General features: G+C 71.3%; 37 protein-coding genes and 2 pseudogenes (1 of these 39 running past the window's edge). 24 read left to right on the top strand and 15 right to left on the bottom strand.

All coding sequences use genetic code 11. From position 1 onward, the window contains the following. Nucleotides 1–936: the 5' portion of an eCIS core domain-containing protein gene (locus ACZ4Z3_RS39125; protein ID WP_468505509.1), read on the bottom strand. 750 nt of this gene lie to the left of the window's left edge; the window shows 936 of its 1,686 coding nt (coding positions 1–936); it begins with the start codon at nt 934–936; the stop codon falls past the left edge of the window. Nucleotides 937–1,191: 255 nt separating this feature from the next. Here ACZ4Z3_RS39125 and ACZ4Z3_RS39120 point away from each other — a divergent pair, with 255 nt between their 5' ends. The 4 genes from ACZ4Z3_RS39120 to ACZ4Z3_RS39105 all read left to right on the top strand — a co-directional run bounded on the left by ACZ4Z3_RS39120 (nt 1,192) and on the right by ACZ4Z3_RS39105 (nt 4,023). Beyond that, nucleotides 1,192–2,772 carry a phage tail sheath family protein gene (locus ACZ4Z3_RS39120; RefSeq protein WP_468505508.1) on the top strand — a complete coding sequence of 527 codons (1,581 nt, stop codon included), beginning with the start codon at nt 1,192–1,194 and terminating at the stop codon, nt 2,770–2,772. 68 nt (nt 2,773–2,840) lie between these two features. Continuing rightward, nucleotides 2,841–3,284 (top strand): phage tail protein, encoded by a 444-nt coding sequence (locus ACZ4Z3_RS39115; RefSeq protein WP_055522741.1) that lies wholly within the window; start codon nt 2,841–2,843, stop codon nt 3,282–3,284. Next, nucleotides 3,284–3,868 carry a hypothetical protein gene (locus ACZ4Z3_RS39110; protein ID WP_468505507.1) on the top strand — a complete coding sequence of 195 codons (585 nt, stop codon included), beginning with the start codon at nt 3,284–3,286 and terminating at the stop codon, nt 3,866–3,868. The genes ACZ4Z3_RS39115 and ACZ4Z3_RS39110 overlap by 1 nt, the downstream gene beginning before the upstream one ends. Beyond that, on the top strand, nt 3,865–4,023 hold the full coding sequence (locus ACZ4Z3_RS39105; RefSeq protein ID WP_099970623.1) for a DUF6760 family protein: 159 nt from the start codon (nt 3,865–3,867) through the stop codon (nt 4,021–4,023). The genes ACZ4Z3_RS39110 and ACZ4Z3_RS39105 overlap by 4 nt, the downstream gene beginning before the upstream one ends. 2,054 nt (nt 4,024–6,077) lie before the next feature. Here the strand turns inward: ACZ4Z3_RS39105 and ACZ4Z3_RS39100 are convergent. Beyond that, nucleotides 6,078–6,329, bottom strand: a complete 252-nt coding sequence (locus ACZ4Z3_RS39100) for a hypothetical protein (RefSeq protein WP_468505506.1) — start codon at nt 6,327–6,329, stop codon at nt 6,078–6,080. A 1,222-nt stretch (nt 6,330–7,551) separates the two neighbouring features. Between ACZ4Z3_RS39100 and ACZ4Z3_RS39095 the strand changes: the two genes are divergently transcribed. From ACZ4Z3_RS39095 to ACZ4Z3_RS39055, 9 genes are all read left to right on the top strand, one after another. After that, nucleotides 7,552–7,977 (top strand): phage tail protein, encoded by a 426-nt coding sequence (locus ACZ4Z3_RS39095; protein ID WP_055521704.1) that lies wholly within the window; start codon nt 7,552–7,554, stop codon nt 7,975–7,977. Nucleotides 7,978–7,993: 16 nt separating this feature from the next. Further along, entirely contained in the window at nt 7,994–8,719 is a 726-nt protein-coding gene (locus ACZ4Z3_RS39090; protein ID WP_055712738.1) for a CIS tube protein, read from the top strand. Next, nucleotides 8,719–10,620, top strand: a complete 1,902-nt coding sequence (locus ACZ4Z3_RS39085) for a VgrG-related protein (RefSeq protein WP_468505505.1) — start codon at nt 8,719–8,721, stop codon at nt 10,618–10,620. Before ACZ4Z3_RS39090 ends, ACZ4Z3_RS39085 begins: the two co-directional genes overlap by 1 nt. Nucleotides 10,621–10,710: 90 nt before the next feature. Further along, the gene (locus ACZ4Z3_RS39080; protein ID WP_055539368.1) at nt 10,711–11,145 is read left to right on the top strand and encodes a GPW/gp25 family protein; all 435 of its coding nucleotides are present in this window, start codon (nt 10,711–10,713) and stop codon (nt 11,143–11,145) included. Further along, the gene (locus ACZ4Z3_RS39075) at nt 11,145–13,103 is read left to right on the top strand and encodes a putative baseplate assembly protein (protein WP_468505504.1); all 1,959 of its coding nucleotides are present in this window, start codon (nt 11,145–11,147) and stop codon (nt 13,101–13,103) included. Before ACZ4Z3_RS39080 ends, ACZ4Z3_RS39075 begins: the two co-directional genes overlap by 1 nt. Before the next feature lie 229 nt (nt 13,104–13,332). Beyond that, nucleotides 13,333–13,890, top strand: a complete 558-nt coding sequence (locus ACZ4Z3_RS39070; RefSeq protein ID WP_107464668.1) for a phage tail protein — start codon at nt 13,333–13,335, stop codon at nt 13,888–13,890. Next, nucleotides 13,887–15,446 carry an NADase-type glycan-binding domain-containing protein gene (locus ACZ4Z3_RS39065; RefSeq protein ID WP_468505503.1) on the top strand — a complete coding sequence of 520 codons (1,560 nt, stop codon included), beginning with the start codon at nt 13,887–13,889 and terminating at the stop codon, nt 15,444–15,446. Before ACZ4Z3_RS39070 ends, ACZ4Z3_RS39065 begins: the two co-directional genes overlap by 4 nt. 246 nt (nt 15,447–15,692) lie before the next feature. Beyond that, on the top strand, nt 15,693–16,133 hold the full coding sequence (locus ACZ4Z3_RS39060; RefSeq protein WP_468505502.1) for a 5-methylcytosine restriction system specificity protein McrC: 441 nt from the start codon (nt 15,693–15,695) through the stop codon (nt 16,131–16,133). Nucleotides 16,134–16,191: 58 nt separating this feature from the next. Beyond that, complete coding sequence (locus ACZ4Z3_RS39055) at nt 16,192–16,749, top strand: glycoside hydrolase family 25 protein (RefSeq protein WP_468505501.1); 558 nt, start codon at nt 16,192–16,194, stop codon at nt 16,747–16,749. Nucleotides 16,750–16,816: 67 nt separating this feature from the next. Here ACZ4Z3_RS39055 and ACZ4Z3_RS39050 read toward each other — a convergent pair whose 3' ends face one another. Further along, entirely contained in the window at nt 16,817–17,029 is a 213-nt protein-coding gene (locus ACZ4Z3_RS39050; protein WP_468505500.1) for an EF-hand domain-containing protein, read from the bottom strand. A 163-nt stretch (nt 17,030–17,192) separates the two neighbouring features. On the opposite strand from ACZ4Z3_RS39050, the gene ACZ4Z3_RS39045 reads away from it, so the two are divergent. Beyond that, the gene (locus tag ACZ4Z3_RS39045) at nt 17,193–17,828 is read left to right on the top strand and encodes a GNAT family N-acetyltransferase (RefSeq protein ID WP_468505499.1); all 636 of its coding nucleotides are present in this window, start codon (nt 17,193–17,195) and stop codon (nt 17,826–17,828) included. An 81-nt stretch (nt 17,829–17,909) separates the two neighbouring features. Here the strand turns inward: ACZ4Z3_RS39045 and ACZ4Z3_RS39040 are convergent. The 6 genes and pseudogenes from ACZ4Z3_RS39040 to ACZ4Z3_RS39015 form a co-directional block, all read right to left on the bottom strand. Continuing rightward, nucleotides 17,910–18,166 (bottom strand): annotated as a pseudogene (locus tag ACZ4Z3_RS39040) (scabin-related ADP-ribosyltransferase); the annotation flags it as partial. 118 nt (nt 18,167–18,284) lie between these two features. Next, nucleotides 18,285–19,514: a YVTN family beta-propeller repeat protein gene (locus ACZ4Z3_RS39035; RefSeq protein WP_468505498.1), complete on the bottom strand. Its 1,230-nt coding sequence runs from the start codon at nt 19,512–19,514 to the stop codon at nt 18,285–18,287. Nucleotides 19,515–19,661: 147 nt separating this feature from the next. Further along, nucleotides 19,662–20,165, bottom strand: a complete 504-nt coding sequence (locus ACZ4Z3_RS39030; RefSeq protein WP_055518023.1) for an ATP-binding protein — start codon at nt 20,163–20,165, stop codon at nt 19,662–19,664. Between the two features lie 293 nt (nt 20,166–20,458). Further along, nucleotides 20,459–21,226: an enoyl-CoA hydratase/isomerase family protein gene (locus ACZ4Z3_RS39025; protein WP_107464672.1), complete on the bottom strand. Its 768-nt coding sequence runs from the start codon at nt 21,224–21,226 to the stop codon at nt 20,459–20,461. A gap of 107 nt (nt 21,227–21,333) precedes the next feature. After that, nucleotides 21,334–22,593, bottom strand: a complete 1,260-nt coding sequence (locus ACZ4Z3_RS39020; RefSeq protein ID WP_468505497.1) for a L,D-transpeptidase — start codon at nt 22,591–22,593, stop codon at nt 21,334–21,336. Between the two features lie 203 nt (nt 22,594–22,796). Then, the gene (locus tag ACZ4Z3_RS39015) at nt 22,797–24,023 is read right to left on the bottom strand and encodes a L,D-transpeptidase (RefSeq protein ID WP_468505496.1); all 1,227 of its coding nucleotides are present in this window, start codon (nt 24,021–24,023) and stop codon (nt 22,797–22,799) included. A 220-nt stretch (nt 24,024–24,243) separates the two neighbouring features. Here ACZ4Z3_RS39015 and glgX point away from each other — a divergent pair, with 220 nt between their 5' ends. Beyond that, nucleotides 24,244–26,499, top strand: coding sequence for a glycogen debranching protein GlgX (gene glgX, locus ACZ4Z3_RS39010; protein ID WP_468505495.1), 2,256 nt, complete (start codon nt 24,244–24,246; stop codon nt 26,497–26,499). Between the two features lie 19 nt (nt 26,500–26,518). Here glgX and ACZ4Z3_RS39005 read toward each other — a convergent pair. After that, nucleotides 26,519–26,743: pseudogene (locus tag ACZ4Z3_RS39005) on the bottom strand (ABC transporter ATP-binding protein); the annotation flags it as partial. 157 nt (nt 26,744–26,900) lie between these two features. On the opposite strand from ACZ4Z3_RS39005, the gene ACZ4Z3_RS39000 reads away from it, so the two are divergent. The 7 genes from ACZ4Z3_RS39000 to ACZ4Z3_RS38970 all read left to right on the top strand — a co-directional run bounded on the left by ACZ4Z3_RS39000 (nt 26,901) and on the right by ACZ4Z3_RS38970 (nt 40,053). Continuing rightward, entirely contained in the window at nt 26,901–28,823 is a 1,923-nt protein-coding gene (locus ACZ4Z3_RS39000) for an ABC transporter ATP-binding protein (protein WP_468505494.1), read from the top strand. Further along, nucleotides 28,820–30,682 (top strand): ABC transporter ATP-binding protein, encoded by a 1,863-nt coding sequence (locus tag ACZ4Z3_RS38995; RefSeq protein ID WP_468505493.1) that lies wholly within the window; start codon nt 28,820–28,822, stop codon nt 30,680–30,682. The genes ACZ4Z3_RS39000 and ACZ4Z3_RS38995 overlap by 4 nt, the downstream gene beginning before the upstream one ends. Nucleotides 30,683–30,917: 235 nt before the next feature. Then, complete coding sequence (locus ACZ4Z3_RS38990) at nt 30,918–32,861, top strand: ABC transporter ATP-binding protein (RefSeq protein WP_468505492.1); 1,944 nt, start codon at nt 30,918–30,920, stop codon at nt 32,859–32,861. Nucleotides 32,862–33,220: 359 nt separating this feature from the next. Further along, entirely contained in the window at nt 33,221–35,107 is a 1,887-nt protein-coding gene (locus ACZ4Z3_RS38985) for an ABC transporter ATP-binding protein (RefSeq protein ID WP_468505520.1), read from the top strand. 295 nt (nt 35,108–35,402) lie between these two features. Then, on the top strand, nt 35,403–37,478 hold the full coding sequence (locus ACZ4Z3_RS38980) for a M4 family metallopeptidase (RefSeq protein WP_468505491.1): 2,076 nt from the start codon (nt 35,403–35,405) through the stop codon (nt 37,476–37,478). A gap of 304 nt (nt 37,479–37,782) precedes the next feature. Next, the gene (locus ACZ4Z3_RS38975; RefSeq protein WP_468505490.1) at nt 37,783–39,444 is read left to right on the top strand and encodes a M4 family metallopeptidase; all 1,662 of its coding nucleotides are present in this window, start codon (nt 37,783–37,785) and stop codon (nt 39,442–39,444) included. A 72-nt stretch (nt 39,445–39,516) separates the two neighbouring features. Then, entirely contained in the window at nt 39,517–40,053 is a 537-nt protein-coding gene (locus ACZ4Z3_RS38970) for a DUF1990 family protein (protein WP_468505489.1), read from the top strand. Between the two features lie 320 nt (nt 40,054–40,373). Here ACZ4Z3_RS38970 and ACZ4Z3_RS38965 read toward each other — a convergent pair whose 3' ends face one another. The 5 genes from ACZ4Z3_RS38965 to ACZ4Z3_RS38945 all read right to left on the bottom strand — a co-directional run bounded on the left by ACZ4Z3_RS38965 (nt 40,374) and on the right by ACZ4Z3_RS38945 (nt 54,750). After that, a complete protein-coding gene (locus ACZ4Z3_RS38965) occupies nt 40,374–40,580 on the bottom strand; it encodes a bacteriocin immunity protein (RefSeq protein ID WP_099970632.1) in 207 nt (68 codons plus the stop codon). 35 nt (nt 40,581–40,615) lie between these two features. Beyond that, on the bottom strand, nt 40,616–47,218 hold the full coding sequence (locus ACZ4Z3_RS38960; RefSeq protein ID WP_468505488.1) for an RHS repeat-associated core domain-containing protein: 6,603 nt from the start codon (nt 47,216–47,218) through the stop codon (nt 40,616–40,618). A 109-nt stretch (nt 47,219–47,327) separates the two neighbouring features. Continuing rightward, a complete protein-coding gene (locus ACZ4Z3_RS38955) occupies nt 47,328–51,008 on the bottom strand; it encodes a laminin G domain-containing protein (protein WP_468505519.1) in 3,681 nt (1,226 codons plus the stop codon). Between the two features lie 592 nt (nt 51,009–51,600). Next, nucleotides 51,601–51,813 carry a phosphotriesterase family protein gene (locus ACZ4Z3_RS38950; RefSeq protein WP_468505487.1) on the bottom strand — a complete coding sequence of 71 codons (213 nt, stop codon included), beginning with the start codon at nt 51,811–51,813 and terminating at the stop codon, nt 51,601–51,603. A gap of 315 nt (nt 51,814–52,128) precedes the next feature. Next, complete coding sequence (locus ACZ4Z3_RS38945; RefSeq protein ID WP_468505486.1) at nt 52,129–54,750, bottom strand: glycosyltransferase family 1 protein; 2,622 nt, start codon at nt 54,748–54,750, stop codon at nt 52,129–52,131. A 329-nt stretch (nt 54,751–55,079) separates the two neighbouring features. Between ACZ4Z3_RS38945 and ACZ4Z3_RS38940 the strand changes: the two genes are divergently transcribed. Together ACZ4Z3_RS38940 and ACZ4Z3_RS38935 are read left to right on the top strand one after the other, a co-directional pair. Continuing rightward, complete coding sequence (locus ACZ4Z3_RS38940; protein ID WP_468505485.1) at nt 55,080–56,291, top strand: S8 family peptidase; 1,212 nt, start codon at nt 55,080–55,082, stop codon at nt 56,289–56,291. A gap of 229 nt (nt 56,292–56,520) precedes the next feature. Continuing rightward, the coding region (locus ACZ4Z3_RS38935) for a maltotransferase domain-containing protein (protein WP_468505484.1) at nt 56,521–57,671 on the top strand (1,151 nt) is incomplete at its 3' end.

Here is a 57,671-nt window from a genome sequence, read left to right as displayed (position 1 = left end):
GCGCAGCACCTGCTTGGTGCGTTCACCGGCATAGCTGCGGGGTGCCACGCCCTGCTCCGAGGGGATGTACATCTGCCCCTTCTTGCTGGTGCCCGCGGCGGCCGCCTTCTGCTCGTCGGTGGCCCGGGAACGGTCCACCTTGTGCAGGGTCAGGCTCTGGTTCGCGCCGTGGGCCTCCCAGCCGAGGGCGATCAGCGCCTGCTTGACCGCCTCGGACGGGCTGGTGGCCGCGCCCTTCGCGCCGGCCCGCCCCTTCGCCTTGGTGACCCGGCCCCCACTGGTCCTGGACGAGGAGCCGGCGGCCGGCGACCGCTGCACGGCCGGCCGGCCCGCGCCCCCGCCGTCGCGCTGTACGGGTGCGGTCTCGGCCGCGGACCGCTGCACGGGTGCCGGTCCGCTCATCGCCTCCCGCGCGGCCTGCCGCGCCTCGACCTCGGCCCAGTCGCCGGGGTCGGAGATCATCAGGCCGTCGCCGTTGTCGGTGCCGGGCACGGGCCCACGCTTCTGCTGGCCGATGTGGTGCAACTCCTCGGCGAGGACCTCCTTGTCGCCGCCGTCCCACACCACGTGCGGGTACGAGGTGTACGCCTGCGCCTCGATCTGCGCGGCGGAGTCCAGGGCCGCCGCGTCGGTGTGGAGGCGTACGTCGCTGAAGTCCTGGCCGCCGAACCGGCCCTGCATCTCGTTCAGCAGCGGCTCGTCCATCCGCTGCCCCGGTGAGCGCAGCACCTCGTGCACCGTCGAACGCTGCACCGACGGGCCGTGCCCGCAGTGGGCGTCGTGCTCGTGCCGCTGCTCCTCGACGGCGCGGGCCACGGCGGCGTTGCCGGCGGCCCGTTGCAGCGCGAGGAGTCCGGCGGCGGGGCCCGGCGCGGGGGTGCGGCCCGCGCCGGCCCGCCCCCGGGTCTGGTCGGTCTCCTTGTCCTGCGCGCGCACGGGGCTCCCTCGACGGCCTGGGTACGTACCGGACGTACGTGCTTCCCAGGGCTACCGGAGGGCGCCCGGCCGTGGGAGAGCCGTGAGGGCAGCCTCGCGGGCAGAGCGGGTGGGCGGGCGGTCACCCAGGCACGGCGGGATGCCCCTGCGGGCAACGGGAATGCCCCCGGACAGGCACCGGAGGACGTTTCGGGGGACGCGCTTCGCGCGTGAGGGTGACAGACGAACTGTCTCGTACCCCGAGGAGCGCAGAGCATGCCGTCCTACCTGTCGCCCGGCGTCTACGTCGAGGAGGTGGCCAGCGGCTCGCGCCCCATCGAGGGGGTGGGGACCTCGGTGGCGGCCTTCGTCGGCCTGGCCCCGACCGGCCCGCTGAACGAGCCGACCCTGGTGACCAACTGGTCCCAGTACGTCGCCGCCTTCGGTGAGTTCACCGACGGGTACTACCTGGCGCACTCGGTGTACGGGTTCTTCAACAACGGCGGCAGCGCCGCGTATGTCGTCCGTGTCGGCGGCACGGACGGTGGGGCGGCCGGGAGCGGCACCCCGGCCGCCGTCACCGGTTCCGCCGCCCCGGCGGCCCTCCCGGCGGGCGAGCCGCAGCGGCTGGGCACCTTCACCGTGGCCGCCGTCGCGGGCGGCTCGCTCAGCGTCGAGGTCACCGACCCGGAGGGCGAGGGCCCGGCAGAGCGGTTCCGGCTGGTCGTCAAGGACGGCGACAAGGCGGTGGAGACCTTCGACGTGACGGCCAAGAAGGGCGGCCGGAACTACGTCGTCACCCAGGTCAAGGAGCGCTCCAAGCTCATCTCCCTCCAGGAGGCGGCGCCCGCCGCGCAGCTCGTGCGCCCCGACAACCAGACCGTGGCGCTGGCGGCCCCCGCCGCTCCCGCCCCGGCGCCCGCCGCGACCGGCGCGGAAGAGACGCACCCCGGCCCGCGCGAGTACCTCGGGGACTCCGCCGACCGCACCGGCTTCGGGGGCCTGGAGGCGGTCGACGAGATCTCCATGGTGGCCGTGCCCGACCTGATGGCCGCCTACCAGCGCGGCGCGATCGACCTGGAGGCCGTCAAGGCGGTCCAGCTGGGGCTCATCGCGCACTGCGAGCTGATGGGCGACCGGGTCGCCGTCATCGACCCGCCGCCCGGCCTCAACGCCCGGCAGATCAGGGTCTGGCGGCAGGAGACCGCCGGGTACGACTCCAAGTACGCGGCGCTCTACTACCCGTGGATCAAGGTCTTCGACCCGGCGTCCGGCCAGTCCCGCACGGTCCCGCCGAGCGGTCACGTCGCCGGCGTGTGGGCCCGCAACGACTTCGAGCGTGGTGTGCACAAGGCGCCCGCCAACGAGGTCGTACGCGGAGCGGTGGACCTCGAACTCCAGATCACCCGGGGCGAGCAGGACCTCCTCAACCCCGTCGGCGTCAACTGCATCCGCGCCTTCCCCGGCCGCGGCATCCGCGTCTGGGGCGCCCGCACGATGTCCTCCGACCCGGCCTGGCGCTATCTGAACATCCGCCGGTACTTCAACTACCTGGAGGAGTCGATCCTGATCGGCACCCAGTGGGTGGTGTTCGAACCGAACGACCACGCCCTGTGGGCCCGGATCCGGCGCAACGTCTCGGCGTTCCTCGTCAACGAGTGGCGCGGCGGCGCCCTCTTCGGCCAGCGGCCCGAGGAGGCGTTCTACGTCAAGTGCGACGAGGAGACCAACCCGCCGGAGTCGGTCGACCTCGGCCGGGTCATCTGCGAGATCGGCATCGCCCCGGTGAAGCCCGCCGAGTTCGTGATCTTCCGGCTGGCCCAGTTCTCCAGCGGCAGCGGGGAGCTGGAGGAGTAGGCGTCCGCCCTCCGCACCAGCCCGCCCCCTCCCTCTCCGACGCGACTTCTTAGAAGGACAGCGAACCCATGAGTCTCATGCAGGCAGACAGCCTCACCTCACACAATTTCGGCCTCCAGATCGACGGGGTGATGGTCGAGTACCTCGCCGAGGTCAGCGGCCTCTCCCTGGAGCAGGACGTCATCACCTACCAGCAGAACTCCGCGCAGGGCCGCCCCGAGGTCAACCTCCTGCCCGGTGTGCAGCGGAGCGGGCAGTGCACCGTCGTGCGCGGCATGACGCAGTCCGCCTCGTTCACGCAGTGGATCAACGACTCGATCGCCGGACAGATGAGCTCCGCCCGCAAGAACGCGTCGATCATCATGATGGACTTCCAGAACAACCCGGTGAAGCGCTACAACATGCGCAACGCCTGGTGCAGCAAGGTCGACGCGAGCACCCTGAAGGCCGGCGAGGCGTCCGCGCTCACCGAGACCGTGACCATCGTCTTCGAAGAACTGGTCATCGAGTAATGCGGCGTACGGCAGGACGTACGGCCCTGGGGGCGCCTGCGGCGGGTCCCGGCGGGGGGATGAATCCGGGCATGGCCCCGGGGTCGGGCCCAGGGATGGGCCCGGGGTCGGCGGCTGTGGCGGACGCCCCGGCCGCTCCCGGTGCCTTCGCCCCCACCTCCGCCTCCGCCCCCGGGCCGGCATCCGTGCCGGAGCCGGTGGTGGTGCGGCAGCAGCTGCGGACGGAGTTCCCCTTCGAGCTGCCGCGCGGCTACGTCGACGAGTCCGGGACGGTCCACCGGGACGGCGTGATGCGTCTCGCGACCGCCCGGGACGAGCTGATCCCGCTGCGCGACGTCCGCGTCCAGGAGAACCCGGCATACCTGTCGGTGGTGCTGCTGGGCCGGGTCATCACCCGGCTCGGCACGCTGCCGATGGTGCACGACGGGATCGTGGAGAACATGTTCGCCTCCGACCTGGCGTTCCTCCAGGACTTCTACCGCCAGGTCAACGCGGAGGGCCACACCCGTGCCGCCGTGGAGTGCCCGCACTGCTCCGAGCCCTTCGAGGTCGAGCTCGGCGGGAGCCGCCTGGGGGAATCGTGACGTACGCGACCGACCGGCTGCACGAGGAGATCGCGTACGTCGCCTACCACTTCCACTGGAGCCTGGAGGAGATCCTGGACCTCGAACACCCCGACCGCCGCCGTTTCACGGAACAGATCGCGTCCCTGGTGACCAGGGGCGGGGCGGAGGTCTGAGCGGTGGGCTTCTTCGACCGCCTCAGGGGTGGTTCGGGTCCTGCGGGTCGGGGCCACAGGGGGCAGGGGACTGCCGGGCGCGGTTCCGTGGAGGGCGGGGCTGACGTCGGGGGGAGTTCGGCGGGTTCCGGGAGTTCGGTGGGTTCTGGAGATTCGACGGGTTCCGGGGGGTCTGGACTTGTGCGGGCTTCAGGGCCCGCGGAGGGTTCGGGGCCTGCGGGGGGCTCCGGGGTTTCGGTGGCGGGCTGGGTGCGGTTGGCGCCGATCCAGCGGGCCGCCGTGCGCGACGCGGCTGTCGCCGACGCCGGCTTCGGCGGGCGGCTGACCACCTGGCAGAACCCGTCCTTCACCGGGTCGCTGTCGCACGCCGTCCTGCCCGACGCCCCCAGCGGACTGGTCAAGGACGTCCTCACGACCTCGGCACGGCCCACGTCCGGGCTGGAACTGCCCGCGCTCACTTTGCCCGTGGTGAGGGCCGACGCGGAGCCCTCGGGCCAGGGGCGGGGCTTCGGCACGGCCGGGGAGGCGCTCGCCGACGTGTACGACGACGTGGACACCGGCACGTACGGCGACACGTACGGCGAGCCGATCAGCGCTGCGCCCGGTGAGGTGCGGCCGGCCGGGGTTGAGCGGCCGAGCGAAGGTGGGCGGCCGAGCGAAGGTGGGCGGCCGGCTGTGGACAGGCGGGCGGCTGACGGTGGTCGGGCGGTGCAGCGTGCGGAGCGGTCGGTACAGCGTGCGGAGCGCGCTCATTCCGTCCGGGCGTCCCGGCCCGTGGGGCCCCGCGTCATTCCGGTGACTCCGGCTGCCCGTCCACACGCGTCTCGGCCCCCTCTGCTGACGAAGGGCACCGCAGCCCCCGCCGTACAGCGGCGCGCGCTTCCGGCGGTACGGCGCCAGGGGCCGGGGCCGGGTGGGGCGACGAGTGGCCCCGCTGCCTCGGGCGCTGCGGGCGAGGGCTCCACGACGGTCGGCGTACTGGGCGACAGCTCCACCCCACCGGGCGTCGCGGGCAACGGCTCGACGTCGGATGTTCCAGACCACGGCTCTCTGACGGCCGTGACGCATGGTCCTGGTCCTGGCAACGGCTCCATGACCGGAGTTCCGGGTGACCGCTTCGGCGTCTCGGCCAGTGCGCCGGTCGGCGTCTCGGCCAGTGCGCCGGTCGGCGGCGACATGGTGTCGCCGAGCGGTTCGGGCACCTCGCCGTTGGGGCGCGACACCGGAGCGGCCGGCAGGGGGGTGGCCCCGGCTGGTGGCGCGGCGGCAAGTGGCGCTGCCACGGGGGGCGGTGCCGGCACGGCGGGGCGCACCGGTGTCGGTGTCCAGCGCTCGACCGTCGATTCCGGTGGGGCGGGGGTGAGCCCCGGTGGCCCGGCTGCCGTGTTCCGTGGGCGGTCCGATGCGGCTCCCGACGGCACGTCGGCCGCTGCTTCCGACCGCATGGTGACCGGCCCTGGCGGGCCCGTCGCCGAGGGCAGCCGTGCGGGGGCCACGGTTCAGCGGGCGACGCGTGAACCCGCTCGCCCAGCGACCGGCCCCAGCGATGCGCAGCCAGTGCGTAGCGAAGCCGTGGGCGAGGAACGCGGGCCGACGGCCCCTCAGCTCAACGGCGGTTCGGAGGGCAGGCCCCGCCCAGGTACGCCGGTCCCGACCGTCCCGTACACAGCACGAGGGGGCGACAGCGGCATGGGGGCGGCTGCGCCGAGCCCTCAGGTGGCCGACGTCCAGCGGGCGTCGAGCCACCCGATGGGTACGCCGCCTGCCTCCGCCGACTCGACCGGCAGCGACGACAACGGCAACGGCGTGCGGCAACCCGGCGTTGGGGCGAAGGGCCCCGTCGGCGGACGACTGGACGTCCAGCGGAGCGCGGCTCCCGGCAACCGTACGTCGGCCGAATCCACCACCGGCGCGCAGCCTCAGCCTGCTCGAACGGCAACCGTTCCCACACCTTCGACGACCGCCCCCGGCCGTCAGGCGCCGACCGGCTCGAACGGCAAGGTGAACGCCCCGCGTCCTCACCTCTCGCCAACCCCCGACGCCGCACTCAGCGTTCAGCGGTCGACGGTCACCCCGAATACCTCGTCCGGTGCCCCTGCCGCCACACCGACCGCACCGACCACCCCGGCCGCACCGACCACCGGCTCAACGGCCGCCCCCTCCGCCGCCACACCGGCAGGCCCCCGTGCCATGACCGCCGTACCCGACGGCACCAAGCCGAGCGTCCAGAGGTCCACGCCCCAGCAGCACGGCGCCCCCTCGCCCAGCTCCACCACGCCCGACAGCACGACCACCGCGCCCAGCACTCCTCCTCTCCCGGCCCCCCGCCCCCTACAGCGGAGCACCACCGGCCGGACCCGGCGCATGGGCCTCGGCGCCCCGACCTCCGTCGACGTGCCGTCGCCTGCCCCCCAGGCAACTCCCCAGCTCCCCGAGCCGACGCCGACCAAGAAGTCACCGTCACCGGCGGGCCCCACCCCCACCCCCACCCCCACCCCCACAGCAGCGGCCGGTACCACAGCCAGTCACGCCCCCCGAACGCCCGCACCCACCACGGCCTCCTCCACGACCCCCGAGCAGTCTCCGCTCCCCGTGTCGGCCGTCTCCGCACCGACCGCCCCCGCAGCAGGCACCCCCGCAGCAAGCACCCCCACAGCCCCAGCCGCACCGCCCCCCACCCCGACACCTCAACCCCACCCCCAGGTCCAACGCGCGACCACACCACCCCCGGTCCGCCCCCTGACCCCCACCCGCGCCCTCGCCCCGTCCATGCCCCCCGCGACACGCCCCGCCGTCCAGCGCAGTGCCACCGCCACCCCCAGTGCCGTACCCCTGCGCCGCCCCGCCCCCCAGCACGGCACCCCACAGACCCAGACGCCTGCCACAGCCCCTGCCATCCAACGCCTCTCCGCCGCCAGGGCCGAGCGCCCCCGCCCGACCCCTCCACCACTCCCCGGCAGCCCGCCGGCACTCCCTCCCCCACCCGCCACACGGCCGAGCGCACGCCCCACCCCGCCGGTCATCCAGCGAAGCCCCCTCAAGCCCCACACCTCCACGCCCTCGCAGCCGCAGCCGCAGTCACAGTCACAGTCACAGTCACCCGAACCCCCGACCAACAGCCCGCGGCCCGGCACCCCCGCCCCCAAACCCACCCCCCTCCAGCGCAACCCCCTCCACCCCACCCCCGCCCAAACCACCACCGCCGTCTCCCCGGTCGCCGCCCACCGCACCACCCCCGGCCCCACAGCCCAAGCCGCGACCACAACCAAAGCCACGGCCGCCGGGACCGACACATCCGCCGGTACCTCCGACGCCCCTCCCGAGTACGTCGCCGTCCCCAAGGGACAGTTCGACCCCCGAGCGCTCAGCGACTTCCAGTTGGACGAGCTGACGCACCGGCTGATCGGCCGGATCACCCGGCTCGTCCGTACCGAACTCCGCCTCGACCGCGAACGCATCGGCAGACTCCGCGACCCCCGCCACTGACCCCGCACCACCCGCCCGAAGCCCCCAGAAAGGCCGCCCCCGATGTCCCGCGATCTCGACCCGGGCTCCACCATCTTCTTCACGCTGACCATCGACGGCGAGAGCCTCGGGTACTTCAACGGGTGCGAGGGACTCTCGTCGACGGTGGAGATCGAGCACCGTCAGGAGGGCGGGAACAACGGGTTCGTCTGGCAGTTGCCGTCCCGTGTCACCTTCTCCACCATCCGGCTGACCAGGCCGCTGACGCCGGACACGGCGAAGGTCGCGGCGTGGATCTCGTCCGTCGCCACCGGCGTGAAGCGGCCGACCGCGCAGATCGCCGCGCTGCGCGCGGACGGCTCGGAGGTCGCGCACTGGGGGCTGATCGACGTGCTGCCGGTGAGCTGGCAGGGCCCCACCCTGGACCCGGCCAACCCGAGCGTCGCCACGGAGGTCCTGGAGATCACCCACCACGGGTTCACGGACTGAAGGGGGCGGACACGACATGGCAAGGGGCACCAAGGGCGGCGCCGGCAAGAGCCTCGTGCGCGCCACGCTCGCCATCCACGAGCCGCCGGTCGGCACCAGCACCAGCAAGGGCGCGCTGATCGAGACGTTCGCCTTCGACTTCAACCCGGCGCAGTTGCAGCTGAGCCGGCGCGCCCAGTGGAAGGTGACGCCGACGGCGGCGGTACGCGACGGTTCCGTCCCGGAGTTCATGGGGCCGGAGCCCCGTGAGATGACCGTCGAGATCTTCCTGGACTCCTCCGCCAAGCCGGGCGCCACCACGGTGCTGAAGAAGGTGGAGTCGCTGATGGGGTGCTGTGAGGTGACGTCGAAGAGCATCGCCGCGAAGCAGCCCTCGCCGCCGTGGGTGGAGTTCCAGTGGGGGGCGTTCTCGACGGCCCGGTTCACGGCGTACGTCAGCTCCGTGGACGCCACGTACTCCCTGTTCGGGACGACGGGCGTGCCGATCCGGGCCACCTGTCAGGTCCGGCTGCACGAGATCCCCACCAAGACCAAGGGCCAGAACCCGACCTCGGGCGCGCTGACCGCGCGGAGCGTGCACCGGGTGGTGGCGGGTGACTCGTTGCAGTCCCTGGCGTGGCGGGAGTACGGGAACGCGGCGGCGTGGCGGGCGATCGCCGAGGCCAACGGGATCGACGACCCGACCCGGCTGACGACCGGCGTGGTCCTCGTCCTCCCGGCCGCCGAGGAGGTGGGTCTCTGATGGTGAAGCCGTCCCACTCCAACGTCGTCCACGTCACCATCGACGGCAACAAGCTGCCGACCGAGTACGCCGATCTGCTCGTCGGCGGCTGGGTCGACCTGGGGGCCGGGGTGCCCGGAGCGTTCCGGCTGACGTTCCGCGACCCGCACGGGCTGCTGCTCGGCAAGCTGAACATCAGGTTCGGCTCGCTGGTGGTCATCGCGTCCGTCGCCGACGGCAAGGGCGCGGGTTCCCCGCTGCTCACCGGCGAGGTCACCGGGATGGAGACCGACTACGACGGCACCGGCACGTTCACCGTCGTCCGCGGCTACGACCCGGGGCACCGGCTGATGCGGGTGCGCAGGGTGGCCGCGTACCGCAACCAGACGGCCGCCGACATCGCCCGCAAGCTGGCCTCGACGAACGGCATCCCGGTCGGGCGGATCCAGAGCACGAAGACGGTCTACGAGTTCATCAGCCAGTCGAACGTCACCGACTGGGACTTCCTGGCGCGGCTCGCCGACGAGAACGAGATGGTGATGTCGCTGGACTCCAAGGGGAAGTTCCAGTTCGTCGAGCCGAAGCCGGCGTCGGGGGCGCCCGCGACGAGCACCCCCGGCGAGAAGAGTCCCTTCGTGTTCCAGGCCGGTGTCGACGTGCTGCGCTGCCGGGCCGCCGTGACCGCCGCCGACCAGGTCGACAAGGTCGAGGCGCGCGGCTGGAACGTGACCACCAAGAAGAAGCTCACGGCGACGACGAGGGCGGCCACCAGCCCCGGTGTCGCCATCGGCACCACCCCGCGGAAGGCCGCGAACCCGTTCAAGGCGGCGAAGCTCGTCGAGACCGACCATCCGTACGACGTCCAGGCCGAGGTCACGCACGCGGCGAGCTCCCTCGCCGACGACATCACCTCCGCGTTCGCCGAACTGGAGGTGACGGTGCGCGGCAACCCCGAGCTGCGGCCCGGGGTGCCGATCACGCTGACCGACGTGGGCACACCCTTCGAGGGCAAGTACACGTGCACGGCCGTACGGCACACCTTCGGCGACGGCAGCCACTACGAGACGTTCGTGACGGTCAGCGGCCGCCAGTGGCGCTCCCTGTTCGGCCTGACCTCGGGGGGTTCCGCGGCGGCCCCGAGGCTGCCCAGTGTGGCCAACGCGCTGGTCACCGACGTCGCGGACCCGCTGAAGCAGGGGCGGGTGAAGCTCCAGTTCCCGTGGCTGGACGACACCTACGTCAGCGACTGGACGCGGACGGTGCAGCTGGGCGGCAAGGGCGGCGGCGGGATCTTCCCGCTGGACGTCGGCGACGAGGTGCTGGTCGCCTTCGACCGGGGCACGCTGGACCACCCGTTCGTCATCGGCGGCCTCTACAACGGCGTCGACAAGCCGACGCCCGTCAAGGACGTGTGGCTGCACGACCCGGTCAAGAAGAAGGCGATCCGGCACACGCTGTCCGACCGGGACGGCAACCGGGTGGACCTGCTCAGCCAGCAGACCGGTCTGCGCAAGCAGGGCGTGCGGCTGGCCACCGGCAACGACCGGCTGATCGTCAACCTGGACCGGACGAAGACCGAGATCACCGTGGACAGCAAGGGCGCCGTACGGATCAAGGGCGGCACCTCGGTGTCCGTGAACGCCGGTACGGATCTGACGCTGAGCGGGCGGCGGTCCGTGACCATCAGGAGCGGCGGGCCGCTCACCCTCCAGGGTCAGGGGCTGGTCGGTCTGCGCTCGCTGGCCGGCGCCGTCAACGTGTCCGCGATGGGCGCCCTCAACCTCAGCGCGACCGGCGCGACGACGGTCAACGCGGCGGGGACCGTGCAGATCAACGCCGTGGGCCAGCTGGGCCTCAAGGCCGTCAAGGTCGACATCTTCGGCGGGTTCTTCGTCAACCAGATCAAGTACCCGTTCGGGTGAGGGCCGAGAACGGCGCCAGGACGTCACACGCGTCCGCGCTCGAAGCGCCGCAGACACACACGTACGTCAGGAAGGGAGGCCGGCCCGCAGATGGCCGAGCAGTTCGTCGGGTCCGGTTGGGCGTTCCCGCTGCGCATCGGGCCGACCGGAGGCATCGCCCTGGTCAGCGGGGAGCGCGAGATCGAGGAGGCGATCCGGCTGATCCTCGCCACCGCGCCCGGTGAGCGGCCCATGCGCCCCGAGTTCGGCTGCGCCATCCACGACCTGGTGTTCGCCCCGGTCAACGAGGCCACCGCCGGCCGGATCCAGCACGAGGTGTACGCGAGCCTCGACCGCTGGGAGCCGCGCATCGAGGTCAGCGAGGTGGAGGTGACCGCCGGCGCGGAGCAGGGCGTGCTCTTCATCGACGTCCGCTACGCGATCCGCGGCACCAACAACCCGCGCAGCCTGGTCTTCCCGTTCTATGTCATCCCCTCCCACGACGAGCCGGACGTGACGTCCGAGGCTCCCGAAAGCGACCGCTGATGGCCCTGCCCTCCCCCAACCTCGACGACCGCCGCTTCCAGCAGTTCGTCGACGACGCCAAGCGCTACATCCAGCAGCGCGCCCCGGAGTGGACCGACCACAACGTCTCCGACCCCGGTGTCACCCTCGTGGAGACGGTGGCCCACATGGCCGACCAGATCGTCTACCGGCTCAACCGGGTGCCGGAGAAGAACCACCTCGCCTTCCTGGACCTGGTGGGCATCACGCTGTTCCCGCCGTCCGCCGCCCGTACGGACGTCACGTTCTGGCTCTCCGCGCCGCAGGAGGAGCCGGTGCTGATGCCCCTCGGCACCGAGGTCGCCACCGTGCGCACCGAGAGCGAGGAGGCGGTGGTCTTCGCCACCGAGCGCGAACTGACCGTCGTGCCGTGCGAGTTGCGGCATCTGGTGGTGCAGCTGAGCGGTGAGCCGGTCACCGACCGGACCGCCGACCTCGCGGAGGGCAAGGACCTGATGTGCTTCGCGGAGGCCCCCCGGCCCGGCGACTGCATGCTGCTCGGTCTGAGCGCGGCGGTCCCGTCGTGCGCGGTCGCGCTGGAACTGGACAGCCGCGTCGACGGTGTCGGCGTGGACCCCCGGCAGCCGCCACTGGTGTGGGAGGCGTGGACGGAGGACGGCTGGGCCGCGTGCGAGGTCGACCGGGACGGCACGGGCGGCCTGAACCGGCCCGGCGCCGTCGTCCTGCACATGCCCGGCGGCCACACCCTGTCCCGCACCGGCGGCCAGGAGGCCGGCTGGCTGCGCTGCCGGGTCACCGAGCCCCTCCCCGGCCAGCCCTTCTACACCACCTCCCCGACCGTGCGCGCCGCCGAGGCGTTCACCCTCGGCGGGACCACCACGGCCGTGCACGCGGAGACGGTGTACGACGAGGCGCTCGGCGAGTCCACGGGGCTGCCGGGCCAGCGGCTGCGGCTGGCCCACGCGCCGGTCGTCGGCGACACTCCGCCGGTGGTGCTGCAGACCGCCGAGCACGAGGGCTGGACCGACTGGGACGTCGTGCCCTCCTTCGCCGCGTCCACCCCGCACGACCGGCACATCACCCTCGACGCCGCCACCGGTGAGATCGCCTTCGGCCCGGCGGTCCGCGAACCCGACGGCACCCTGCGCCAGTACGGGGCCGTGGCACCCAAGGGCGCCGTCATCCGGGCCCGCCGCTACCGCACCGGCGGCGGCCGCGCGGGCAACGTCGCCCGGGGTGCCGTACAGGTCCTGCGCACCTCCATCCCGTACGTCTCCGAGGTCGTCAACCGGGAGGCCGCGCGCGGCGGTGTCGACGGGGAGACGGTGGAGGAGGCGAAGGTCCGGGCGCCCATCACCCTGCGCGCCCAGGAACGCGCGGTCACCCTGCGGGACTACGAGGAACTCGCGCGGCGCGCCGCCCCCGACACGGCCCGCATCACGTGTCTGGAGGGCGACGAGGGCGAGCACGGGGCGTACGCGGTGCGGGTCCTGGTGGTCCCGCAGGCCGTACCCGACCCCGGCGGCCGACTGCGCTTCGAGCAACTCGTGCCCGGTGACGGGCTGTTGCGGCGCATCACCCGGCATCTCGACGAACGGCGCCTGATCGGCACCCGGTTGGCGGTGGGGCCGCCGTTCTACCAGGGGGTCACCGTCGTCGCCACGGTGCACGCCTTCCGGGGCGCCGACACCGACCGGGTCCGGCGGCAGGCCCACGACGCCCTCTACCGCCACCTCGACCCGCTGACCGGCGGCGCCGACGGCCGGGGCTGGCCGTTCGGCCGCCCCGTCCAGTCCGGGGAGGTCTTCGCCGTCCTCCAGCGCGTGCCCGGCGTCGAACTCGTCGACGAGGTCCGGCTCCACCCCGCGGACCCGCTGACCGGCAAACGGGGCGATCCCACCGACCGCATCGACCTCAGCCCGCCGTCCCTGGTGTTCTCCTTCGACCACCGGGTCCGAGTGATCGGGGACAACCAGTGAGCACCCCGCCCCGGCCGTCGTCGCCACCCCGGCCATCGTCGCCACTTCGGGACACGGCGCCACTCCGGCCGCCGGCGCCGCCGCTCCCGCCGCCACCGCTCCTGCCGGCGGCCCTTCCCGTGTCGGTCACCGCTGTGGGCAGTCGTTCCGCGGGGCGGAGCGGGTGGGCACAGCGGGCAGCGCCGGGCGCCGTGGAAGCATGCGGCACGTACAGCGGCGGGGCCACACCATGAGGGGCTCCATAGACGGCCTCGGGTCGTCCTCCCCCATCGGCCACATGCTCCCGGCCGTCTTCGCCGACGACGACCTCGCGCAGCGTTTCGTCGCCGGCCTGGACGAGGTCCTCGCCCCCGTCCTGGCCGTCCTCGACAACCTGGACTCCTACTTCACGCCCGCCCTCGCCCCGGTGGACTTCACGCGGTGGCTGGCCGGCTGGGTCGGCGCCGAGACCGACGGCACGGAACCGGAGGCCCGGCTGCGCGCGGCCGTCGCCGCAGCCGCGTATCTGCACCGGGTACGGGGCACCAGGCGCGGACTGTCCGAGGCCGTACGGCTGGTGTTCGGCGTGGAACCGGAGATCAGCGAGAGCGGCGGCGCCGACTGGGACGCCCGCCCGCTGGGCCCGGTCCCCGGCGACCGCCGCCCCCATCTGCGCGTGTCGCTGCGGCTGCCGAACCCGACCCGCGCGGACGAACACCGGCTGGACGCCCTCGTGGCCGCCGCCCGCCCCGCCCACATGCCCTACACGGTCCACGTGACCGCCGCCGAAAGGACGCCCGAGACATGACCAGCCAGACCCCCGACACGGGCCGGGCCCGCAGCTGCGCCGAGTGCGGCACCCGCGGGGAGCCCGGCCAGTCCTTCTGCGACGCCTGCGGCGCGGTACTCGGCTGGTCCACCCCCACCCCCACCCCCACGGACGAACCCCCGGCCCCCAGGACCACCGACCCGGCGTCCGACCGGGCCCCGGCCCAGCAGGACACGGACCGCGCACCCGACCGGGCTCCGGCCCGCCGGAACGCCGACGACGCAGCTCCCGGCCGGTCCCCGGCCGACGGGGACCGCGAACGCGGCCCGGACGACACGGAACCGGCGTGGGACGCGTTCGCCCGCCCCGGCGCCGGCACGGGCACCGCCCGCACGGCCCACGACACGACCCCGGCCCGCGCCGACGCCGGCCCGGCCGCCCGCCGCACCCCTCAGCGCCCCGCGTCCCCCGAGCCCACGCCCACGCCCACGCCCGCGCCCGCGCCCGCGCCCGCGCCCGCCGCAACGACCACCCCCACGGCGACCCCGACCACGGAACCGGCGCCCACGCCCGCGCCCACCGACACCACCCCCACCCCGTCGCCCTCCGCCTCCGCGGCCACCCCCCGGACCGCACCCACCGCCCCCCACCCCGCGGCCCCCTCCCCTTCACCGGAACCCTCCCCTGCTCCCGCCCCCACCGCCTCCGACCGAGCCCGCTCCCTCCTCGTCCCCGTGGCCGATCCGACGACCCGGCCCGCCGCGGAGCCGGCCGTCGCGCCCGTGCTGCCGGGGCGGCCCGCCGCGCAGCGGCCCCAGGTGCGGGCCCCCGACCCGGAGACCGGCACCGTGGGCGGTGTGCCGTGCCCCTGGTGCGCGACCCCCAACCGGCCCGACCGGCACTTCTGCGGGCGTTGCGCCATGCCGATGGCGGGCCGCGCGGAGGTGCCGGGCCGGCAGCCCTGGTGGCGGCGGATGCTCAACCCCAGTGGCGCGGAGGCGCCTTGGGCGGGTGACCGCCCTCGGCTGCGGCGCGGCTTCGGCCGGGTCCTCAACTGGGTCGTCGGCGCCCTCGTGCTCGCCCTGATCGTCACCCTCGCGTTCCGCGCCGACGACGCCGTCCAGGCGACCCGGGACCACTTCGCCAAGCGCGCCCCGATCGGCCCGGACCGGGTGAAGGCGTCCCGCTCGTACCCGGACCACGGGGCGCGGCTCGCCTTCGACCAGCTGAACAACACCTGGTGGGGGCCGGGTGTCACGCAGACCGGCGAAGGGGAGTGGCTGGAGGCCCGGTTCGACCATCCGACGCGGCTGCTGGACGTGGTCATCACGCCCGGTGTGTCGACGAAGGTGGACCAGCTTTCGCAGTCGGCCCGCCCGCACCGCATCGAGGCCGTGATCACCGCCGCCGACGGTTCGAAGAGCACGAGGATCATCAACCTGGACCAGGGGGCCGGCGGCCAGCGCCGCACGTTCCGCGTCGGCGAGGTCACCGCCGTCCGCTTCGTCCTGCGCTCCGCGTACGGCGCCGACGCCAAGAAGCAGGTGTCGATCGCCGAGATCGAGTTCTTCGGCCGCTCCAACAGCAACACCTGATCCGCCGACCGGGCGGCCCCGTACCCCGTCACGGGTGCCGCCCGGCCCGTGACCCCGTGCACGCGGCCTTCTACGCTGGACACTCCGAGTGCGCGGAGGGCGGGGTGGGACCGTGGCGAGACGACCGGACGGCGTCGAGGTCGTGGCGGCGGTGCGGCGGGTGTTCCGGGACGGGCTGCTGACCGGGGAGTCCGCGCTCGCGCCCGAGTCGGCGGCCCGCCCGTCACCGCCGACGGCCTGCTGGACATGGCGAAGGTCTTCGAACGGTTCGTGGCGGCGACGGTCCGCGCCGCGCTCGCCCGGCACGGCGTCCGCTGCGCCGACCAGGAGACCCACCATCGCCTCGACGAGGCGGGCCGCGTCCCCTTCCGCCCCGACCTGGTCCTGTACCGCGCGGGCCGCCCGGTGTCCGTGGCCGACACCGAGTACGCCTCACTCAAGCAGTCCGCCCCGCCCACCGACCACCTGTACCAGCTCCTCGCCTACTGCACGGCGCTCGGCCTCCCCCACGGCCATCTGATCTACGCCGCCGCGTCCCGCCACAGCACCCCGACGCCCCATGTCATCCGCCGGTCCGGCATCACCGTCACGGCCCACGCCCTGCACCTCGACCGCCCGCCCGAAGCGCTCCTCGCCGACATCGCCGACCTGTCCCTGCGGATGACGGACCCGGGCCCCCACCCCTGACCGCAGGACCGCAGGACCGCAGGACCGCACCAGCTCTCCCCCACCCCGGAGGCCCCCCATGCTGCGTGGCATCGACGTCAGCTCCTACCAGCCCTCCTCCTACGACACCACCGGCCTGTCCTTCGTCTTCGTGAAGGCCACCGAGGGCCGCACCTACACCAACCCGCGGCTCGCCGCCCAGACCAGGACCGCCCGCGACGCCGGCCTGGTCGTCGGCTTCTACCACTTCCTGTGGCCGGGCAACCTGACCGCGCAGGCCGAGTACTTCCTCGCCGAGGCTCCGGAGAGGGCCGGCGACATCCTCGCCGTCGACTGGGAGACCACCGGCGAGGGCACCCGCGCGAGCAACGCGGAGAAGGACCGCTTCATCCGGAAACTGAAGGAACTCCGCCCGGACCACCGGGTCGTCCTCTACTGCAACCGCGACTTCTGGCTCAACGTCGACACCACCTCCTACGCCGGCGACGGCCTCTGGATCGCCGACTACGTCACCGCCGGCAAGCCCCGCGTCAAGGCGAAGTGGCGCTTCCACCAGTACACCGACCGCCCCCTCGACAAGAACGTCGCCGCCTTCGACACCAAGGCCGCGCTGCGGGAGTGGGCCACGGGCGCGTGAGGGGGCGGGAACGGCGAAGGGGGCGCCCGCCGCGGTGTGCGGTGGGCGCCCCCTTCGCCGGGGCACGTCACTTGTCGAGGTACGCCCAGAACTCGTCGAACGACAGGAGCTTGTCGCCGTTGAGGTCGCGGCTGTTGATGATGGCCTCGGCCACCTCCTCGGTGACGTTCCAGTCGCCCCCCTGGGCCAGGGCGGTCTTGAACTCGGCGGAGGTGATGAAACCGTCACCGTTCGTGTCGATCCGCTGGAACTGCTTGCGTGCTTCCTCGATGTCCGCCACCGGTCCGCCCCTTCGTCGTGCTCTTCATGCGATACAGCCATCGTTGGCGGGCCAAGATTAACCGGCACGCCGAGCACGCGGTGCGGCACCCACCGGGCGGTGCGGTCGTCGATCGTGCCCGGGAGCCCGGGCCCCGCGGTGGAGGGAGAGTCGAGGAGTGGTGATGGAGACGTTGCGGGACATTCTCGACGCGGCGGCGGGCGGTGTCTTCCCGCCTCCGGACGGCCGTACGACGGTCGTGCCGCAGCCGTCGTACCGGGACGCCGGGGTCTTCGCGTTCACCGCGCACACCGTCATAGCCACGGACGAGGACCCGGCGTGGGTGCGCGAGACGCTGGCGGCCCTCGACTGCGACGCGCTCGCCGCGACCATGAACGCGCGGTTCCTGACCGCTCTGCTGGACCGCACGGGGCGCCGCAACGACACGATCGACGTGATGACGGTGGGCGCGCCCCTGCCGAGTGTGCCGGAGCTGCCGCTGGAGGAGATCGCCGATCCCGGTCATCCGAGGGTGGTGAGTTCCCGCAGGCGACGCGACGACGTGCGGGTCTGGAGCACGGAGGGCGGCCTGCTGGTCCTCGGACGCGGGGTCGCGGGGCGGCTGGAGGTCGCGGTCGAGGTGGCCGAGGGGGGACGGCACCAGGGGCTCGGCCGGGCCCTGGCGCGGGCGGCGCGGCAGCTGAGCGGGGGCGAGCCGGTGTGGGCCCAGGTGTCGGCGGGGAACGCCCGCAGTCTGCGGGCGTTCCAGGCGGCCGGTTATCTGCCGGTGGGTTCGGAGGCCCTGCTGAGCGCCCGCTAGCCGACACCGGACGAGCATCCGGGCGGGCGACCTGGCGGGTACCCGGGTGGGCACCCGGCCGGGCGACCCGGCGGGGTCAGTGCCGGCGGCGTCGATGGAGTAGTTCCAGCCGGACTTGTACCAGGTCTGTACAGGTCGTGGTCGTACGTGGTCGAGACCTACGGGGAGGGCTGGTTGACGAGGACGTACTGCTCGATGTCGTACTGGCCGTCGAGGACGTCCCTGGGGTGGAAGCCCTGCTCGAAGACGACGGCCGGGCCGCGGCTGTCGCTGCGGTGGAGGGTGCCGCAAGTGGTGCGCCAGACCGGCTCGGGCGTGATGCGGTCGCCGTCCACGCGGCGGCGGCCCGGCGCCGCGGACGAGTGGTGATCACGGTCAGCACCCTCTCGACCGGGGGCGGCGGGCCGGGGACCGCCACCCGTTCGGCGGCGTGTCGGGCCGCCAGGTTGTCACGCCTCACCGGAAGACGCCCGTGTGGCCGAGGGAGTAGCGGCCGGGCTGGGGGTACACGGCGAGGCCGTGCGGGCCGCTGCCGACGGGGATGCGGGCGAGCTGCTTCCCGGTGCGGGTGTCGATGGCGTACACCTCGGAGTCGTAGCGGCCGGAGAGCCACAGGACCTTGCCGTCGGCGGAGACGCCACCCATGTCGGGGCTGCCGCCCTCGGGGAGGTGCCACTTCTTGGTGAGTTCGTTCCTGGCGAAGTCGAAGACGGAGACCGTGCCCTCGCCGCGGTTGGAGACGTACATCTCGCGGGAGTCGCGGCCGACGTACAGGCCGTGGGTGCCCTTGCCGGTGGGCAGCAGCTTCGGCTCGTCGAACGTGTCGCCGTCCAGGACCCACATGCCGTCGGCCATCATGTCGGCGATGTAGAACCGCTTGCCGTCCGGTGCGATCTTCACGTCCTGCGGCATGGCGCCCTCGAAGGGCAGTTTCCGCTGGCCGACCACCTTCATCTTCTCGGTGTCGACCTTCAGCAGTTCGCCGCTGAACTCGCAGGACACGATGAAGTACCGGCCGTCGAGCGAGAAGTCGGCGTGGTTGACGCCGTAGCAGCTGACCGGTTCGGTCTTGACCCGCTTCATGGTGTGCGGGTCGCGGAAGACGAGTTCACGGTCGAGGGAGGCCATGACGACGGCGTACTTGCCGTTGGGGGTGAAGTACAGGTTGTACGGGTCGTGCACCTCGACGGGTTCGCCCGCCTTGCCCGTCCTCGGGTCGATGGGCGTGAGGGTGTGGCCCCGGTTGTTGTTGACCCACAGGGTCTTCAGGTCCCAGGACGGAACGACGTGCTGGGGCTGGCGGCCCACCGGGATCGTCTCGATGATCTCGTACGTCTTCGGGTCGATGACGGAGACGGTGTCGGACTCGCTGTTGGGGACGTACACCCGCGACGGGAAGTCCTTGACGACCGGGGAGAGCCGGCCCGGGCGGTCGGCGGCGTAGACGTCCTTGGGGTCGAGCAACGGCGGCATGCCGCGCAGGCCCTGCGCCTGCGGCCGCTGTCTCTTCTTCCGCTCGGCGGCTTCGGCGGCGGCCCGGTCGGCACGGTCGGCCCGGATCCGCTGTTCCTGCTCGTCGGTGCCGGTCGCGCTGCCGCACGCGGCCACGGCGGCGAGAACGGCCGCCGCGAGGAGGGCGCGCTGGACGAGGTGGCGCTGCATGAGGGAGGTGCGGGGCGTGGTCACGCGCACCTTTATAGGGAGGTCGGGCAGGTTTTCCGGCGATTGGCCCGTTCGGCGGAGATCCGCGTCGCGAGACGGAGAGGGGCGGCGGGCGGGTGTCCCGGCCCGGCCTCCGGTGGCTGTCCTGGCGGGGGCGGTTCCGGCGGGGGGCTAGCGGTCCGCGACGCGCATCTCGAACCAGGTGGTCTTGCCGCGCGGCAGCAGATCCACGCCCCAACGGTCCGACAGTTTGTCGACGAGGAAGAGTCCGCGTCCGCTGATGTCCATCTCCTGCACCGGCATCAGACAGGGCAGACCCCGTGAGGGGTCGCGGACCTCGACGCGGATCCAGCCGCGCCGCCGCCTCATCCGTAACCCGAAGACCCTGGCCCCGGTGTGCCGTACGGCGTTGCCGACCAGTTCGGAGACGAGCAGGACGGCGTCCTCGGTCATCTTGGGCGAGAGGCGCCATTCGCGCAGGACGACGACCTGGGCGAGCCGACGGGCGGTGGCCGCGGACTCAGGGCGGGACGGCAGCGGAACCTCCGCCTCCGTGGGGTTGCCGAACAACTCCAGTGCCTTCAGCGCCCGTTCGTCCTCGATCGCAGGCGACCAACGCGCCGCGGTCGCACTCCCGTGCCGCCGCGGCTGTTCGATACCCTCCAGCCCCGCCATGCCCCCATCATGGCCGCCCGGAGCGCCCTTCGTGGCCGTTCCGGAGGAATACAACCCCCGGAACCAACCATTCCGGGGGTTTCGGATGTCATATGCCAAAGGCATCGCATACTCGTCGACACCCCTCCTGAGCTGCGCGGACCATCTGAACTTCGGTCAGCGGACGGAGCCTTGGCCGGAACTTTCTTAAGACTGTCTTAAGGCTCCGATAAACCGCTCCATCGGGGGACGCGGGTAAGACATCGCGTCAACTGCAAGGGGATCAGCGGAAGTCGTGGACCGGAATCCGGCCGTCAGACGAACTTCGCCTTGCCCGGCCCCTCCTCCACGAAGCTGCGCATCCCGCGCTCCCGGTCCTCGGTGGCGAACAGACCGGCGAACCAGTTGCGCTCGATCGCGAGCCCCGTCTCCAGGTCGGTCTCCAGGCCCGCGTCGATCGACTCCTTTGCCGCGCGCAGCGCGATCGCCGGACCCTGGGCGAGCTTCGCGGCCCACTCGTGCGCGGCCGTGTACACCTCGTCGGCCGGGACGACCCGGTCCACGAGGCCGAGTGCGAGGGCCTCGTCGGCCTTTACCATGCGGCCGGTGAAGATGAGGTCCTTGGCCCTGGAGGGGCCGATGAGCCGGGACAGCCGCTGGGTGCCGCCCGCGCCCGGGATCACCCCGAGCAGGATCTCCGGCTGGCCGAGCTTCGCGTTCTCCCCGGCGATGCGGTAGTCCGCGCACAGCGCCAGCTCACAACCGCCGCCCAGGGCGTAGCCGGTGACGGCCGCGACGACCGGCTTGGGGATGCGGGCCACCGCGCTGAAGGAGTCCTGCAGGGCGCGGGAGCGGACGACCATCGCCGCGTGGTCCATCGCCTGCATCTCCTTGATGTCCGCGCCCGCCGCGAACACCTTCTCCCCGCCGTAGAGGATGACGGCGCGTACGTCGTCCCGCCCCGCCGCCTCCTCGGCGAGCTCCTTGAGGCGGTCCTGGACGGCGATGTCCAGGGCGTTCATCGGGGGGCGGTCGAGGCGGATGGTTCCCACGCCTTCGGCGACTTCGAGATGCACAGTCATGCAGGCAGGTTAACGGGGACTAACGACAGCGGCTCCGGTGTGCTGCGTCACAGCACACCGGAGCCGCACGTCCGACCGGAAGGGCTATGCCCGTCCGACCGGAAGGACTACGCCTTCCACTTGTCCCAGGACATGTTCCAGCCGTTGTAGCCGTTGTCCGGGTCGACGACACGGTCGTTGGAGTTCTTCACGATGACGACGTCACCGACCATCGAGTGGTCGAAGAACCAAGCACCCGGGGCCTTGCGGTCGTAGCCGCCGCGGGTGTCGCGCAGACCGATGCAGCCGTGGCTGGCGTTGTAGTTGCCGAAGGCGCCCCCGCCCCAGTAGTTGCCGTGGATGAAGGTGCCGGTGTTCGTCAGGCGCATGGCGTCCGGCACGTCCTTGATGTCGTACTCGCCGCCGTAGCCGACGGTCTCGCCGTTCATCCGGGTGACGCGCAGGCGCTCGCTGATGACCATCTGGCCGTTCCAGGTCTCCATGCCGGGCTTGCCGGTGGTGACGGGGATGGTCTTGATGAGCTTGCCGTCCCGCTTGACCTTCATCGTGAGCTTCTTGACGTCCACGACGGAGACCTGGCTGCGGCCGATGGTGAAGGAGACCTTCTTGTTCTGCTCGCCGTAGACGCCCTCGCGCCCCTCGACACCGTCGAGGTTGAGGTCGACGGTGACCTTGGTGCCGGCCGCCCAGTACTTCTCCGGGCGGAAGTCGAGGCGGTCGTTGCCGAACCAGTGGCCTGCCACCTCCACGGGCGGCTCGGTCTTGATGGTGATGGCCTTCTCGACGTCCTCGGGGGCCGTGATGCCGCGGGTGAAGCGGATCGAGAACGGCATGCCGACGCCGACCTTCGAGCCGTCCTCCGGGGTGAAGATGCCCACGAAGGTGTTCTTCGGGGTCAGCGTGGTGAAGGACGACTCCTCGGCCGCCTCACGCCCCTCGGAGTCCTTCGCGACGGCGTGCACCTTGTACTCGGTGGCCGAGTTGAGGTGGATGGACGGCGTCCAGGTGGCGCCGCCGTCCGTGATCTCGCCGGCGATCTTCTTGCCCTTGCCGTCCTCGACGGTGACCTCGGACAGCTTGCCCTTGGTGGCGGTGACCTTGAGGGCACCGCTGGTGGCCACGTCCTTGGCCTTGTTCTTCGGAGCGATGGAGACCACCGCTTGTGACGGCTCGGTGGCCGCCTTGCCGGAAGCGCTCTTGTCCGAGCCCTTTGCCTTGTCGCCGTCGGAGCCGGAGTCGGACCCCCCGCCTCCGCCCCCGCACGCGGTGACGGCGAGCATCAGCAGGCCCAGCAGAAGTGCCAGGACCCCCTTGCTCCTCCGCCTCCGCGCGCCAACCGACGCCCCCGATATCGGTCGCCCGTTCAACTCTCTTGTCTCCCCTCGCACGGCCTTGAGCAGGCCCGCACCCCTCCGCGCAGCACGCGCGTCCGCACGTACATTAACCAGATGATCGGATGGGATTAGCCCCGGCGAATGTCACCGTTCAGTCCCAACTTGAACGATCCGAGCCCCGGTCCCCCGTCCGGCCCCACACCCGGACGCCCGCCGCGCGCGTACGGCTATGTCGGTTACCTCACCGCGGCACCCGCTTTCCATGCCTTCCACCCCATGTTCCACCCGCCGAGTCCGTTGTCGGGAGCGACCGTTTTGTCGTGGCTGTTGACGACCTCCACGACGTCCCCGACGAGGCTGCGGTCGAAGAACCAGCCCGCGGGGGTGCTGGAGCTGCCGCCCTTCACATCGCGCAGGCCGACGCAGCCGTGGCTGACGTTGGCCCGGCCGAAGGCGTCCGGGGCCCAGTAGTTGCCGTGCAGGAAGGTGCCGGAGGTGGTCAGGCGCATGGCGTGCGGGACGTCGGGGATGTCGTACTCGCCCTTGCCGTCCGCCTTCTTGAAGCCGACGGTGGCGCCGTTCATCCGGGTCACCTCCAGCATCTCGGTGACGACCATCTTCCCGTTGTACGTCGTCGTGCCGGGCGCCCCGGCCGTGACGGGCAGGGTGGCGAGCACACCGTCGCCGCGCTGGACGCGCATGGTGTGCAGGGCCGCGTCGACGACGCTGACCTGGTGGCGGCCGATGGTGAACGAGAACGTTTGGTACTGCCCGCCGTAGACGCCGGGCGCCCCCTCGACGTCGCGCAGCCGCAGGGCGACGGTGACCTTCGTGCCGGGCTTCCAGTACGTCTCGGGGCGGAAGTCGAGGCGGCCCCCGCCGAACCAGTGCGGGCGGATCTCGACGGCGGGCTCCGCGGTGACGCGGACGGCTCGTTCGACGGCCGCGCGGTTCAAGATCTCCCGGTTGAACTCCAGGGAGACGATCATCCCGGTGCCGACCGTGGAGCGGTTCTCCGGGGCGACGTACGCGATGAAGCGCTTGTCGGGGACGTAGGTGCGGAAGGTGACGTGCCGGGCGGAGCGGCGGCCGTGGGCGTCCAGCGCCACCGCGTCGACGGTGTACTTCGCGGCCAGCGCGAGCTTCCGTGAGCCGGTGGGGCGCCAGGTCAGCCCGTCGGCGGACACCCGGCCCGGAACGGGTGACTCCTGGGCGTCCTGCGACTTCACCACCTTGACGGACTCCAGGCGCCCGCTGGGCACCCGTACTTCGAAGCGCTGCTCCGGGCGCACGCCCTTGCTGCCGTCCTCGGGGGTGACCCGGATCGTGTCGGCCGGAGCTTTCTCACTGGTCGGCGGGGGTGTGGGGGTGCATCCGGCGACCGCGGCCAGCAGGCCGGCCGCGACCAGTACGGCGGCCGGCGCGGCACCGGGGCGGCGCGCGTGCGTCTGTGCGTGGTTCACGTGCGGCCCAACGACGGCGCACGCCCCCGGGAAACGTGAGTGCGAGGCGTGCTCTGGGCAGAACCATGGGAGACAACTCGACGGGGAGCAGGGACCTGCCCGTCAGGACGAGGGGGGTGTTGTGCGGGGCTGTCACAACACCCCCTGGGGGCGGCGGGTCCCGGGGCTGGGACTCCCGGCCCCGTTTTCGCGTCGGCCCACCGAGTCGCGGGAGGCCGTGGTGTCGAGCGCAGCCGATCAGGAGGCAGTGGAGGAGACGCGCGGAGTGCCGGCCGCGCGTCGGGCCGCCGTGCTCAACGGCAGGCACAGCGGGGCGGGGCCGCCGCCCGTGTGGCCCGGTGCCCCGACACCGCTCGGGGCGCGCTTCCGGGTGGGGCCGGACGGGGTGGCCGGGACGAACTTCGCGCTGTGGGCGGGCGGGGCGGAGGCCGTCGAGCTGTGCCTCTTCTCCCCGGAGGGCGAGGAGACACGGCTGGAGCTGACCGAACTGACGCACGAGATCTGGCACGGCTTCGTGCCCGGTGTGCTGCCGGGCCGGAGGTACGGCTACCGGGTGCACGGCCGCTGGGACCCGTGGACCGGCGCCCGCTGGAACCCGGCGAAGCTGCTCCTCGACCCGTACGCCCGGGCCGTGGACGGCGAGTTCAGCCTGCCGCCCGAGGTGTACGGGCACGTCAGGGACTGGCCCGAGCAGCATGTCGCGGACACCGTGCGCGACGAGCGGGACTCGGCGCCGTTCGTGCCGAAGGGCGTCGTCGTGCACGACGACAGCCCCGACGACGAATGGATGGACGACCGGCGCCCCAAGACCCCCTGGGCGGACTCGGTCATCTACGAGCTGCACGTGAAGGGCTTCACCAAGCTCCACCCCGGCATCCCGGAGGAGCTGCGCGGCACCTACGCGGGGCTCGCGCACCCGGCGGCGATCGAGCACCTGGTGAAGCTGGGCGTGACGGCGGTGGAGCTGCTGCCGGTGCACCAGTTCGCCCACGAGGACCATCTGCTGCGGCGGGGCATGCGGAACTACTGGGGCTACAACTCGATCGGCTACTTCGCGCCGCACGCGGCGTACGCGGCGTCCGGGACCGCGGGGCAGCAGGTCGGGGAGTTCAAGCGGATGGTGCGGGCGCTGCACGCCGCCGGCATCGAGGTCGTCCTCGACGTGGTCTACAACCACACGGCGGAGGCGGACCAGCGCGGCCCAAGCCTGTCGTTGCGGGGCATCGACAACCGCGGCTACTACCGCCTCCAGGGCGATGCCCGGCACTACGCGGACTACACGGGCTGCGGGAACACGCTGCACGTGGTCCAGCCGCACGTGCTGCGGCTGATCACCGACTCGCTGCGGTACTGGGTGACGGAGATGGGAGTGGACGGCTTCCGCTTCGACCTGGCGGCGGCGCTGGCCCGCTCGATGCACGACGTCGACATGCTCTCCCCGTTCCTCGCGGTGATCGCCCAGGACCCCGTGCTGCGGCGGGTGAAGCTGATCGCGGAGCCGTGGGACGTGGGGTCGGGCGGCTACCAGGTGGGCGCCTTCCCACCCCTGTGGACGGAGTGGAACGACCGCTACCGGGGCGCCGTGCGGGACTTCTGGCGGGGGGCGCTGCCCGATGTGCGGGACCTCGGCTACCGGCTGTCGGGGTCGAGCGACCTGTACGCGTGGGGCGGGCGGCGTCCGTACGCGTCGGTCAACTTCATCACCGCGCACGACGGTTTCACGCTGCGGGACCTCGTGTCGTACGAGCGCAAGCACAACGAGGCGAACGGGGAGGGCAACAGGGACGGATCGGACGACAACCGGTCCTGGAACTGCGGCACCGAGGGCGAGACGGACGACGAGCGGGTGCGGGCGCTGCGGCGCCGGCAGCTGCGGAACCTGCTGACGACGCTGCTGCTGTCCACGGGGGTGCCGATGCTGGTCGCCGGGGACGAGCTGGGGCGGACCCAGGGGGGCAACAACAACGCCTACTGCCAGGACAACGAGATCAGCTGGCTCGACTGGGGGCTGCTGGAGGATCCCGGCTGGAAGGCGCTGTTCGAGCTGACGGCGCGGCTGATCGCCCTGCGCCACGAGCACCCGGTGCTGCGCCGGCGGGCCTTCTTCTCGGGCCGGGCGCACTCGGCGGACGGACTGCGCGACCTGGCGTGGTTCACGGCGCACGGCAGCGAGATGACCGAGGGGGACTGGTACGCGCCGGCCGCGACCCTCGGCATGTACCTCTCGGGCCGTGACATCCCGGGGCGGGACGCGCGCGGCGCCCCCGTCCTGGACGACAGCTTCCTCGCGGTCCTGCACGCGGGCGACCGGCCCGTGGAGTTCGCACTGCCGGGGACGCCGTGGGCCGAACGGTACGAGGTCGTCGTCGACACGTCGCGGGAGGAGCAGACGGAGGCGCCCGGGGTGGTGCATCGGGCGGGGGCAGTCGTCGACGTGCCGGCGCGGACGGTGCTGCTGCTGCGGGTGGTGGCGTAGGCATCCGCAGGTCCCTCGGCGGGGGGACGCCAGTCGGCCGGGGCCGGAAGCCGGCATACAGCTCCAGTGCCTCCCGGACGGTGAGTCCGGGCTGGAGTTCGCCCTGCTGGAGCTGGGCGCCGAGGACCCGGGCGACCCGTTCGTGGTCGGCGACCGGGTCGGGTCCGGCGACGCGGACCCGGCCCGCGTCGGGGACGCGCAGGCCCTCGACGCATTCGACGGTGGTGGTCCCGGCGGGAGCCGGGCGGGCGCATCGGCCGTCCCGCTCGAAACGCCGTCAGCCGATCGGTTGATGTCCGGACACGACCCCCGCGCGGCACCGGTCGTAGGACCGATGGCCGAGCGCGGTCCGGCCAAAACTCGGTGGGCGATGTCAGTGGCGATCCGTAGGCTCGCTGCTGATGGCCACGACACGTGCAACCGCCGAGGAACCCGACCAGACCCAGGACCCCGAGCAGCCCCAGGGACCCGAGCCGCGGACCGCCCGGCGGGCCGAGGGGCGTTCCGCCGTACGCAGCCTGCTGCGGCTGTGGCCGTACGTCCGGCCCGTGCGGGCGCGGCTGTCCGTGGCCGCGGCCGTCGCGATAGTCGCGTCCTGCGTGGGCCTGGTCATCCCGCTCGTCCTGAAGTGGATGGTGGACGGGCCGGTCGCGGACCACGACCCGGCGGGCGTGTGGCTCGGCGCGCTGTACCTGCTGCTGCTCGGGCTCGCCGAGGCGCTGCTGTTCGGGCTGCGGCGCTGGCTCGTGGCGCGGCCGCTGGCGGGGGTCGAGGCGTCGATGCGGGCCGACCTCTACGGGCATCTCCAGCGCCTGCCGGTCGCCTTCCACGACCGGTGGGCCTCCGGGCAGCTGCTGTCGCGCGCCACGACGGATCTGTCGCTGCTGCGGATGTTCCTCGCCTTCCCGCTGACGTTCCTGCTGGTCAACGGGGTGACGATCCTCGTCGGTGTGATCATCATGCTGATGCAGGACTGGACGCTCGGTCTGGTCATCCTCGGGCCCGCGGTACCCGTGATCGTCACCTGTGTCGCCTTCGAGCGGAAGTACGCGGCGGTCGCGCGACTCGCCCAGGACCAGGTGGGCGATCTGACCACGGTCGTCGAGGAGAGCGTCCTCGGCATCCGGATCATCAAGGGCTTCGGGCGGCACCGCAGCCAGGCACGGGCGTTCCGTGAGCTGTCCCGGACCCTGCGGGGCACGGAGCTGCGCAAGGCGCGGCTGCTCTCCGCGATCTGGGGCGTCATCATCACCCTGCCCGAACTCGCCATCGGCGCGGCGCTCGTCGTGGGCGTCGTGCAGGTGGCGGACGGCGCGCTCTCCGCGGGGACGCTGGTGGCGTTCCTGTCGACGGCGCTCGCGCTGCGGTGGCCGGTGGACTCCATCGGCTTCCTGCTGGCGATGAGCCAGGAGGCGGCCACCGCGACCGAGCGGTACTTCGAGGTGCTGGACGCCGCGCCGGAGGACGCCGAGCCGGAGGGCGCCGAAGACACCGGGGCCGACCGGCGGTCCGCGGCGGAGGCGGTGCGGGGCGGCGCGGAGGCGGTGCTGGGCGGCGCGGAGGCGGTGCGGGGCGGCCTGGAGTTCCACGGCGTGCGGTTCCGCTATCCCGACGCGCCCGCCGACACGCCCCCCGTCCTCGACCGGATCGACCTCCACATCCGGCCCGGCGAGTCCATGGCGCTCGTCGGCGCCACCGGCTCGGGCAAGACGACGCTCACCGCGCTCGTGCCCCGGCTGCACGAGGTGACCGACGGCCGGATCACCCTGGACGGCGAGGACATCGCCGGGATGCCGAGGGAGGAGCTGCGGGCGAAGGTCGCCGTGGCCTTCGAGGAGCCGACGCTGTTCTCCGCGACCGTCGGCGAGAACGTCCTGATGGGCGCCGGGCCGGACGCCGGGCAGCCCGAGCTGGACCGGGCCCTCGCCATCGCGCAGGCCGACTTCGCGCACAGCCTGCCCGACGGCACCGCCACGCAGGTGGGCGAGCAGGGCCTCAGCCTCTCCGGCGGGCAGCGGCAGCGGCTGGCGCTGGCGCGGGCGGTGGTCGGGCGGCCCCGCTTCCTGGTGCTGGACGACCCGCTGTCGGCACTGGACGTGCACACGGAGGCCGCCGTGGAGGCGGCGCTGCGCCGGGTGCTCGCGGAGACGACGGCCCTCATCGTGGCGCACCGCCCGTCGACGGTGCTGCTGGCCGACCGGGTGGCCCTGCTGTCCGGCGGCCGTGTCGCCGCCGTGGGCACCCACCACGAGCTGCTGCGGACGAACGCCGAGTACGCCCATCTGATGTCGGGCACCGAGGAGACCGAGGGGGACGCGCGATGACGGCGCCCACGACCACCGCGCCGAACAGGGAACCGGACGGCGACGAACGCCCCGTCGAGCAGGGGGTGACCGACCCCTTCGACCACGACGACCTGCCCACCCCGCCGGGCGCCACCCTCGCGCTGCTGCGGTCCCTGCTCGCGCCGATGAAGGCGCGGGTCGCGCTCACGAGCGTGCTGCTCCTGCTCCAGCAGGCGGCGGTGCAGGCGGGCCCGCTGCTCGTGGCGTACGCCATCGACCGTGCCGTCCCGGCGTTCCGGGACGGCCGGCACGGGCCGCTGATCACCGTGGGCGTCGCGTACCTGGTGTGCGCGCTCGCGGCCGGCTTGCTGCAGTTCGCGTTCATCGGGGCGTCCGCGCGGGTCAACCAGGACGTGCTGCTGGATCTGCGCGGCCGGATCTTCCGGCACGCGCAGGCACTGAGCATCGACTTCCACGAGCGGTACACCTCGGGTCGGCTGATCTCGCGCTCCACCACGGACGTCGAGTCCCTGCGGGAGCTGCTCGACGAGGGCCTGCAGGAACTCATCACCGTGATCCTCGCCTTCGTCTACATCTCGGCGATGCTGCTCTGGCTGGACCTCGGTCTCGGCGCGGCGGCGCTGGCGTCGTTCGTGCCGCTGTACGCCCTCGTACGGCTGTACCAGCGGCGGGCGGCCGGGGTGTACGCGGCCCGGTCCACCGCGATCGCCGCCGTGATCGTGAAGTTCGCGGAGACGATGAACGGCATCCGCCCGGTGCGCGCGTTCCGCCGCGAGAAGGCGAACGACGCCGAGTTCCGGCGCCTGAACAGCCACCACGAACGCACCAACGGCGACGCCATCCTGGAGATGGCCCGTTACGTCGTCGGCTCCCGCGTGGTCGCCAACGTCACGGTCGCGGCGATCGTGCTGTGGGGCGCGTACCGGGTGGCGTCAGAGTCCCTCGCGCTGGGTGTGCTGGCGGCGGCGGTGCTGTACCTGCGGCGGCTGTACGACCCCATCGACCGGCTCGGCATGTTCCTCAACTCCTACCAGTCGGCGGCCGCCTCGCTGGAGAAGATCGCGGGGCTGCTGGCCCAGCGGCCGTCGGTGCCCGAGCCGAGGGAGGCGAGGGAGCTGCCGCCCGCGGTCTCCGAGATGCCGGGCCGCGAGGTCGTCTTCGACGGCGTACGGTTCGCGTACCGCACCGGCGGCGAGGTCCTGCCCCGCTTCGACCTCACCCTCGCCGCGGGCAGCACGGTCGCCGTGGTCGGCTCCACCGGCGCGGGCAAGTCGACGCTCGCCAAGCTGCTGGCCCGCTTCTACGACCCCTCGTCCGGGCGGATCCTCCTCGACGGGGTCGACCTGCGCGACCTCGCGACGCCCGAGCTACGGCGCGGGGTGGTGATGGTCACCCAGGAGGCGTTCCTGTTCTCCGGCACGGTCGCCGAGAACATCGCCATCGGCCGCCCCGACGCCACCCGCGAGGAGATCGAACGCGCCGCCAAGGCCATCGGCGCCCACGATTTCATCAGCGCGCTCCCCGACGGCTACGACACCGACGTACGCAAACGGGGCGGGCGCATCTCCGCCGGGCAGCGCCAGCTCGTGGCGTTCGCCCGCGCGCTGCTCGCCGACCCGGCCGTCCTCATCCTCGACGAGGCCACCAGCTCCCTCGACATCCCCGGTGAACGGGCCGTGCAGCGCGCCATGTCCACGGTCCTCCAGGGCCGTACGGCCGTGGTGATCGCCCACCGGCTGTCGACGGTGGAGATCGCCGACCGCGTGCTGGTCATGGAACACGGCCGGATCGTCGAGGACGGCACCCCCGCGGAACTCATCGCGGGCGAGGGCCGCTTCGCCGACCTGCATCAGGCGTGGCGGGACAGCCTGGCGTAGCGGACTCCCGACGCGCGACGGCCGGCCGCGCACGGGGCAAGTCGAGTCCGGACCGCGCCGCGTCCGGACCGGGGAAGGACAGGTCCGGGCCACGCCGCGTCGGACCGGGAAACGTCCGGAATACGATCAGCGCGGACCACAGCACGTCCGTAATACGACCCGTCCGGCACACGGCACGCACGCCATGCGACCCGGCATGCGGCACGTCCGTCCGGCGGGAGAGAACGGGGGGCCGATGATCGACGCGTACGAGGACCCGGGCGTCCCCGACCGCCGGGGCGGGGCCCGCTACCTCTGGTGGCTGGTGCGGAAGCAGGCGGGCCGCTCCGCGCTCGGCTCGCTGATCTCCTGCGTGTGGATGGTGCTGCTCGCGGCGACGCCGTACATGCTGTCGCGGGCCATCGACGAGGGTCTCCTGCCCGGCGACCACCGGGCGCTGGTCGGCTGGTCGGCGGCCCTGTTCGGGGTGGGCGCGTTCAACGCCTGGCTGAGCATCATGCGGCACCGCACCATGACCCGCGTACGGATGGACGCCAACTTCCGCACCGTGAAGGTGGTGATGGCGCACGCGGTCCGGCTGGGCGCGGCGCTGCCGCGACGGGTCGGCGCCGGTGAGGTCGTCACGATCGGGGTGGGCGACGTCAACACGATCTCCTCCTCGCTGACAGTCATCGGGCCGGGCGCGGGCGCGCTCGCCGCTTATCTCGTGGTCGCGGGGCTGTTGTTCTCCGTGTCCGTCCCCATCGCGACGGTCGTGCTGCTCGGGATGCCGCTGATGGCCGTCCTGGTGGGGCCGTTGCTGCGGCGGCTGCAGGGCACCGAGGCGGAGTACCGGGAACGGCAGGGGGTGCTGACCGCGCGTATCGCGGACCTCGCGAGCGGGCTGCGCGTCCTCAACGGCCTCGGCGGCAAGGGCCTCGTCGCCGACGCGTTCCACCGCGACTCGCAGCGGCTGCGGGCGCAGGGCTACCGGGTCGGCTCGGTGACCAGCTGGCTCCAGGCGCTGGGGGTGGGGCTGCCGACGCTGTTCCTCGCGGTGGTGACCTGGCTGGCGGCACGGCTGGCCGCCCAGGGCGCCATCACCGTGGGCGAGTTGGTGTCGGTGTACGGGTATGTGACCGTGCTGGTGCGGCCGGTGTCGTACTTCGTCGACTGGGGGTACGAGGTGAGCCGCGGAGTGGTGGCGGCGCGGCGCGTCATCCGGTTCCTGGACCTGGAGCCGCTGCCGGACCACGGCACGCGGGACGCGCCCGCGGAGCCGTCGGCACTGCACGACCCGGAGTCGGGCGTACGGGTGCTGCCGGGCCGGCTGACCGCGCTGGCCGGCGACCGTCCCGCCGACGCGGCGCTGATCGTGGACCGGCTCGGACGGTACATGCCGACGGCCGCGACCTGGGGCGGCATCCCCCTCGACGAGATCCCGCTGGCGCGCGTCCGGGAGCGGATCCTGGTCGCCGACCACGAGGCGGACCTGTTCGCGGGGCGGCTGCGGGAACTGCTCGGCGGCCGTACGGAGCCGTCCGACGCGCAGATCGCGGAGGCGGTGCGCGCGGCCGTCGCCGACGACATCGTGCAGGGCCTGCCGGACGGGCTCGACTCGGCGATCGACGCGCAGGGACGCAACCTCTCCGGGGGCCAGCGGCAGCGGGTGCGGCTGGCGCGGGCGCTGCTGGCCGACGCCGAGATCCTGCTGGCGGTCGAGCCGGCGTCGGCGCTCGACGCGCACACGGAGGCCCGCGTGGCCCAACGCCTGCGGACGGCCCGGGAGGGCCGCACGACCGTGGTCACCACCACGTCCCCCCTCGTCCTGGACCACGCGGACACGGTCGTCTACCTGACCGAGGGCAAGACGGCGGCCACCGGCACCCACCGCGAACTCCTGGCGACAGAGCCGGGCTACCGGGCGCTGGTGGCCCGGGACGCGGGTGAGGACGGGGACGGGGGGACGAGGGCGGGCGTCGGTGCTCCGGCGAAGCCAGGCGCTGGGGCGGGGTCGAAGACCGGCGTCGAGGCGGGGGCGACGCGGGACGACGTCCGAGTGCGGTCGGGCGCCGAGGCGGCGGCGGAGCGAGATGTCGAGGCGCGGCCCACCAGTGCGGCGGCGAAAGCGGAGGCGGAGGAGAGCGTGGAAGCGAGCGCGGGCACGCACGAGGCGGCCGCAGAGGAGGCCGTACGGTGACGACACGCTCCCCCGAGGGCCCGACGGACCCCACGTCCGCGGCTTCCGACGAGGGTTCCTCCCCGTACCCGGCGTCCGCCGACGATCCCTCCACGTACCCGGCGTCCAGCGAGGGTGCCTCCGCCACGGGCTCCGCCGACGCGGGACTCCCCGTGACGGGCTCCGCCGACGTGGGACTCCCCGTGGCGGGCTCCACCGACGCGGGACTCCCCGTGACGGGCTCCACCGACGCGGGACTCCCCGTGACGGGCTCCACCGCCAAGGGCTCCGCCGACGCCGGACTCTCCCCGACCGGCCCCACCACCCAAGGCTCCGCCGACGCCGGACTCCCCGCGACCGGCTCCGCCGGCGCCGACACCATGTCCACCGGCACCACCCCGACCGGCCACGCCACGACCGGCCCCTCCGCAGCAGGCCCCACCGGCACCTCCCGCACCTCTGGCTCTGCCTCCGGCTCCCCCGCCGCCCCTCCCTCCGGCTCCCCCTCCGGCGGCCCCTCCTCCTCCCGTCTCCCCATCGCCCGGCCCGTCGATGTGCGGCGGGCCGCTGTGCGGCTCGTGCGGGGGGACGGGCGGGCGTTTCTCGCCGTGTTGGCGTTGAACGGGGCCGCGGCCGGGACGGGGCTCGCGGGGCCCTGGCTGTTGGGGCGGATCATCGACGAGGTGCGCGGCGGGGGCGGGGTCGGCGCGGTGGACCGGCTGGCCCTGGCCATCCTGCTGTGCGCGGTGGCGCAGCTGCTGCTGGCCCGCTGGGCCCGTTACGTGGGGCACCGGTTCGGCGAGCGCGTCCTCGCGCGGGTCCGCGAGGAGTTCGTGGACCGCGCCCTCGCCCTGCCCGCGTCGGTCGTGGAGCGGGCCGGCACCGGCGACCTCACGGCGCGCGGCACCGCCGACGTGGACTCCGTCGGCAAGACCCTGCGCGACTCGGGCCCCGAGCTGCTCATCAACACCGTGCAGGCGCTGTTCCTGATCGGCGCGGTCTTCGCCCTGGACCCGTTGCTCGGCGTGTGCGGACTGTTCGGCCTCACCGGCATCTGGTTCGTGCTGCGCTGGTACCTGCGCCGGGCGCGCGCCGGGTATCTGGCGGAGGGCGCGGCCGGGTCCGAGGTCGCGGAGATCGTCGCGGCCACCGCTTCCGGCTCGCGGACGGTGGAGGCGCTGCGGCTGGAGCGGCGGCGGATCGCCGCGAGCCGGGACGCGCTGGAGGTCTCCCGGCGCCGGCGTTTCCACACCCTGTTCCTGCGGACGGTGTTCTTCCCCGGCGTCGAGGTCTCCTACCTCGTGCCGGTGGTGACCGTCCTGCTGGTCGGCGGGGTGCTGCACGAGCGCGGCTCGATGAGCCTGGGCGCGGTGGTCGCGGCGGCCCTGTATCTGCAGCAACTGAGCGGGCCGCTCGACGAGATCCTGATGCGGATCGAGCAGTTGCAGTCCAGCGGCGCCTCGTTCGCGAGGGTCGAGGGGCTGGCCCGCGCGCCGCGGGCGGTCCCGGGGCGGTCGCCCGAGCCGGTGGACGACCGGATCGACGTGACCGGCGTGCGGTACGCGTACGAGCGGGGCGGCGAGGTGCTGCGCGGTGTCGACCTGACCGTACGGCCGGGTGAACGGCTGGCCGTGGTCGGCCCGTCCGGCGCCGGGAAGACCACCCTGAGCAGGCTGCTGGCCGGTATCGACGCGCCCACGGAGGGCTCGGTGACGGTCGGCGGGGTCCCCGTCGTCGGCCTCGGCCCGGAGCGGCTGCGCCGTCAGGTCGTCCTGGTCACCCAGGAGCACCATGTGTTCCTCGGGACGGTCCGCGACAACCTCCTCATCGCCGAACCCTCCGCCACGGACGAGGAGTTGTGGGCCGCTCTGACGGCCGTGGGTGCCGACGGCTGGGTCCGCGACCTGCCCGACGGGCTCGGCACCCGCCTCGGCGAGGGCGGTCGCCGTACGGACGGCTCCCAGGCCCAGCAGCTGGCCCTCGCCCGGGTGGTCCTCGCGGACCCGCACACGCTCATCCTGGACGAGGCGACCGCTCTGCTCGACCCCGCCACCGCGCGCCACACCGAACGCGCCCTCGCCGCGGTCCTGGAGGGCCGCACGGTCATCGCGATCGCCCACCGCCTGCACACCGCCCACGACGCGGACCGGGTCGCCGTCATGGAGGACGGGCGTCTGACGGAACTGGGCACGCACGACGAGCTGGTGGGCGCGGGCGGAGCGTACTCGGCGTTGTGGGAGAGGTGGCACGGCGAGCGCCCCGCCTGACGAGGCCCCGGCCGCCCGATCCGACGGGCCGCTTGGCCGACGGTTCAGCCAACAACCCGTATATCGAACATGACCCTCCGGTCAACGGACGATTTCCGGCCAACTTGTTGACGCGCTCCTGACAGATGGCGCGATCTCCTGCCACGCTGCCCACATCCGCGTCACAGCAACCTCACAAGCTCCCCCCGCCGTGCCGCGGAGCACCTCCCACGCATGTGGTGTTCGCGTTCCACCCCTTGTTCTGCCCGGGCGGCCACCAACCGCCCGGTCTCCCCTGGCCGCGCGAACCGCGGCCATGCAGAAGGAGTCAGTGTTGAGACGCCAGTCCCACAGACGCACCTCCCACACGAACGACGTCCGTTCCCGTTCCACCCGGCGACGCGTCGCCACCGGCGCGCTCGTCGCCGTCAGCGCCCTGCTGGCCGCGGCCGTCCAGTCGGGCGCCGCCACCGCCGCCCCGGAGAAGGCACCGTCGGCCGCGGGCAAGGGCGCGGTCTCCGTCAAGCTCAGCCCCTCCCAGCGGGCCGAGCTGATACGCGAGGCCAACGCCGGCAAGGCGGAGACGGCGAAGGAGCTGAACCTCGGCGCCAAGGAGAAGCTCGTCGTCCGTGACGTGGTCAAGGACCGCGACGGCACCGTGCACACCCGGTACGAGCGGACCTACGACGGCCTCCCGGTCCTCGGCGGCGACCTGGTCGTCGAGACCTCGAAGGCGGGCAGGACCAAGGGCGTCGTCAAGGCCACCAAGGCCACCATCAAGGTCGCCTCGCTGAAGCCGACCCTCGCCGCCGCGAAGGCCGAGAAGCAGGCGCTCGGCGCGGCGAAGGCCGAGCACGCCAAGGACGCCGAGATCAACCGCGCCCCGCGCAAGGTGATCTGGGCCGCGAGCGGCAAGCCCACCCTGGCGTACGAGACGGTCGTCGGCGGCTTCCAGCACGACGGCACCCCGCAGGAGCTGCACGTCGTCACCGACGCCCGGACCGGCGAGAAGCTGTTCGAGTGGGAGGCGGTCGAGACCGGCACCGGCAACACGGTGTACTCCGGCACGGTCAACCTCACCACCACGCAGTCGGGGTCGACGTACAACCTCACCGACGGCGCGCGCGGCAACCACAAGACGTACAACCTGAACCGCGGCACGTCCGGCACCGGCACCCTGTTCTCCGGCCCGGACGACGTGTGGGGCAACGGCAGCCCGTCGAACCTGGAGTCGGCCGCCGCCGACGCCCACTACGGCGCGGCGCTGACCTGGGACTACTACAAGAACGTGCACGGCCGCAGCGGCATCCGCGGTGACGGCGTCGGCGCCTACTCCCGCGTGCACTACGGCAACAACTACGTCAACGCGTTCTGGCAGGACACCTGCTTCTGCATGACGTACGGCGACGGCTCGGGCAACGCCAACCCGCTGACGTCGATCGACGTGGCCGCGCACGAGATGACGCACGGCCTCACGTCGGTCACGGCCGGCCTCGTCTACTCGGGCGAGTCCGGCGGTCTGAACGAGGCCACCTCCGACATCCTCGGCTCGACGGTCGAGTTCTACGCGAACAACAGCTCCGACGTCGGTGACTACCTCATCGGCGAGGAGATCAACATCAACGGCGACGGCACGCCGCTGCGCTACATGGACAAGCCGAGCAAGGACGGCTCGTCGAAGGACTCGTGGTACTCGGGCATCGGCTCGATCGACGTGCACTACTCGTCGGGCCCGGCGAACCACTTCTTCTACCTCCTGTCGGAGGGCAGCGGCGCCAAGACCATCAACGGCGTCAGCTACAACTCGCCCACCTCGGACAACCTGCCGGTCACCGGCATCGGCCGGGACAAGGCGGAGAAGATCTGGTTCCGCGCGCTGACCACCAAGTTCACGTCCACCACCAACTACGCGTCGGCCCGCACCCACACCCTCGCGGCGACCGCCGACCTGTACGGCACCACGTCCGCCGAGTACACGGCGGTGCAGAACGCGTGGGCGGCCGTCAACGTGGGCTCGCGGCCCGGTGGCGGCGGGGGCGGCGGTACGTCGTTCGAGAACACGGCCGACGTATCGATTCCGGACAACGGCGCGGCGGTCACCTCGCCCATCACCGTCTCCGGCCGGACGGGCAACGCGCCGTCGAACCTCGCGGTGGCGGTCGACATCGTCCACACCTACATCGGTGACCTCCAGGTGCAACTGGTCGCCCCGGACGGCACGGCGTACACGCTGAAGGCGTACGGCACCGGCGGCAGTTCGGACAACATCAACACCACGTACACCGTGAACGCGTCCTCCGAAGTCGCCAACGGCGTCTGGCAGTTGAGGGTCCAGGACAACGCGGCCCGGGACACCGGCCACATCAACAGCTGGAAGCTGACGTTCCCGTAGGGAACAGGGCGGCCCCTTCGTATACAGGGCCCGAACGGACAGGGCGCCGCCCCGGGGGATTCCACCCCCGGGGCGGCGCTCGCTTTGCCGTTCTCCGGGCGCACTTGATCCGCCCTTCGCCTCGTCCGAAGCGGATTTACAGAGCGGCAACATTTCTGGACAGTTGACTTTCGGCCAACATCACTTGAACCTCCTGACATGTACGCGTCCGAGTGTCACTCTTCACTCAACCGCCGCACTCGTAACTTCAGTTCACCGGACGGCGACCCCACGCCGAACCGGTCTCCCCCACCAAGGAGCATGAGTGACTCCGTTCTACGCGCGTCATAAGCGGACCACGCTGGCCATCGCGACCGCCGTCGCCGCCGGTGCCCTGCTGACCACCGGTCTGACCACCGGCGCCACCGCCCAGCCCGCGCCGACCGCCGACAAGGCCCGGTCCGCCGGTGCCCCGGTCGCGCTGACGCCGGCCGCGCGCACGGCCCTCATCAAGAAGGCGGACGCGGCCACCGCCGAGACCGCCGACGAGATAGGCCTCGGCGCCAAGGAGGAACTGGTCGTCCGCGACGTCCTCAAGGACGCGGACGGCACGGTCCACACCCGCTACGAGCGCACCTACGGCGGCCTCCCGGTCCTCGGCGGCGACCTGGTCGTCCACGAAAGCAAGGCCGGCGCCGTCAAGAGCGTCACCAGAGCGACGAAGGCCACGGTGAAGGTCGCCGACCTCACCCCGGACGTGACGAAGGCTGCCGCCGAGAAGCAGGCGCTGAAGGCCGCCAAGGCCGAGGGCTCCAGCAAGACCGCGGCCGACAAGGCCCCGCGCAAGGTCGTCTGGGCCGCGAGCGGCAAGCCCGCCCTCGCCTACGAGACGGTCGTCGGCGGCTTCCAGCACGACGGCACCCCGCAGGAGCTCCACGTCATCACCGACGCGGAGACCGGCAAGAAGCTGTACGAGTGGGAGGCCGTCCAGACCGGTACCGGCAACAGCCAGTACAACGGCCAGGTCACCCTCGGCACCACCAAGTCGGGCTCGACGTACAACCTGACCGACGCCGGGCGCGGCAACCACAAGACGTACAACAAGGCCCGCTCCACCTCGTCCTCCGCCGGCACGCTCTTCTCCGACGCGGACGACATCTGGGGCACCGGCAGCGCCTCCAGCTCCTCCACCGACCAGAACGCCGCGGTGGACGCCCACTACGGCGCGCAGGTCACCTGGGACTTCTACAAGAACGTCCTCGGCCGCAACGGCATCAAGAACAACGGCGTGGCCGCGTACTCGCGCGTCCACTACGGCAACGCGTACGTCAACGCCTTCTGGTCCGACACCTGCTTCTGCATGTCGTACGGCGACGGCGCGGGCAACACCAAGCCGCTCACCTCGCTGGACGTGGCCGGCCACGAGATGACCCACGGCCTGACGTCCAACACCGCCGGTCTGAACTACAGCGGCGAGTCCGGCGGCCTGAACGAGGCCACCTCGGACATCCTCGGCACGGCGGTCGAGTTCTACGCGGCCAACGCCAAGGACCCGGGCGACTACCTGATCGGCGAGAAGGTCGACATCCGCGGCAACGGCACCCCCCTGCGCCACATGGACCAGCCGAGCAAGGACGGCTCGTCGGCCAACTACTGGTCGTCGTCGCTCGGCAGCCTGGACGTCCACTACTCCTCGGGCCCGGCGAACCACTTCTTCTACCTCCTGTCCGAGGGCAGCGGCGCGAAGACGATCAACGGGGTCTCGTACAACTCCCCCACCTCCAACGGCGCCACGATCACCGGCATCGGCCGCGCCAAGGCCGTCCAGATCTGGTACAAGGCGCTGACCACGTACATGACCTCGACGACCAACTACAAGGGCGCGCGCACGGCGACCCTGAACGCGGCGCGTGACCTGTACGGCGCCGGCAGCGCGGAGTACAACGCGGTGAACGCCACGTGGGCGGCGGTCAACGTGACCGCGTAGCACATCGCGGCCTGTGTGGGGGCGGTACCCGGCGGGAAGGCGACTCCGGGTACCGCCCTAGGCTTTGGCCCCATGTCCCACACCGACGGCTCACACCCTCTCCCGGACGGCTTCACCTACGAGGCCGTCGGCGCGACCCGCGAGGGCCGCTGCCCGCCCGGCTTCAACGAGCTGCAGGTCCGCACCCGCCTCGGCGAGGGAACGGACCTGTTCGAACGGGCGGCGCACGCGGTCCGCACCTGGGAGATGCACCGCGCGCTGGGCGTGGGCCTCCACACGGACGCGCCCGAGGCGGCGCCGGGCGTCGACGTCACCGTCACCCTGGGCGGCGTCATAAAGGCCCCCTGCCGCGTCGTCTGGACCGTGGACGAACCCCGCCGCAAGGGCTGGGCCTACGGCACGCTCCCCGGCCACCCCGAATCCGGCGAGGAATCCTTCGTGGTCGCCCGCACGGGCGACGGCACGGTCTGGCTGACGGTGACGGCGTACAGCCGCCCGGCGAAGTGGTACGCGCGGGCGGGCGGCGCGGCGACCCGCGGCTTGCAGCACGCGTACGCACGACGGTGCGGGGTGGTGCTGCGGAGGCTGGCGGGGGACCCGAAGGGCTAAGCCGATGCCTCGTGCCCCTACTTCAACTGCGAGGATGCCTGACCTTTACCTCAGATGCCGAGAACGCGAGGGGACAGCGTTCATGGACCTCCTCACCGGTCCCGCCCTCGGAATGCGTCTCGGTGCTATCACCGGACTGCGCTGTATCGGGAAGGCGTACTTGCTCCGCTCTCTGTGCGAGGCCGTGGGGATTGCGATTGACGGCGATCAGTAACGAGGGCAGTTAACGCGACTTGCGCCGATTCGGGATGCGCCTGGGTAAGTAGACCAGGGCTCGCCACTGTCACGGGCAGGGGAAAGGCACAGCTAGATTCCTCACGTTAGAGGGCGAACGGCTCATAAGAGAGAGCCGCGTCCACCACTTGCTCCGCCGAGAGTGGAGGGTCAGAGTAAAAAATCAAGTCACTGACACGCGGGTGCGCCACACTCTCCTCCAGCAAACGCAACATCGAATCTTCCTCCCTCTCCGTCGCACCCTCCGCAGCCATAATCCTCTCGACAAGTCGGATCAACTCGTCCCGCGACATCATCATTTGAATCAGCTCCCTAATCTCCGGGACCGTCAGCCCGTGTGATACGTGCGGTCCAGCACATCTCGATGATACTGCGGGGTGACAACGATCAGGTTATCCAGATCGTAGACACCGCCTCCATGCTGGATCGGAGTGACGTGATGCAGGACATACCTGTCCGACTTCCCAACCCGTTGCGAACTGACGACCCGAGGCGACCTTCCATTGGCCATCACGGCTTGGTTTGCAGGACTGAATTGCTTAGCCAGGGACGGATTATTTGAAACTTCTTTCCAGAACGCCTCCCTGAAGTCATCGAAGGTCTGGAATTCTCTACCCTGCAGGACATCGGCAACTTGTCCAGGAATCTTGCCCATATTACCCGAACTCCCTTTGAGCCACTTACCGGTAACAACGGGAAGCCGATAGCCACCGGTGACCGCACCAGGAGAGTTACGAAGCTTTGTAGCAGTCTTAACCGCCTCCAGCATTCGAGGACCCTTAACCCAGTCCATAAAGGGAATAATCGCTATCGTAGATAGGGCGACTCCGCCCCAATCGCCATCTTCAGCGGACCGCTTCGCATCCCGGATATCGCAAGGAGTGCCAACAATCGGAACAACTCCACAGATCGCATCGGTCGCGGCTTCCTGCTCCGGGGTCAGCTCTACGCTGCCGTTGCCCATATTGAGCTCGTATTCCGGTGTTTGCTGGCACCAGAACTGCCAGCAGCCGGAGCTCTTCTTGGCCGCGCCGCCGCTTCCGGTGTTTCCGGAACTGCCAGTGCTCGCGGTGCCCCTGCTCTTCTTGGTCGTCCCGCTGCCGCCGCGCAAGACTCCGTCAGGGTTGTTTTTGATGTGCTTGGGCTCGCTGCCGACATTGCAGGTTCCTGTGAGACCGCAGTCGGCGCCACCAGGATCCATGAGTCCCGTGGGGTCGGAGGACGAGGCAGGGTTGTTTCTGACGTACGAGTAGCCATTGAGCGACTGATGCTGGTCCAAAGCGATGATCGGGTCCACGCTGATGAACTGGCCCGTCAGCGGGTCGTACTCGCGCGCCCCGATGTGCGTCAGCCCCGTGCCCGCGTCCGCCGGCTTGCCGAGGAACGCCTTGTCGTCCGGCCAGGTGACGCCCGGCTTCAGGTCGCGTGAGGCGCCGAACGGGCTCATGTACCTCTTCGTGACCGCGTACGTCGTCGCGTCCATGGCGAGGCTGGACGTGCCGTGGTGGTCGGAGGCCAGGAAGCTCAGCTTCGTACCCGACGTACCCGAGGCCGCCGTGCGGACCGCGATCGTCTGGCCGTTGGCCGTGTAGTAGCGGGTGCCGGAGAGTGTCTTCGTGGTGCCCTTGACCGTCAGGCGGACCTCCATGCCGCCGAGGTAGAGGATCGTGTCGCCGTCACCCTTGGAACGGCGGATCAGCAACTCCCCGTCGGCGTCATAGAGGTAGTTCGTCTGCGCCGAGCCCTCGGTCGTCCTGGCCAGCTTGCCCTCGCTGTTCCAGAGCAGACTCTGCTGAGCGGCGGGTCCCGGACGGGACGTCGTGTTGCCCTGCACGTCGTAGTCGTACGTCGCGCTCCTGGCACCAGTCGTGTTGTCCAGGGTGTGGGGCTTCTTGTCGCCGGCGTCGGACGTGTCGTCGTACATGTACGTCGTGGTGCTGTTGCCGGTGCCGGAGTGCTTGGTCTCCGTCTTGCGCTGACCCGCCTCCGTGTACGTGTACGACGTCCAGTAGGGCGCCGCGCCATCGAGGTTCGACACCGTACGGCCTGAGGCCGCACAGTCAGCCGTCTTGGGAGTCCAGGACTCGGTCAGGCGGCGGTGGCCGTCGTAGGTGAAGCACTGGTGGTCGGGCTTGGTCGTGCCGCCCTGGGTCGTCGCGTCGAAGATGGAGGTGACGTTGCCCGCGTCGTCCTGGGTGAACTTCAGTTCCTGCGGCATGTAGCCGTGGACGTCGTCGGTCACGTGGGCGCGGGTCAGACGGCGTGTGCCCGGCTCGTAGTCCCAATTGAGGAACATCTTCTTCGCCGTGTCCGCCCCGCTCTTGCCCAAGGCGAGTTGTGTGAGGTCGCCCTGCGGCGAGAACGTCGCCCCCTGTAGGTAGCCACTCGTGCCCCTGGACGTGAGCTGATGGCCGGTCGCGTCGTAGGTGTACTCGACGGACTCCGAGGGGAGGCCGCCCGCCGCCGGCTGGGACGCCATGCTGATGGTGCCGTCCGGGCGGTACCCCGTGGCGAAGCTCAGGGTTTCCGGCACGCCCGCCGCGACCAGTTCGTCAGTCTTGGGCAGGAGGAGCTGGCTCTCCATGACCTGGTACATCGGGTCGTACTTCGTGATCTTCTTCGTGTAGGCCTTGCCGCTGAGGCCGCCGTCGTAACGGACCGCGGTGTCGAGCTGTCCCTTGTACAGCGAGTCGAAGGTCCAGGCCGCGAGCTGGTTCGCGTCCTTCTTCTCGCCCTGCCACAGGCCGGTCCTGCGGTTCAGCTCGTCGTATCCGTAGAGGAGCTTCTTGTCCGCGTCCTCGGTGTTGAAGGTGCTGTCGACGCGGTCGAGGGAGTCGTAGGTCGTCCTGCTCGTGCCCTTGTCGGGGTCCGTGGCGGTCACCTGGCGGCCGAACAGGTCATACGTGTAGGACCACTTGGCCTTGTCAGGGCCGGTGATGGTCTCCTGCTGTCCGGCATCCGTGTACGTGTACCTGGTCGTGGTGTAGTCCGTGCCGGTCGGCTTGGGGCCGGCGTATTCACGACGCTCGGTCGTCTGGCCGAGCGCGTTGGTGACCACGGCGGTGGCCTGACCGCCGGAAGGAGCGGTCGCCATCACCGTGTCCCCGGTGTACGTCGTGTCGACGCTCCAGCGGGTCACGCCATGCGTCTTCGTGACCGTCTTCGTCGCGCGGCCGGCACCGTCGTACGTCGTGTCGGTCTGGATCGGGGCCTGGCTGCCCTCGGTCTGGACCGCGGAACCGGAAGGGGCCGACTTGTCGTCCCAGATGTCTCCCTGCGCGCTGGTCGCCAGGCCCCGGCTGTCGTACAGCGTCAGTGAGACGAGGCGGCCACCGACCGGAGTGGGAGTCTGGACCTGGCGCAGGCGCAGCAGGTTGTCGTAGAACTCGTAGGTGGTGTTGTAGCCGGTCCCGTCACCCTTCAGTGCGCCGGTCGACACCCATGACAGGTCCGAGTTCCTGATGTTGTAGGCGTAGACGAAGTTCGCCGTCTGCTTGCGGGCCTTCGATCGGTTGGGCAGCCAGACGCTCGTGACACGTCCGAGGCTGTCGTACTCCGTCTCGGTGATCTTGTCGTTGGGGTCGCTCACAGTGACCGGGGCGCCGGTCGCGAACGCCACGCGGGTGGTGGTCTTGTGGCCCTTGATGTTGGTTGCGCTGCTGGACGTCAGCGGGCCGGTGCCGGCCGGGACGTAGGTCGTGTCCGACACCGTCTTGTCGTTGGTGTCCTTGACGGTACGTGGGCGGCCCAGGGCGTCGTACGTGGTGGTGGCCATCTTCTGCCAGGCCGGGGCGTCGTCACTGCCGTAGGACTTGGCGCGTCCTGTCCAGACGGCCTCGCCCTTCGTCGGCTTCTGGGACGCCGTCCATGCCGTGGCCGTCGCGTCGTCGTAGATCGTCGCCGCGTCCGAGACGACGTCACCGGGCCGGCTGCTGTCCGCCGGCAGGTCGAGGGCCGAGTCCGCGGTGGCACAGGTTTTGGCGACCGTGCGGGTGCGGGACACCAGGGAGATGCCGTTGTCGGCATTGCGCGCGTACCAGGTGCGGGTGCACTTCTCGTCGCCGGTGACGGCCCCGTCGCCCTGGTCCTCCGTGGTGCTGACCATGCCATGGTCGTCGTACGTGTAGGCGGTCGTACGGGAACGGTCGACGGCGGTGCCCGTGGTCGTCACGCGGGTGCGGTCGGTGGAGTCGGCGACCCTGACCATGTAGGCCTCGGTGTCGGCGTACGACTTGTGCTGGACCGCGGTCTTCCTGGACCACATGGTGTTTACGGTTCCGGAGACCTCCTCGGAGCCGTTGTAGGTGACCGTCTCGCGGACGGATCCGGCGTACTGGTCGCGGTCCGTGACCGCTCCCGCCGAGATACCCGTCACCGACGCCGACTTGCGGTTGTCCGGGTGTGGCGTCCTGTTGTCGGAGCCGAGGACCCGGTCACCGTTCATGCCCTGCATGTACACCGTGGTCGTCTTCAGCTGATCGGTGCTGCTGGTGCCCGTCACGTGCGTGACACGCTGGAAGCCGCGCCAGAGCGACCAGGTCCGTTCCTTCTCCGGGACGAACGGGTTCTCGTCGTAGTGCCAGGCCGGGGTGGAGTAGCGGTAGGTGTGCTGGACGGCTTCCTTGCCACCGTGGGGCGCCGAGGTGGTGACGGAGTTGACCGGGTACTTCTGGAACCAGTCGAGGATCGGGGTCTTCTCGCCGTTGGGCGCCCAGTACACCGGGTAGCACCGCTTGTCGTTGTCGTCGACCTTCGGCATGGCCTGCCCGCGGACGCAGTCGGCCTCCATGTACGACACGACCGTCTCGGCGCCGGCCTCGGACGTGATCTTCTTCAGACGCGGCTTGTCGAAGGAGAGGATGTTGTCGTGCTGGCCGTCGACACGGTTGGTGAGGAGTGTGTGCTCGAACGTCACCGGCGGCAGCGCCAGATCCGTGCCGCGCTTGCCGGTGTGCTGGATCTGTTTCAACCACAGGGACTGGTCGGCGGAGTCACCCGTGTCGCCCGGGTCCGGGTAGCTGTGCTGAAAGGACCAGGCGTCGACGGCTGCGTAGCCGGGAGTGGTGGCGGCCGCGTCCCAGGCGTACGTGGTGACGCCGGTCAGCCGCTTGCGGGTGAAGAACGAGGGCCCGGTGTTGCCGGTGCACTTGTCACCGCTCTTGCAAACCGCGTCGAACGGTACGTCGGGCCAGTTGTCCCGGGTGTCCTCCGTGAGGGAGTCACAGCCCTTGCCGGACGCGATGCACCGCTCGCTGTAGCCGAGGACGACCTTGTCGGAGGCGGCGGGGGTGGCGGAGAACAGTGCTCCCTTCCGCTGGCCGTAGCGGATCTCTTTGAGATAGCCGCCACGTACGTACTCGGTGCCGGTGGTGTCGTCGCCGAGCATGTCGTAGTGGTTGCGCTCGGCCTCGTACCAGTAGCTCATGGCGTTGCCGTGGGTGTCCTCGACGTAGTCGAGGTTCCATCGCCACGCCTGCTTCTTGCCCCGGCCGGAGAAGCCACTGCCGCTGCTGTGGCCCGGTTCACCCGAGTCGTCCCCGAAGACCGGGACGGTCCAGACGGACTCCGTGCGATCGTCCGCACCCGCTCCGTCCAGCTTGTTCAGGCCGAAGACGTACTTGGTCCCGTCCCCGGTGATGACCGTCCAGTACTCACCCTTGCCGTCACCCTTGCCGTCGTCGGTCGCCGGGTCGCCGTCGGGGTCCGTGTTCGCGTCGCCGTCGTCACCGTTGTCCGCGCCCCAGGAGTGGATGACCCTGGAGGCGTCGTCGTTCTTCAGGCGCCATCTCTTGGTGGTGTCGTCCTTGACCAGCTCACTGGCCTTGCCGTTCAGGACCAGGGACGCGTTCTCGTACTTCCAGCACAGATCGAACTTGTCCTTCTGGCCGTCGTCGTCGCAGGAACCGTACTTGCGTTCGACGTAGGAGGAGGTGAGGTCGAAGCCCTCGCCGACCTGGGTGCCCTGGTTGTTCGAGTTCGCGGTACGGCCGTCGACGGCCCCGGAGTCGTACGAGATCGACAGGTCGGGCGCCGGGCCCGCCGCGGCAGGCGGGGTCCGCAGCGGGTAGGACCAGGTGAAGGTGCCGGACGAACCGCCCGCTTCCCAGGACGACGAGGACGACAAGGGGGTCGCCTTGTAGTCGCCGGCGCCGGACTGGGAGCCCGCGGCGACGGCCAGGACCATCGTTGGGGCCTTGCCGTCGGTCCTCTTGAAGGTCAGCGTCGACGAAAGCTTCCCCGCAGCACGGTCGTTCACCGCCACGAGGGGCTGGGGAGCACGGCACGTGCCCTTGGCGCTGTCCCCGAGCAGGCAGTGGGGGAACTTGAGCAGATTCAGTCGGCCTGCCCAGTCACCACCGTAGGCCGAGGCGAAAGCCGAGTAGTCGAGGCCGAGTCGGGCCCGCCCACCGGTCGGCGGTCCGGTGACCTTGAGGACCACACCCTTGACACCGAGTTTCCTCGCCGCCTTCTGGTCCAGGACCTCGACCTTGACCGCGTCGGCGGCACGTGGCTGCTTTCCGTCCTTGGCGGCCTTCGGCTCGGTCAAGGTCACGGGAAGTGAGCCAGGGGTGCCCTTGGCCTTGCCCCGGCCGGACAGGGAGAGTGTCACCGATCCGTGGTCGGGCCAGTCCACCGCCCGTGCGCGGTCCTTGTTCCCCCGCTTCACGGCGGCCCGGTTGGCTGCCTCGATCTCCTTGCCGAGCGCCGCGAGCTTTTTGTTCGTCTGCACGGTCCACGGGGAGACCTCGGCTGCCTCCGGGGCTTCCACGTCCGGCTTCCCCAGCGGTTCGGTGTCCGCGGCGAAGACGACCGGAGTCATCAGGCTCGGGAGCATGGCGAAGCCGAGCAGCGCGGCGACGCGCCGCGTCCACACACGCCTGGCAGGTGTGGCGATCCCGCTTCCGGGCGGGCCCGCGATGAACTGGTTCATGACAAGTCTCCTGGCGGCGGCCGCGCCACGTGGGAGCGGCCGCACGCTGTTGTGAATCGGAGGCCGACGAGGCCGAAGAAGGCAGAGAGGGCGCGGAGCGCCGGAGCGGTCAGGTGGACTGATCAGTGATCTGGTTCTTCACCTGGTCGTTGGTCATCGCGCCGACCCACACGCGGACCTTCGCCACATCACCCGGCAGGTGATGCCCTGTGGTCCCGTTCGCCGTGCCCCGGCCGACCGACAGAGCGCCCGTGCCTTGCTGGTCGGCTTCGAGGCCGCCGTCTTCCGCGTTCTGCGGGAACTGACCGACGAACAGCTGGGACACCCCGAAACGCTGTGTTCCATCGGCAGCGCTGAACGACCTCGTCGTGTCGAAGACACCGGTCAGATCGACCCAGGTGTCGAACTCGTGGTCGCCGATGGTCTCGTGAGCGACAGCGAACGCGGTCCCCACCACCTTGCCCGTGGAGTCGACGGCTGTCCGGCCGAACCTCCACTCATAGGCGCCGCCCTCGATCTTCTCCACCCACAGCGCCCAGGAGGATTCCTTGCCCGCCCCGGTCGCCTGGCCGAATACCTGTCCGCGATAGCCGACCGGTTTGGCGTCCAGCAGCGCCTTGTCGAGACGCACGCGGGCGGACACGGTGAAGGATCCGGTCTCGTCGATCACCGGTCCCGTCGTGGACGCATAGCCGGAGCTGCCGTCGAGCACAAGAGCCGTGGCGTCCTCACCCGTCAGCCGGGCGGTACCGGACAGCTTCAGACCGCCGCGGCGGTACGGGAACGACGTGCTGGCCGGGTCGTCGGGATCCTCGGGGCTCTCGGCGACCTGTGTGCCCGACGAGATCGTGGCGTCCCAGTGGGCGACCAGTTCATTGGTCGGCACCTCGTCCGTCGTGAGTTGGTGTTCCTCGCGGAGTTGCTCGGGCTCATGCGCCTCCTGCCACACCGCGGCCTCGTCGACACGCCCCCGGAAGTACTCGCCGAAGGCACCGTCGACCTTGGAGACACCCAGCATCAGGTTCCGGTCGGCAGCCCAAGGCGTGTACGTGCCGGCCGCCTTGGACAGGACGACGGGCTCGCCCTGCGGCTTGCCGTTGACGTAGAGCTGAATGGTGTCGTTGTTCTTGTCGACGTCCTGCTGGGTGTCGAAGACCGCGGCCAGATGAGTCCAGACCCGCAACGGGGGGTTCGCCTCATCCGCCACCGAGCGAATGTAGACGGGGTCCTTCTTGTCCTGGTCGGTCCGGTTGAAGACCCACTTCTTGTACGCGGACGAGTAGTACAGGGTGAACGCGGAGCCCTGGTCGCCAGGCGCGGACAGGACCGTCCTGTTCTCGGCTGCGTCCGTGAGATACGCCCACGCCGACACGGTGAACGAGTCCTGGGTGTTGACGGCAGCCCCATCCGTGGACGCGTAGCCCGTCTGCTTGGCAGGGTCGGTGCTGTCGTTGAGCCACAGTGAGTGGTCGCCTGCCCCACGGCGGCCCATCGTCGACCATCCGGTGCCCGCGTCGTCACGCAGAACGATGTTGTGGCGTGTGGCGGCTTCGCCGCTGTCCGTGGCCACCGTCACGCCGGACCCCGGCTTGCCGTCGTCGAAGCGCCAGCGTCCGGACGGGCCCTCGGGCAGACCGACTTTGAGGACGAATTCCGCCGGTGGACCCCACCGCACGCGGCCGTCCTTGTCCAGCTTCAGATCACTGGCCTCGACCGCCAATGTCTGCGTGCCGGACAGTCCGGGCGCGATGTCCTTGCGTGTCACCGGCGCATTGGTCGAGGCCGCATTCACCTGCTTGACCGCACTGGCGCCCGTGGACAGGAAGCGCCAGCGGTACGCCTTCACATCCTTGTCAGCCGTGTTCGGGCGGAAGGTGAACGTTCCGGGAGTGCCAGGAGCACCGTTGGAGGCGCAGTCATTGGCCGTGCATTCCCTGTAGGGCCCGCCCGTCGCGATCGTCGGCGCCTTGGGAGCTGTCGAATCGATCCTTAAGTAGCACCAGGACGAGTACGGTGAGAACAGATCGCCGGATTTGTTGTCGTAGCTCCAGTGGGACTGGGTGCGGGCTCGGAACCGGTAAAGTCCCCCGTCCGCCCTCTTGCTCGTCGTGATCTTCTCGAGATCCCCGTCAGTGGCCCAGCCGTTCTCCGGACGGTGTCCACTCCACACCTGCGACCAGGACCCCTTGCGCATGTCGTCGCTGGAACGCTGCATCACGAACTCGGCCTGCAGAGCCGGCGTGGTCTCGTCCCCGCCCGGCTGGACCAGCGTCTGCACCCTCGCGTGGATGGATGGCGTGTCCACAGTCACGGTCAAGGGATCTGACGAGGGACGGCACGGCCCTGTCTTGCTGCCCGTGCCCGGAATCGCACCGACGGAGGTCGGCACCCCCGGCTTGTGCACGTACCGGACCTTGAGCTCGGCGTTGTTGTCGAACCTCTTCCATGCACGCGGCTCGGTCTCGTCCTTGGCCCGCAGCATCACGGTCAGCCGGGGGAACTTGCCCGCCGCGAAGGCCCGTACGGTGGACGTGAGGTTCTCGTCGGCCTCTCCGGGGTTGTCGTTGAACTCGATCCACTTGTTCGGCTGTTCGGGGTTGCACAGATCGCCGCGCCCAGCGGAGACGTACTGGTCCCCCAATTGGTCAAGTTGCCTGGGGCCGGGCCAGCGGGTGCCCTCCGAGATGTTGTCGGTGCGCTCCAGGTCCACCCAGTACGGCGTGCAGTTGAACGACCAGGTTTCCAACGCGCGGAATGTCGCGTCCAGTACGTGCTTGCCGGCCAGCTTCCCGGCACCGAACTCGAAGTACATGCGGTCCGTGTAGCCGGGACCGCAGGCATAGCCGTCCGCGACGCCGCAGCGGCCGACACCCTTGGGCTCGGTGAACTTCCAGAACCGGTCGCCGTCCGAGGACAGCTTCGTCCACTCGGACACACCCAGCCCCACCGGCGGGTCGATGAAGACCGGATAGACGGTCTTCGGGCCACGGAGCAGTTCCAGGTCCGGCTTCACCGACACCGTCCCGTCGCCCACGGCCACGGGCAGCTCCGCCGTGGCGTCCCCCTGGCCCGGGTGCGAGATGTCGTCGGCTTCGGTCCGAGGAGCCTCCTCCTCGGTGGCCGTGGACATCAGCTGCGTTCGCGGTCCGGCCACCGCGTCGTGGCCCGCTGAGTCCCACATCTGCCCGGCCGGGCCGCGGAACACCGCGTTGCCGTCGGCGTCGACGGCACGCAGACCGCCGCCTTCGCCGGGTACGACGCTGAGACCGTCTCCCGTCGCGGTGAGGGTGATCCGCTCCAGTTCCGAGCTGGTGGCGGCTTCGGCGGACCTGACGACCAGCACCTCGCGGTAGCCCTCGGCCGTCGCCGTCATCTGCAGATCGACGCCCTCGACCGGGACATTCGGGTACGTGGCCGTGGCCCCGTCCAGGGTGGGCGCCGGCAGGGAGGTGGGCCACCACATCCTCAGCTCTCGGCCCTCGTGGCCCAGCCGCAGCAGTTCGGAGCCGCTTCTGCCGCCCGAGAAGGACACGTCCACCACGGCGGCCTTCGGACCCACGGTTCCGTCGGACCGCTTCTCCAGCTCCAGGTCGATGTCCCGCCAAGCGCCGTTGCCAGCCCGCGCGCGCTGGGGTTGCGTCGATTGTGTGAGCGTGAAGGTGCCGTCCGGGTTCGCGACGGTCGTCGTGTATTCGGTCCGCTCGGAAAGCACTTCGACTGACTCGCCCGTGGCAGCGGCGCGTTCCGAGGCCGACTGCCCGGTCACCGGCGCCTTCGGTGCATCCGCCATGGCCTCGCCGGATGTCGCGAACGACACGGCAGGCAGAAGTGACAGCAATGTCACCGCCGCCGAAATACCGCCCAAGAAACGCCGAGACCGGTTTCTTCCCACCCGAAAATGACGGCGCCCCCGCACCAAGCCCACAACCCCACCCCGTAGTCACAGAACCTTCATAGGTTCCGGCGAGTTAACGCTGCATCAGTTCCCGCCGTCAATGTGAACTGCGCCACGAATTACCTGAGGAGACGACCCTCGTCTGCGTCAACAGCGACCTGTCTCGGCCAGGAATGCGCGACGCGCGACCTTCAGAGACCTTCACGCTCTGCACACATTGCACCGCCGAGGCGATCAGATCACGCCATCTCGCAAGCAGTGCTCCAGTGAAGGAAGAGCCGCCGAAAGCGAATCGGATCACGGTGATCACCTAGTGCATTAACGTTCAACTGTCGGCTCGACAAGTGGCGCCCACGTTCAAAATCCGCCACCCGCCGGACTTCTCGCCCTTGCCCTCCATTACCTGGAGTAATGATTCACAGGGGTGAGAGACGACCTTTCCGCCAGACGCCGGTGCGCCGGTGGACCTCAGCGACGACGGCGGCCATCAGGGCGCGGCCGAGTCCGGCGGGATGCGCTCGCAGGCGAACTTCACCAGACCGGCCCGTACGCCGCTGCCCGCGATGCCGGTGGTGATGTCGCTCAACAGCGGGTCGATCAGCGTTTCCTCGGCCTCGACGGCGGCGCCGGGGCCGCGGAACCGGGCGAAGAGGGGGATGCCGTCGACGCTGTACACGCCGATGGCGAGCACGATGTTCACCGGGTGTGCTCAGCGACCGCGCTGATCAGCGCCATGTCCCGACCCTGGCCGAGGACGGTCATGTACACCAGGGTCCGCACCCGGCCGAGTTCTGCGCCGCCCATACACCGCAGCGGAGACGGGACTGCTCTTCCACTGTCTCTCCGACCCGCCTACGACGGTCACACGACGGTGGTGCTGTTCTCGTACGGCCGCGCGGTCAATGCCGTGGACCCGGCGGCGGCCAACGCCGCGACGCCCCGTACGGGCAGTACCCGTACGGGGCGCGAAGGCGAACGGAACGCCGGCCGGAGCCCACCCGGCCGGATGCCCCCGCTACCGCATCAGGACGCCCGCCCCCTCCCCCGTCTCCTCCGACGGCACCGCCAGGAGGCCCAGTTCGGCCGGGGAGGCGAGCAGGCGGTGGGACGGGAGGATGCGGACCGTGTAGCCGAAGGGGCCCGTGCGGTCCAGGGCCAGGGGGCCCTCGTAGACCCAGCGGCCCTCCTCGTCGGGCCCGCTGGTCGGCTTCAGCGGGACGCCCGCCGCGTCCGTGATCCGGTCCTCGGAGTCGACGCGGCCCGACACCGCCTGCACCTCGACGTCGTCGGGGGCGAGTTCCCCGAGATCCACGCGGACGCGCAGCATCAGCGTGGCGCCCAGTTCGGCGGTGCTCGTCGGCGCCGCCGACGCCTCCACGTGGTCGACCTTGACGCGGTGCCAGGCGCCGCGCACGCGTGCCTTCCACCGCGCCGACTCCCGTGCCGTGTCCGGGTTCAGCGTGCGGTGGGCGCGCGCCGCGGGCGCGTACAGACGGTCCACGTACTCGCGGACCATCCGGCCGGCCAGCACCTTCGGGCCGAGGTGGGTGAGGGTCTGGCGGACCATCTCGATCCAGCGGTCGGGCAGTCCGCCCTGGCCGCGCTCGTAGAAGCGGGGCGCCACCCGCTGTTCCAGCAGCTCGTACAGGGCGGCGGCCTCCAGGTCGTCCCGGCGGTCGTCGTCCGTCGCCGTGCCGTCGGCGGTGGGGATCGCCCAGCCGAAGTCCGGCCGGAACCATTCGTCCCACCAGCCGTCCAGCACCGACAGGTTGAGGCATCCGTTCAGCGCGGCCTTCATGCCGCTGGTGCCGCACGCCTCCAGCGGCCGCAGCGGGTTGTTGAGCCACACGTCGCAGCCCGGGTACAGCTTCTGCGCCATCGCCATGCCGTAGTCCGGCAGGAACACGATCCGGTGGCGCACCCGCGGGTCGTCGGCGAACCTGACCAGCTCCTGGATGAGGCGCTTGCCGCCGTCGTCCGCCGGGTGGGCCTTGCCGGCGACGACGATCTGGATCGGCCGCTCGGGGTGCAGCAGCAGCTCCATGAGACGGTCCTGGTCGCGCAGCATCAGCGTCAGCCGCTTGTACGAGGGAACGCGGCGGGCGAAGCCGATGGTCAGGACGTCGGGGTCGAGCACCCCGTCGATCCAGCCGAGTTCGGCGGTGCCCGCGCCGCGCTGGCGCCAGGAGGCGGCGAGGCGTTCCCGTACCTCCAGCACCAGTTGCTCGCGGAGGTTGCGGCGCAGTTCCCAGATGTCGCCGTCGGGGATCTCGGCCACGGCGTCCCAGCGGTCCGAGCCGCCGACCGTCATGGCGTCCTCGGTGCGTTCGGCGCCGACCTGCCGCGAGCCGAGGCGGAACACCTCGGGCGCCACCCAGGTCGGGGCGTGCACGCCGTTGGTGACGGAGGTGATGGGGACCTCGTCCGCGTCGAAGCCCGGCCACAGGCCCGAGAACATCTCGCGGCTGACCTGGCCGTGCAGCAGGGACACCCCGTTGGCGCGCTGGGCGAGCCGGAGCCCCATCACCGCCATGTTGAAGACGTTCGGGTCGCCGCCCGAGTACGTCTCCATCCCGAGGCCGAGAACGCGTTCGACGTCGATACGGGGCAGTTCGGCGTCGGGGCCGAAGTGCTGGGCGACGAGTTCCCGGTCGAAGCGGTCGATGCCGGCCGGGACCGGGGTGTGGGTGGTGAAGACGGTTCCGGCGCGGACCGCCTCCAGACCGGCGTCGAAGTCGAGCCCCTCGTCGCAGAGCTCGGCGATCCGTTCGAGGCCCAGGAAGCCTGCGTGGCCCTCGTTGGTGTGGAAGACCTCGGGTTCGGCGTGACCGGTGAGGCGGCAGTACGTGCGGACCGCCCGGACACCTCCTATACCGAGCAGCATCTCCTGCAGCAGCCGGTGTTCGCTGCCGCCGCCGTAGAGCCGGTCGGTGACGCCCCGCTCGCCGAGGTCGTTCTCCTCGACGTCGGAGTCCAGCAGGAGCAGGGGCACGCGGCCGACCTGGGCCTGCCAGACGCGGGCGTGCAGCCGGCGGCCGCCGGGCAGCGCCAGGTCGACACGGGCCTGGGAACCGTCGGTCTCCTGCAACGGCACCAGGGGCAGCTCGTTCGGGTCGAGCACGGGGTAGTGCTCCTGCTGCCAGCCGTCCCGGGACAGCGACTGCCGGAAGTAGCCGTGCCGGTACAGCAGGCCGACACCGATCAGGGGCACACCCAGGTCGCTGGCGGCCTTCAGATGGTCGCCGGCGAGGATGCCGAGGCCGCCGGAGTACTGGGGCAGCGCGGCGGTGATGCCGAACTCGGGCGAGAAGTAGGCGACGGCGGCCGGTGGCTCCGTGGTCTGGGTCTGGTACCAGCGGTCGCCGGTGACGTAGTCGCGCAGTTCGTCGGCGACCACGGTCAGCCGGCGCAGGAAGCGCCGGTCCTCGGCGAGTTCGGCGAGGCGCCGGGCGGAGACGGAGCCGAGAAGGCGTACGGGGTCGCCACCGGACGCGGCCCAGCACTCGGGGTCGACCGACTGGAAGAGGTCACGGGTCTCCGCGTGCCAGGACCAGCGCAGATTGCGCGCCAGCTCGCTGAGCGGCTGAAGGGCTTCGGGCAGGACGGGTCGGACGGTGAATCTGCGGATGGCCTTCACAGAGGATTCCACCTTCACGCCAGGACGTACAGGCCAAGGGGACGCACCTGTTGCGTGCGACCGTTCGTCACCACGACGGTAGCGGCGCGGGCGGGCGGGTCCGCAAGCACGGCGCGTCCCTCGGTATGCAATTACGGCGCATCCGTACCCCGGCCCCCCGGCCGCGCAGTCCGCTCCCCCGTGTTCAGTCCGGAATTCGTCGCGGCCCGCCCCTGTCCCACCACGGGCGGTATGGCCGATTCCGCCCCTCTGTGCGACCTTGTGGCGCTTCACCCCGCACGAGAGGCTGCCGAGTGGCGCACCGGCCGACCGAGGAGGGGGTCGCATCCATGCACGACCGGGCAGAGGCGAGAAACAGGCGTCTGCGCTGGGCGGGAGGCCTCACGGCGGTCATCACGGCCGCGGTGCTCTCGGTCGCCCCCGCACCGGCGCACGCCGCTCCGGAGGGACGCGTCCTCGGAGCCGGGGGCGCGGGTTCCGTCGGCGGCAGTTACATCGTGACCCTCAAGGCGGGGACGGGTGCCCCGTCGAAGGAGGGGAAGGACATCGCCCGGAAGTACGGGGCGAAAATACGCCACATGTACAGCTCGGTCCTCAACGGCTATGCCGTGAGCGCCGGTGAGAAACAGGCCAAGCGGCTCGCGGCGGACCCGCGGGTGGCGTCCGTCGTGCAGGACACGGCGGTCAGGTACGACGGCAGCCGGCGGAACCCGCCGTCCTGGGGCCTGGACCGCCTGGACCAGGCGGGACTTCCGCTCGACAAGAGGTACACCTGGCCGGAGTCGGCGGGCCGGGGCACCACCGTGTATGTGATCGACACCGGTGTGCGCGTCACCCACGAGGACTTCGGCGGCCGGGCCGTCCACGGCTGGGACTTCGTCCAGAACGACAGGACGGCCCAGGACGGCAACGGCCACGGCACCCATGTCGCGGGCACGGTCGCCGGCGCCAGGTACGGGGTCGCCAAGAAGGCGAAGGTGGTCGCCGTACGCGTCCTCGACGACGCGGGGGCGGGGACGACGGCCCGGGTCATCGCGGGCATCGACTGGGTCACCCGGCACGCGAGGAAGCCCGCGGTGGCCAATCTGAGTCTGGGCGGCCAGGCGAACGCCCAGCTGGACGCCGCCGTACGCACCTCCATAGCGTCCGGGGTGACGTATACGGTCGCCGCGGGCAATGACGCCGTCGCCGCCTCCTTCTCCTCACCCGCCCGGGTGAAGCAGGCGATCACGGTCGGCGCCACCGGAAAGAAGGACACCCGCGCCGCCTTCTCCAACTGGGGCACGAGCCTGGACCTGTTCGCGCCGGGGGTGTCCATCACCTCCGCGTCGCACCGGAGCGACACCGGGTCCGGCACCTGTTCGGGTACGTCGATGGCGGCGCCGCACGCCGCGGGCGCGGCCGCCCTGTACCTGGCCGACCACCCCGCCGCGACACCGGCGCAGGTGGCCGAAACGCTGGTGGAGGGTGCGGTTTCGGGCAAGGTCAAGGACAGATTTCCGGGCTCTCCGGACCGGATTCTCCATGTCGGCGTCCCGTAGGCCCCGGTAACACCACAGGTGAACGTCCCTTTACCCAAAGCGACTAGAGTGACCGGCCTCGACCCCCTCGGACGAGGCCGGTCTTGTGTGTAGACATACGCGTGAGTAGTTAACAAAGTGCCGGAATGCTCACCCGCACTGTGTGGGAAGGCTCCACCGGTACATCCCGCTGGCCCCACCTCCCCACACCCTCATCCGCCCACCCACGTTGACGCGGACAGGAGCGGTCATGCCCGCCACGCACCACTCGTCAGCACCCCCGACGACCAGTACCACCACAGCACACACCAGTACCTCCGCCGCGGCCACCCCGAGCGCCGCCGCGCGCCCCGCACGCCGGGCGCACACCGGTCCGCCCGCGCCGTCGGCCTCACCCCCGGACACGGCGACCGTCGGCCGGATACCGGTTCTGGACGTACGGCCCATCGTCCATCACGGCCGCCGGCCCGCGAAGGCCGTCGTGGGCGAGGAGTTCGAGATCTCGGCGGTCGTCTTCCGCGAGGGCCATGACGCGGTCGCCGCCAATGTCGTCCTGACGGACCCGGAGGGCCGTCCGGGCCCGTGGACGCCGATGCGGGAACTCGCCCCCGGCACGGACCGCTGGGGCGCCACCGTCTCCGCGCCGAGCGAGGGCCGGTGGACGTACGCGGTGGAGGCGTGGGGCGACCCGGTCACCACCTGGCGCCACCACGCCCGGATCAAGGTCCCGGCCGGCATCGACACGGAGCTGGTCCTGGAGGAGGGCGCGCGGTTGTACGAGCGTGCCGCCGCCGGGGTCCCGGAGGGTGGGCGCGCCCGTGGTGCCGTCCTCGCCGCCGTGGACGCGCTGCGTGACACCGAGCGGCCGGCCGCGTCCCGTCTGGCGGCGGCGTTGGCGCCGGAGGTGGACGAGGTCCTGGCCCGGCATCCCCTGCGGGAGCTGGTCACGTCCTCCGACCCGCTGCCCCTGCTGGTCGAGCGCGAACGCGCCCTGTTCGGCTCCTGGTACGAGTTCTTCCCCCGCTCCGAGGGCACCGCCGAACAACCCCACGGCACCTTCCGCACCGCCGCCCGCCGCCTGCCCGCCATCGCCGCGATGGGCTTCGACGTCGTCTACCTCCCCCCTATCCACCCCATCGGCACCACCCACCGCAAGGGCCGCAACAACACCCTCTCCCCCACCCCCGACGACGTCGGCGTGCCCTGGGCGATCGGCTCCCCCGAGGGCGGCCACGACAGCGTCCACCCCGACCTGGGCACCCTCGACGACTTCGACCACTTCGTCGCCGAGACCCGCGCGCTCGGGATGGAGGTGGCCCTCGACTTCGCCCTGCAGTGCTCCCCCGACCACCCTTGGGTGGACAAGCATCCGGAGTGGTTCCACCACCGCCCCGACGGCAC

It is taken from the genome of Streptomyces sp. NPDC030296 (genome assembly GCF_055572815.1).
This window is presented reverse-complemented; position numbering and strand designations above follow the sequence as displayed.

What these genes read in the sequence shown, in the direction of transcription:
- ACZ4Z3_RS39120 (WP_468505508.1), top strand. Translation starts at nt 1,192, where the DNA reads ATGCCGTCCTACCTGTCGCCCGGCGTCTACGTCGAGGAGGTGGCCAGC.
- ACZ4Z3_RS39115 (WP_055522741.1), top strand. Translation starts at nt 2,841, where the DNA reads ATGAGTCTCATGCAGGCAGACAGCCTCACCTCACACAATTTCGGCCTC.
- ACZ4Z3_RS39110 (WP_468505507.1), top strand. Translation starts at nt 3,284, where the DNA reads ATGCGGCGTACGGCAGGACGTACGGCCCTGGGGGCGCCTGCGGCGGGT.
- ACZ4Z3_RS39095 (WP_055521704.1), top strand. Translation starts at nt 7,552, where the DNA reads ATGTCCCGCGATCTCGACCCGGGCTCCACCATCTTCTTCACGCTGACC.
- ACZ4Z3_RS39090 (WP_055712738.1), top strand. Translation starts at nt 7,994, where the DNA reads ATGGCAAGGGGCACCAAGGGCGGCGCCGGCAAGAGCCTCGTGCGCGCC.
- ACZ4Z3_RS39085 (WP_468505505.1), top strand. Translation starts at nt 8,719, where the DNA reads ATGGTGAAGCCGTCCCACTCCAACGTCGTCCACGTCACCATCGACGGC.
- ACZ4Z3_RS39080 (WP_055539368.1), top strand. Translation starts at nt 10,711, where the DNA reads ATGGCCGAGCAGTTCGTCGGGTCCGGTTGGGCGTTCCCGCTGCGCATC.
- ACZ4Z3_RS39075 (WP_468505504.1), top strand. Translation starts at nt 11,145, where the DNA reads ATGGCCCTGCCCTCCCCCAACCTCGACGACCGCCGCTTCCAGCAGTTC.
- ACZ4Z3_RS39070 (WP_107464668.1), top strand. Translation starts at nt 13,333, where the DNA reads ATGAGGGGCTCCATAGACGGCCTCGGGTCGTCCTCCCCCATCGGCCAC.
- ACZ4Z3_RS39065 (WP_468505503.1), top strand. Translation starts at nt 13,887, where the DNA reads ATGACCAGCCAGACCCCCGACACGGGCCGGGCCCGCAGCTGCGCCGAG.
- ACZ4Z3_RS39060 (WP_468505502.1), top strand. Translation starts at nt 15,693, where the DNA reads ATGGCGAAGGTCTTCGAACGGTTCGTGGCGGCGACGGTCCGCGCCGCG.
- ACZ4Z3_RS39055 (WP_468505501.1), top strand. Translation starts at nt 16,192, where the DNA reads ATGCTGCGTGGCATCGACGTCAGCTCCTACCAGCCCTCCTCCTACGAC.
- ACZ4Z3_RS39045 (WP_468505499.1), top strand. Translation starts at nt 17,193, where the DNA reads ATGGAGACGTTGCGGGACATTCTCGACGCGGCGGCGGGCGGTGTCTTC.
- ACZ4Z3_RS39030 (WP_055518023.1), bottom strand. Translation starts at nt 20,165, where the DNA reads ATGGCGGGGCTGGAGGGTATCGAACAGCCGCGGCGGCACGGGAGTGCG.
- ACZ4Z3_RS39025 (WP_107464672.1), bottom strand. Translation starts at nt 21,226, where the DNA reads ATGACTGTGCATCTCGAAGTCGCCGAAGGCGTGGGAACCATCCGCCTC.
- ACZ4Z3_RS39000 (WP_468505494.1), top strand. Translation starts at nt 26,901, where the DNA reads ATGGCCACGACACGTGCAACCGCCGAGGAACCCGACCAGACCCAGGAC.
- ACZ4Z3_RS38995 (WP_468505493.1), top strand. Translation starts at nt 28,820, where the DNA reads ATGACGGCGCCCACGACCACCGCGCCGAACAGGGAACCGGACGGCGAC.
- ACZ4Z3_RS38990 (WP_468505492.1), top strand. Translation starts at nt 30,918, where the DNA reads ATGATCGACGCGTACGAGGACCCGGGCGTCCCCGACCGCCGGGGCGGG.
- ACZ4Z3_RS38985 (WP_468505520.1), top strand. Translation starts at nt 33,221, where the DNA reads ATGTCCACCGGCACCACCCCGACCGGCCACGCCACGACCGGCCCCTCC.
- ACZ4Z3_RS38980 (WP_468505491.1), top strand. Translation starts at nt 35,403, where the DNA reads ATGCAGAAGGAGTCAGTGTTGAGACGCCAGTCCCACAGACGCACCTCC.
- ACZ4Z3_RS38970 (WP_468505489.1), top strand. Translation starts at nt 39,517, where the DNA reads ATGTCCCACACCGACGGCTCACACCCTCTCCCGGACGGCTTCACCTAC.
- ACZ4Z3_RS38965 (WP_099970632.1), bottom strand. Translation starts at nt 40,580, where the DNA reads ATGTCGCGGGACGAGTTGATCCGACTTGTCGAGAGGATTATGGCTGCG.
- ACZ4Z3_RS38960 (WP_468505488.1), bottom strand. Translation starts at nt 47,218, where the DNA reads ATGAACCAGTTCATCGCGGGCCCGCCCGGAAGCGGGATCGCCACACCT.
- ACZ4Z3_RS38955 (WP_468505519.1), bottom strand. Translation starts at nt 51,008, where the DNA reads ATGGCGGATGCACCGAAGGCGCCGGTGACCGGGCAGTCGGCCTCGGAA.
- ACZ4Z3_RS38940 (WP_468505485.1), top strand. Translation starts at nt 55,080, where the DNA reads ATGCACGACCGGGCAGAGGCGAGAAACAGGCGTCTGCGCTGGGCGGGA.